The organism is Amycolatopsis mongoliensis (assembly GCF_030285665.1).
Lineage (GTDB): Bacteria > Actinomycetota > Actinomycetes > Mycobacteriales > Pseudonocardiaceae > Amycolatopsis > Amycolatopsis mongoliensis.
In genome coordinates, this window is sequence record NZ_CP127295.1 from 7939610 (window position 1) to 7997280 (window position 57671).

Consider the following 57671-nt stretch of genomic DNA (forward strand, 5'->3'; position numbering starts at 1 on the left):
TACTACCCGATCCTCGACGTCCTCATCGGACACACCCCCGGCGACCTCGCCCCGGACCGCTTCCTCGCCGCCTGGCTCGACTCCTCCGTCAAAGCCCTCGACCTGCGCGACTGAGGAACACCCGCACGGCCCGCGGCGACCGCAGCTCCACGACGTCCACATCGGACACCGCGAGCACCCGCCGCACCTCCGGCAGATGCCGCCACCGGTAGGTCAGGAGCCACGACCAGAAGTCCCACCGCTCACGACCCCGCCGCAACGCCCGCCACGCACACCGCAGCGGCGACGGGTTCAGCAGCACCGCTGTGTCCGCCGCCGCGGCCCGGACCTCCAGCGCGTCGTACGGACCGAGGTCACCGTCCAGGATCCACTTCGGACCCGCGACCAGCTCCCGCTGCCGCACACCCCAGTCCACCCGCGACCACCCCACGGGCCAGAACACGCTGTCCAGCTCCACCACCGGCAACCCGGTCCGCGCCCCGAGCCGCCGCGCGAACGTCGACTTCCCGGCCCCGCCGCACCCCAGCACCAGCACCCGCTCCACCCCGCCATTCTCGCGCTTGCGCTGGAGCGCACTCCAGCTCCTACCGTCGACACCATGACCACTCCGCAGCACAAGATCGGCTCCGGCTCCGGCTCCGGCTTCGGCGCCACCAGCACCGCGGCCGAAGTGCTCACCGGCCTCGACCTGACCGGGAAGCTCGCCCTCGTCACCGGCGGCTACTCCGGCATCGGCCTGGAAACCACCCACGCCCTCGTGAACGCCGGCGCCCACGTCGTCGTCCCCGCCCGCCGGCGCACCACGGCCGAGGAAGCCCTCGCCGGGACCACGAACACCGAGGTCGACGAACTCGACCTCGCCGACCTCGACAGCGTCCGAGCCTTCGCCGGCCGCTTCCTCGCCACCGGCCGCCACCTCGACCTCCTCATCGGCAGCGCCGGCGTCATGGCCTGCCCCGAAACCCGCGTCGGCCCCGGCTGGGAAGCCCAGTTCGCCACCAACCACCTCGGCCACTTCGCCCTGGTCAACCACCTCTGGCCGGCCATCGCCGACGGCGCCCGCGTCATCTCCGTCTCCTCGCGTGGGCACCACTTCTCACCGATCCGCTGGGACGACGTCCACTTCGGACACGGCTACGACCGGTGGCTCGCCTACGGCCAGGCCAAGACCGCCAACGTCCTGTTCGCCGTCCACCTCGACCGGCTCGGCCGCGACCGCGGCGTGCGGGCCTTCGCCCTGCACCCCGGCTCGATCATGACCAACCTCCTGCGCCACGTCCCGCGCGACGAGTGGCGCGGGAACGGCTGGCTCGACGAGCAGGGCAACCCCACCGCCTACTTCAAGACACCCGAAGCCGGCGCCGCCACCCAGGTCTGGGCCGCCACCTCACCCCAGCTCGACGGCATGGGCGGGGTCTACCTCGAAGACTGCGACATCGCCGAACCCGCGAGCGAAGACGACGGAGTCACCGAGGTCCGCCACCGCGTCGGCGTCCGCGCCTACGCCATCGACCCCGAGCAGGCCGCGCGACTCTGGGCACTGTCGGCCGACCTCACCGGAACCGACGCTATTTCCCGGTGATCACGCCCACCGCGATCCCCAGGATCGCCGTGTTGTACACGAACGACACCACGCTGTGCGTCAGCACCGTGTACCGGATCGGCCGCGCCTGGACCTCCACATCGGACGTCGCGAACGACGTCCCCACAGTGAAGGCGAAGTACGCGAAGTCCAGCAGGTTCGGCCGCTCCGTCGCCGGGAACCGCAACCCCGGCCCCGGAGCGGCCCGGTAGTGCAGGTGCGCGTACCGGTCCGCGTACCCGAAGTGCAGCAGGATCCACGCCGCCAGCACCGCCGGCACCGCACTGATCTGCAGCACCGACGCGTACTCACCGTCCTCCTCGGCGATCACGTCCGCCGCCAGGATCAGCAGCCCCGCCGACATCCCGACCACGCTCACCAGCAGCGTCGCCGCGAAACTCGACCGGCGCCCCAGCAGGCTGTGCAGCCACGTCGGCTCCGCGTCACCCACCAGCCGGTACCGCCGGATCCGCAGGACCCGCGTCATGATCACCGCCACCGCCAGCACGTCCCACGCCAGCAGGAACACCACGTCCAGCCCGGTGTCCGGCGCGACCAGCCACCCCAGCCCGAGCAGCACCAGCAGGAACTCCGCGCACTGGTACCAGATCCTCCGCAGACGACGCACCGCGCGAAGCTAACGGTCCCCGCGCCCGACGGCACGCCGGATCACCTGGTCAGGTGGCCCGCGGCACCAGCGCCACCAGGTACCGGCAGGGGAGCGACCCCGGGTTCGCGAACACCCGCTCCGGCTCGGTCCCCAGCTGCAGGCAGTCCCCGGCGTCCAGCTCGTGCACCTCGGCCCCCTCCCGGAGGCGCAGGTGCCCGTCCAGCACCCAGACCTGCTGGTGCAGGAACGCGCTCGCGAGCAACGGCACCTCCGCCCCCGCGGGCAGCTCGATCTCGACCAGCTCCAGCGGACGGCCGGCGGCGGGGGAGACCGCCCGCCGCCGGTACCCGGTGTCCGGATCCACCCACACCGGCTGGTCCGCCACCCGCACCAGCCGACGCTCGTCGCCCTCGGCCCGCGCGATCAGCTCCGACAACGTCATCCCCAGCGCCGCCGACAGCTTCGCCAGCAACGCGGCCGTCGGCTGCACGTCACCCCGCTCGATCTTCCCGATCATCGCGCGCGACACCCCGGACGTCTCCGCCAGAGCCGCCGCCGAAAGACCTTGGGACGTCCGCGCCGCGTGCACGGTGGCGGCCAGGCGAGCAGTCAGGGGATCGGTCATGGGTTGATACTATACGACCACTTCTGGCTACCATATGAGCCATGCTGATCCGAGACGCCTCCACCGAAGACGCAGCCGCCTGCGCCGCCATCTACGCGCCCTACGTCACCGACACCGTCATCTCCTTCGAGGACGAACCACCCTCCACCACCGAGATGGCCCGCCGCATCACCGACGCCCACGCCTGGTTCGTCGCCGAAGACGACGGCCACGTCGCCGGATTCGCCTACGCCCACCGCTTCGCCGAACGCGCCGCCTACCAGTGGTCGTGCGAGACGAGCATCTACCTCGAACCCGGCCGCCGCCGCACCGGCGCCGGCCGCGCACTGTACGAGACGCTGTTCGAACGACTGCGGGAGAACGGCTTCTGCCGCGCTTTCGCCGGCATGACGCTCCCGAACGAGGCGAGCGCCGGCCTGCACCGCGCACTCGGGTTCGAGCCGGCGGGCGTCTACCGGCGGGTCGGCTGGAAGCACGGCGCGTGGCGTGACGTCGCCTGGGTCCAGAAAGACCTCAACGCAACCGATGGTTGCGTATCGCCGCCGGCACCGCTAACGTGACACGCAACCAAACGTTGCACTAGGAGCCGGCATGGAATACGGAACCCTCGACCGCGAGATCCACATCGACGCCACCCCCGAGGTCGTCTTCGACGTCGTCAGCAGCCCCGAACACCTCCGCGAATGGTGGCCCGACGAGGCCGAATACCCGGTCGAACCCGGGGGAGAAGGCCGGATCGGCTTCGGCGGCACCTGGGTCCGGTTCACCGTCGTCGACGCCATCCCCCCGAGACTCTTCTCCTTCCGCTGGACCCACGCCGAGGGGGAGACCGCCGCAACCGGCAACTCGAACCTCGTCGTCTTCGAACTCGAGCCGGCCGGCACCGGAACCCGCCTGCGGATGACCGAAAGCGGCTTCCGCGAACGCGGCTGGGACGAAGCCAAGATCGCCGCCGAGTACGCCGACCACGTCAGCGGCTGGGACTTCTTCCTGTCCCGCCTGCCCGCGTACGCCGTCAAGGTCGCGACCACCCCGTGAGCACCGCCGTGGACGACGACCTCTGGTCGGCGATCGGCGACCCCACCCGCCGCCGGATGCTCGACCTGCTCCTCGCCGAAGGAAGCGGAACCGCCACCAGCCTGAGCGAGCACCTCCCGGTGACCCGCCAAGCCGTCGCGAAACACCTCACCGTCCTCGACCGCGTCGGCCTCGTGCACGCCACCGCCGCCGGCCGCGAGAAACAGTACCGCGTCGACGAAGCCCAGCTGGCCCGCGCCATCGCCCAGCTCGCCGACGTCGGCGCCGCCTGGGACGCCCGGCTCCGCCGCATCAAGCGCATCGCCGAGACCATCCAGAAGAACCTGTAGAGAGGACCGGAAATGGACATCCTGCACCGCATCGGCATCGAGAAGTCTTCGCCGGAGAAGGTCTACGACGCGATCACCACCCTCGACGGCCTGTCGGACTGGTGGACCGAGAAGACCGTGGGGGACACCGGCCTCGGCGGCGTGATCGCGTTCCGCTTCATCCCGGGCGGGTTCGACATGAAGGTCATCGAACTCGACCCGGGCCGGCTCGTCCGCTGGGAGGTCGTGGACGGACCGCCGGAGTGGATCGGCACGACGATCCGGTGGGAGCTCGAGCAGCGCGGCGACTACACGATCGCCTTGTTCAAGCACGAAGGCTGGCGCGAGCCGGTGGAGTTCATGCACCACTGCAGCACCAAGTGGGCCATCTACCTGATGAGCCTCAAGCAGCTCGTCGAGACCGGGGAAGGTGCCCCGAGCCCGCGGGACGTGATGATCAGCGACTGGCACTGACATTACTTGACATAATGTACATTATCGGCACTTTGGAGTACGCAGTGGCGGGAGGCCGGGAGGGGCTGAAGCCGGGTTCCCGGGAGGTGGGTTCGGATCGGTTCGGTTCGTCAGGACGGCTCCTGCTGAGGTTTCTCTCCGGGTGTCCTCTCCCGTAACGGCCACCAGGCGCTCCTGAGGACGCCGTTCGGAGGGCGCAGGAGCATCCCCTGAAGCCGTGGATCCGATGCGCCGTCACCCGACCTAAAAACGTCACGGTGACGAAACTAGGTCGGGTGATCCATCGTTCAAGCGGCGGATGGCGAGGTTGTCCGCCGCCGACTCGCTGACGACTGTTCACACCAGCGTCCTCAGGCGCCCTCAATGCTCGAACATATGTGCGCACCCCCGTCGGTCGCAGTTAGAGGGGTCGAATTCGGGCCTGAATCGCCTCTTGAAGAGACTGGGATCCCCCGGGAGACCATTCCGGACGAAACCGACATTTCATGCATAATTGCCATTATGCATGAAATGTCGCAGGGGACCCGGCGACCGGAATCGTCGGTGGTGTGCGGTACAAGATCCGCATGAAGGTTTCCGAGGCCCAGCAAGCCTTCTTCGCGGCCCGACGGCCCCGCAAGGACTCTCCGCACACCACCGACGCCTACCGCCGTGACCTCGCCGGGATCACCACTCTCCTGGTTTCGGAGCTCGGCCGCCCGGCCGACGCCCTGGACGTCACGGATCTGACCGGGCCGGCGCTGAGGGCGGTGTTCGGCGTGTTCGCGGACGGGCACGCCAAGAGCTCGGTGCTGCGCGCCTGGTCGACGTGGAACCAGTTCCTGACGTTCTGTGTGGCCGACGGGCTGCTGGAGGGCAACCCGATGGGCGCGGTGGCGCGGCCGCGGACGCCGGCGTTGACGCCGAAGCCGTTGCGGGGTGAGGAAACCCCGGAGCAGCTGTTGTCGGCGGCGGCCGCCGGTTCGCGGCGTGCACGGGACCCGTGGCCCGAGCGGGACGTGCTGGTGATCGCGCTGGGGCTGGTGGCGGGCTTGCGGGCGGCGGAGATGCGGGCGCTGACGGGGCGATCGCTGGTGGGGCGGGCGGGTGAGCTGCGGTTGCACGTGAAGGGCAAGGGCAGCCGGGACCGGTCGATCCCGGTGCAGCCGGTGCTGGCGGAGCTGATCGAGCGGTACCGGGAGTCGTGCCGGGTGCGGTTCCCGAGTGCGCGGTTCTCCCCTGGTTCGCCGTTGCTGCTGGACCGGGCCGGTGAGCCGATCGGGCGGGGCGCGCTGGAGTACCTGGTGAAGTCGTGTTATCGCGGGGCGGGGTTGCACGACCGGGTGCCAGCGGGGGCGAACCTGCACGCGTTGCGGCACACGTTCGCGACGAGGCTGGCGGAGGACGGGGCGACGGCTTCGGAGATCATGGCGTTGCTGGGGCACGCGAGCCTGGCGACGAGTCAGAACTACATCGAGGCGACGGGCAGGGAGCAACGCGCGGCGGCGGCGAGCAACCGGACGTACCGGGCGCTGGACAGTTTGGGCTGAGCTGTCGTGAGTGGTAATTGGGGTTCTAACCCGAATTACCACTCACGACAGCTCTCCCCTGTGCGGGTGGTCAGCGGAGCTGTTCGAGGTCTTTGGCGGCGCGGGCGATCTCTTCGGCCAGGCCGCGGAGTTCTCGGGGGTCGGCGCCGTCGTCGACCGCGGTGACGATGTCTTCGGCCGCGCAGCGCAGCTGGAAGAGGCGGTCCTGGAGGGCGGCGATCTCGGTGTCGGAGAGCACCACGGCGTCTTCGGGCAAGCCGCTTCGCTGCAACGCGGTCCGGCGTTCGTAGGCGCGTTGGCGGCAGGACTGGCCGCAGTACCGCCGTCGCCGGCCGACGTTGCCCGCTTCGGGCAGGCGGCGGCCGCACCAGCCGCAGTGCTTCGGGGCGCCGCGGCGGGCGGGTACGGGTTCGAGCTGGGTCAGTTCGGCGGCTTCCCTCACCCGGGAGACCATAGCTGGCCACCGGTTGCTCATGCCGGGGTCATGGCGGAAGGGCACACTTGGGGGATGCAGGCGTCGTTTCCGTACCTGGCCGATCCGCTCCCCCGTGCCTTCGCCCACCGGGGGTGGCACCTCGACGAGCTCGACGGTCTCGAGAACTCGCTGCCGGCGTTCCGGCGGGCGTGTGAGGAGGGGTACCGGTACCTCGAGACGGACGTGCACGCGACGGCGGACGGTGTCGTGGTCGTGCACCACGACGCGAACCTGGACCGGACGACCGACGGGTCGGGGCCGATCGCGACGCAGACGTGGGAGCAGCTGAAGAACGTCAAAGTGGGCGGGAAGGCTCCGCTGTCGCGGCTGGAGGACGTTCTGGAGGAGCTGCCGAACGCGCGGTTCAACATCGACGTGAAGGCCAACCAGGCGGTGGCGCCGTTCGTGGAGGTGCTGGAGCGGACCGGGGCGCACGACCGGGTGGCGGCGGCGGCGTTTTCGGACGCGCGGCTGGTCCGGTTGCGGAAGCTGGCGGGGCCGAAGCTGGTGACGGCGATGGGGCCGCGATCGGCGCTGGCGCTGTGGGTGCGAGGGAAGCTGCCGCTGCTGCCCCTCGGGCGGCTGGTGCTGGGCGCGATGGCGCAGGTGCCGGTGCGGCAGGGGGCGCTGCGGGTGGTGGACAAGGCGTTCCTGTCGATCGCGGGGCGGTCCGGGATCGAGGTGCACACGTGGACGATCGATGATCCGGCGGAGATGCGGATGTTGCTGGACCTGGGGGTGCACGGGATCGTGACGGACCGCCCGGACCTGTTGCGCGAGGTGCTGATCGAGCGCGGCTCCTGGCCGCGGTCCCAGGAGCCGTGAGCGTCAGCGGGGTGGTTTGCCGTTCCAGGCGGCGTCCCAGGTCTTGGGGCCGAGCAGGCCGCTGTCTTTGATGCCGTTGGCGCGTTGGAGGTCGAGGACGGCGGTCTTCGTCTTGTCGTAGTAGCAGCCGGTGCCGGTGAAGCCGTAGCCGAAGGCGTTCATGCGGAGCTGGAAGGCCTTGAGCGGGGCGGCGCAGTCGCCGTACTGGTAGACGACGCCGGGCCATGCGGGTTTCGGGCCGCCCGGTGCCGGCGGCGGGGTGGGCAGGCCTTCGCCGCCGATGTAGGCGGATTCGGCGTAGGTGGGGACGCGCTTGCTGCGGGCGTCGGCGTCGCCGGCGAGCTTGAGCATGCCGGCGCACTGCCAGGGCTGCCAGCCGCGCATGCGGTAGAGGTAGAGGGCTCGGTAGTCCTGTTCGGCGGGTGCGGCCTGGTCGGGGCGGCCGGTGCCGCCGACGCTGCGCCAGGTGGGCAGGTCGAACTGGTAGGCGCCGTAGTAGCCGTTGCCGGTGTTGGTGGCGTAGCGGCCGCTCGACTCGCACATGCGGAGCTTGGCCCAGGCCGTCGACGCGGGGTCCGCGGAGGCGACGGCGGGGACGGTGAGCTGCAGACCCAGGGCGGCGATGGCGAGAAGCAGGGTTCTCGCGGCGGTGCGTCTCCGGTTGTGGATCATGCGAGCACAGTAGGAGCGTGCCCCTTTGACCACAAGAGACACACTCCGCTCTTCAGTCTCACACGAAACACCATTCACTCCGGTCAGCGACACGCCGTGACGGGCGGACCGTGTTTCGCCCGGAAGTGGCGGATGATCACGAAGCGACGAACCGGACACGGTTTCGGTGGTCCGTCCGCCGGCGCCGTTACGGCCCAGTAGTCTCCGCGCTGACCTGGACGTTCTTGAGCATGAGGAGCCGTGGATGACGCTGGCCGGGACGCGCTCGACCAAGCGCGAGCGCTGGGGCTGGTATTTCTACGACTGGGCGAATTCGCCGTTCTATTCGTCGACGACGACGGTGTTCGGCGCGCTCTCCATGAGCACGATCGCGGCGGCGGACGCGAAAACGAACTTCACCCTTAACGGGGACCGTCCGTGCGTCGACGCGGCCGGCAACGCCGACACGCTGAACCACTGCGACGTGACGTTGTTCGGGCTGCACTTCCCCGCCGGCTCGGTGTGGGGCTACCTGCTGTCGGTGGCGACGGTCGTGCAGGTGCTGGTGCTGCCGATCGCGGGCGCGGTGGCCGACCGCAGCCACAACAAGCGCCGGATCCTGGGCGGGTTCGCGTTCCTGGGTGCGGCGGCCGCGGCGGCGATGTTCTTCCTGGCCGGTTCGGACTGGCAGCTGGGTGTGGTGCTGTTCGTCGTCGCGAACATCGGCTACGGCGGTTCGCTGGTCGTCTACTACTCGTTCCTGGTCGACATCGGCGGGCCGGACGAGCGGGACGGCATCTCGGCGAAGGGCTGGGCGTTCGGGTACCTGGGCGGCGGGCTGGCGCTGGCGTTGCAGCTGGGGTTCTACCTCGGGCACGACGCCTTCGGGGTGAGCAAGGGCACGGCGGTGCAGATCTGCTTCCTGACCTCGGGGCTGTGGTGGGCGCTGTTCACGTTCCCCGCGGTGCGGGCGCTCCCCCGCAGGCACACGCCGGTCGACGTCGCGCCGGGGGTGTCGGTGCTGCGTGCGGGGTTCGCGGAGCTGCGGCAGACGATCGTGGCGGCGAAGGCGTACCCGTTGACGCTGGCCTTCCTGGGCAGCTACCTGGTCTTCACCGACGGGATCAACACCGTGGTGACGGTGTCGGCGCAGTACGGCAAGGACGAGCTGGGCTTCGGCGACTCGGTGCTGATCGTGACGATCCTGGTGATCCAGTTCGTCGCGTACCTGGGCGGGACGCTGCACGGGCTGGTGGCGCGGCGGATCGGGGCGAAGCGGACGATCCTGGGCAGTCTGGTGCTGTGGGTCGTGGTGCTGGCCGGTGCGTACTTCGTGCAGCCGAAGCAGCTGGGGCAGTTCCTGGCGGTGGCCGTGGGGATCGGGCTGGTGCTGGGCGGGACGAACGCGCTGTCGCGGTCGCTGTTCAGCCAGATGATCCCGGCGGGCAAGGACGCGCAGTACTACTCGCTCTACGTCGTGGGTGAGCGCGGGACGTCGTGGCTGGGGCCGCTGGTGTTCGCCGGGGTCGGGCAGGCGACGGGGTCGTTCCGGCTGGCGATCATCGCGCTGGTGATCTTCTTCGCGGCGGGCCTGGTGCTGGTCTGGCTGGTGCCGGTGCGGCGCGCGATCGTGGCGGCGGGCAACACACCGCCGGAGGTGCTGTGACGAGGCTCGATGGGCTGTCACGCGGGGTGGGGTGAGGGCGTGGCGGCCGGTTGGGCCGGGCTGTCCTGAACGAGTGTCCAGACACCGATAGGGTCGGGTGTCGTGACCTTGTTGAACGACCGGGCCGCCGGCCCCGATCCCACCGACGCCCTCTCGTCGGTCCCCGCGGCCGGTTCGCGCCGCGGGACGCCGCCGGTGGGCAGGCTGAAGTTCTGCTACGGGCCGATGGACTGCGGGAAGTCGACCCTGGCGCTGCAGATCGACCACAACCACGCGCGGCAGGGCCGGCGCGGTCTGGTGCTGGTGCGTCACGACCGCTCGGGCGCGCCGCAGATCTCGAGCCGGATCGGGCTGAGCCGGCAGGCGGTGGAGGTCGGCGAGGACACCGACGTGCGGGACCTGGTGCGCCAGGAGTGGGCGCGCGGGCAGCACGTGGACTACGTCGTGGTGGACGAGGCGCAGTTCCTCTCCTCCGGGCAGGTCGACCAGCTGGCGGAGCTGGCCGACGAGGTCGAGATCGACGTGTACTGCTTCGGCATCGCGACGGACTTCCGGAGCCGGTTGTTCCCGGGAGCCGCTCGCCTGTTCGAACTGGCGGACGAGCTGCAGCCGGTTCAGGTGGAGGTGTTGTGCTGGTGCGGGCTGCCGGGGCGGTTCAACGCGCGGGTGCTCGACGGCGAGGTCGTACGCGAGGGCGATACCGTGGTGGTGGCAGATACCGAACAATCCGTAGTTGAATCTTCAGCTTTGGCTGGTTTTGAGGCCGAAAACACTACTGTGCGTTATCAGGTATTGTGCCGTCGCCACTTTCGATCGGGTGACTTGGGGCCCGTTACTGGTCGTCACGGTCAGTTACGGTTGACCTGACGTGGGTGCCAGTAGCCCATCCGGGGGATATCAGCACTAAGAAGGCCGTATTGACGTCACGCCGAAGCGCGAAACGCCTCCTACTAGAGGAAGCTGATGCCGTTGGGTGACGCAGCTCATCGTGAGCAACGACATGGCATCCCGGGAATCCTCGGGGGCCCCAAGTCGTTGCATAGGGTGAGCATCACCCAGGCTCCACCCGGAGCTGACTGAAAGGACCCCCATCATGGCCGACCGTGTTCTTCGTGGAAGCCGGCTGGGAGCGGTCAGCTACGAGACCGACCGCAACCACGACCTCGCCCCACGCCGCACCGTGCGCTACGCATGCCCGAAGAACCACGAGTTCGAGGTGCCGTTCTCCGACGACGCCGAGATCCCGACGGTCTGGGAGTGCCGCCTGCACGGCAGTGAGTCGGAGATCGTGGATGGCGGGCAGCCCGAGCAGAAGAAGGTCAAGCCGCCGCGCACCCACTGGGACATGCTGCTCGAGCGGCGCACGATCCCCGAGCTCGAGGACCTGTTGAACGAACGTCTCGCCGAGCTGAAGGGCCGGCGGACCTCCCGGTCCGCGTAAGCCCCTCCGAGCGTCGGCCCGTAGCCACCGCTCTCACCACAACGGAAAGGCCCCCGCGACCTCCCCCCGCGGGGGCCTTTCCCATGTCCGGGCTCGGTCGGGCCCGGGCGCGGTGACGTGAATGACTCATTCATGTCGTCAGATGACATGAATGAGTCATTCACGTCGTCTGCCACCTCCGCCGCAGCGACGCGGAGGCCCGGCTCAGTCGCGGGGGCGGAACGGGCCGTGCAGGGCTGCCCACTGCAGGAGCATGATCGTCTTCGCATCGGCGATCTCCCCGGTTCCGATCATCTTCAGGGCGTCCTCGAAACGCAGCTCCAGCACCTCGATGTCCTCCCCCTCCTCGGCAATGCCGCCACCCTCGCCGCGGTCGGCCGGGTCGTACGGTGCCGCGTAGCAGTGCAGGCGCTCGGTCACCGAGCCCGGGCTCGTGTACACGTCGAACACGTGCTCCAGCTCCCCGATGCGGACCCCGGTCTCCTCCTGGGCCTCCCGGCGGATCGCCGTCTCCGGGTCGTCGGCGTCCAGCAGGCCCGCCGCCGTCTCGATGAACATCCCGTCCGGGTGGTCGTTGACGTACACCGGGTAGCGGAACTGGCGGGTCAGCAGCACCGTCCCGCCCGCCGCGTCGTACAGCAGCACGGTCGCGCCGTTGCCGCGGTCGTAGGTTTCGCGCTGCTCGGTGCTCCAGCGGCCGTCGCCGTGCCGGTAGTCGAACGTCGTGCGGCGCAGCACGTACCAGGCCGACGACAGCAGCTCCACGTTGGTGACCCGCACGCGCGGGTTGCGGGACAAGTTTGCCGAAGAGGTCATTCCGCGACCATAATGTGCAGAACTCGGCATAAACAAGGAGGACTGTGCATGCTGGTCGGCGAACGCCGTGAGCTGCTGCTCGCCCGGCTCTCGGCCGACGGCAAGGTGCTGGCGAAGGACGTGGCCGCCGAACTGGGCGTCTCCGAGGACAGCATCCGCCGCGACCTGCGCGACCTGGCCGCCGCCGGGCTCTGCCAGCGCGTCTACGGCGGAGCGCTGCCCGTCTCCCCCGCCGTCGCCGACTACGCGAGCCGGACGGTGATCGCCGTCGACGGCAAGGACCGGGTCGCCACGATCGCCGCCGGCCTGGTCCGGCCCGGCTCGACCGTCATCCTCGACGGCGGCACCACCACGCTGGCCGTCGCCAAGGCGCTCCCCCGCGACCTCGAAGCCACCGTCGTCACCCACAGTCCGACCGTGGCCGTCGCCCTGCTCGACCACCCCGGTATCGAGGTCTTCCTGCTGGGCGGGCGCCTGTTCCGGCACTCCGTGGTGACCTGCGGCGCAGCCGCGGCCGAAGCCGCCCAGGCCATCAGCGCCGACGTCTTCCTGCTCGGCGTCACCGGCGTCCACCCCGACGCCGGGCTCACCACCGGCGACGCCGACGAAGCCGCGATGAAGCGCACCCTGGCCCGGCGCGCGGCCGACACCTACGTACTGGCCAGCGCCGAGAAGCTCGGCGCCGCTTCGCGGTTCACCGTGCTGCCGTTCGCCGACATCGCCGGCGTCATCACCGACGCCGACGACTCCGACCAGAACGTGCAGAAACTTGCAGCGATCGGGGTCGCGTTCCCCGGTCGGTGACCTCGGCGTACCACTCGTGGCCTGCCACCAGTGCGAACACCGGCGCCGGCAGCCACACGAGTACCCGCAGCACCGCCGCGAGCCGCCCGGTGCCCCGCACGTCCGATACGTGCGCGGCCAGTGCCGCCTGCTTGCGCCCGGCGAACCGCCGCACGTCGAACCGGTGGGTGATGGCCGCGGCCGGGCTGTAGAGCCGGCCGAGGGCGGCGCTGTCGTACCGGACCGGGATCCGCAGTGCCCGGACCACCCGCGCGAGCCGGACGACGACGTCGCGGGGCAGCGTGGCCTCCAGCAGCCGCGTCCTGGTCAGCCGGGCCGCCCGCCTGGCGACCTCGTGCACCTTGACGTGGTCGCGGTGGCCGTAGCCGCCGTTCGGGTCGTAGCCGAGCAGGAGGTCGGCTCGTTCCTCGTGCAGCAGGGCCGCGAGCCGGTGCGCGGCTTCCTCGGTGTCCGCGCGGGCGAAGCGCTGCCGACCGGGCGGATCCGGGTACAGCTCGGGCCCGTGCCCGCTGTCGGCGTACCCGAGGTGCACGACGCGCCGGACGCCGAGGATGGCCGCGCTCGCCTCCAGCTCCCGCCAGCGCGCGGTGGGGTGCTCGCCGTCCATCCCGTCGGTGGCCACGACGACCACCACCCGGTGCCCGTCGGCCGCCGCGCGGGCCAGGGTGCCGCCGCTCAGCAACACGGGGTCGTCTGCGTGCGCGTGGAAGGCCACGATGGTCGTCATCGGCCCCATGATGGCCGATGACGGGAGAAGACGGCATGAGTGAGCACCGGGTCCGGTTCGCGGCGCTGTTCGACGCCGAGGTGCGGCCGCACAACGAGCGGTTCCGCGCCGCGGCCGCCGTGCAGCCGGGCGAGGATGTCCTCGACGTCGGCTGCGGCACTGGCGAATCCACCCGCGAAGCCGCGCAGGCGGGCGCGACGGCGCTGGGCGTCGACGTCTCGGAGCAGGCGATCGCCAAAGCCCGCGAGCTCGGCGGGGCGAGCTTCGAGGTCGCCGACGTGCAGACGCACGCGTTCCCGGCCGCGGCGTTCGACGTCGTGCTGAGCCGCTTCGGGGCGATGTTCTTCGCCGACCCGGCCGCGGCGTTCGCCAACCTCGCCCGCGCGCTGCGGCCCGGCGGGCGCCTGGTGCTGCTGGTGTGGCAGGAGCGGGACCGCAACGAGTGGTACTCGGTGCTGCACGACGCGGTGGCGCCCGGCACCACCCCGCCACCCGCAGGGCCGCACTTCTCCCTCGGCGACCAGAGCCACACCGACGCCCTGCTGCGGGGCGCGGGCTTTGCCGACGTCGAGTTCACGGAGCTGCGCGAGCCCGTCTGCTACGGGCCCGACGCGGCGACGGCGTGCGAGTTCGCTCTCGGCCTCAAAGACGTCCAGGAGCTGTTCGCCGGCGGCGACCCGCAGTCGGTGACCCGCCTCCGGGACGCGTTTGCCGCGCACGAGACTCCGGACGGCGTGATGCTGGGCGCCCGGACCTGGATCGTGACCGCCCGGCTCAGCCGCGCTTGAGCAGCCGCCGCACCTGCTGCCAGCGGCGCTCGGCGCCCCACTTCGCCACCCGGAGGAACGCCTCGCGGATGATCGAGCCGTCCATCTTCGACTCGCCGATCTCGCGCTCGGTGAAGGTGATCGGCACCTCGACGATCTCGAACCCGGCCTCGGCCGTGCGGATCGTCAGGTCGATCTGGAAGCAGTAGCCGTGCGAATTGACCTCGTCCAGCGCCAGCTTCTCCAGCACCGGGCGCCGGTAGGCGCGGAAACCGGCCGTGATGTCCCGGGTCCGCATGCCGAGCGCGATCTGCGAGTAGACGTTGGCGCCCCGCGAGAGAACCTGGCGCTTGAGCGGCCAGTTCACCACGCTGCCGCCCGGCACGTACCGCGACCCGATGGCCAGGTCCGCGTCGCCGACGGCGTCCAGCAGCCGCGGCAGGTCCTCCGGCGCGTGCGAGCCGTCCGCGTCCATCTCGACGATCGTGTTGTACTCCCGGGCCAGCCCCCAGCGGAACCCGGCGATGTAGGCCGCCCCCAGCCCCGCCTTCTCGGTCCGGTGCATGACGTGGACGTTCTCGTTCGCGGCGGCGCGCTCGTCGGCGAGCTCACCGGTGCCGTCCGGGCTGCCGTCGTCCACCACGAGCACGTGCACGTCCGGAAGTGCCTTGTGCAGGCGATCCAGGATCGGGCCGAGGTTCTCCCGTTCGTTGTACGTCGGGATCACCACCAGCACCGGCTCGATTTCCCGGGCCCCCCGCGGCGCCTGCGACATCCGTGCTCCTCCGATATCCGCGGCGGTCAGCCCGCCGCTTCCCCTGCCGTGCCGGCGCTGGTGCGCCGGGTGCGAAAACGGAGCACGAGCCCGCCGGCCACCCCGGCGATCGCCAGTGCCAGCAGCCCGTACTCCGTCCACGCACCTAGTCGATCCGACAGCGTAGTCTGCGTCCGCAGCGGGACGCGCCCGACCAGGGAATCGGCGGTGAAAAGGCCGGTTGAGCTGGTAACCGTCCCGTCGGGGGCGACGATCGCGCTCACACCCGAGACGGCGGACACCACGACCGAACGGCCGTGTTCGACCGCGCGCAGCCGGGACATGGCCAGCTGCTGCAGGCTCATCTCGCTCTCGCCGTACCAGGCGTTGTTGGTCGGCACGACGAGCAGTTCGGCGCCGTCGCGGACGGCGTCGCGCGCCGGGTAGTCGAACGCGGCCTCGTAGCAGACGAACGTGCCGACCTTCGTGCCCGCGACGGCCATGGCCTGGTTCGTGCCGTCGCCGGGGACCATGTCGACGGTCTCGGTGTCGAGGAACGGCGTGACGAGCTCGGCGACCTTGCGGGCGGGCACGTACTCGCCGAACGGCACCAGCTGCTGCTTCGCGTAGCGCTGCCCGGGCCCGGTGTGGGGGTCCCAGGCGATGACCGAGTTCTGCAGGTGGCGGTCCGGCAGCTCGTAGATCGCGCCGATCAACGCGGGCACGCCGAAGTTCGCCACGAGCTGGTCGACCTGCGGGTCGGGACCGGTGACGGTGGTGGCGCTCTCGGGCCACAGCAGCAGGTCCGGTTTCGGGACCCGGCCGGCGTGGATGGCGTCGAGCAGCCGTTCGCTCTCGGCGATGGTGTTGCGGCGCAGGACGTCGCGCTCGCCCTGCAGCGCCAGCCCGATGTCCGGGGCGTTGCCCTGCACGGTGGCGACGGTGAGCTCGCCGTCCTGCGCGCCGGTGCCGATGGACGGCCACAGCGCCAGGCCGGCCACCACGGGCAGCAGGGTGCCGGTGGCGGCGAAGACGGCCGGGCGGGTCCGCAGGGCGGCGGTGAGTGCTTCGCGGCCGTCCCAGAGCCGTCCGACGAGGGCGGCGAGGCAGAACCCGCTGAGGACGACGGCCAGGCCGACCAGCGGCGCGCCACCGATCGAGGCGAGCGGCAGGAACGCGCCTTCGGGCTGGCTGAACGCGACCCGGCCCCACGGGAAGCCGCCGAAGGGGAACCACGCGCGCGGGGTCTCCAGCGCGATGAAGATCAGCGCGCCCCACAACGGCGCGAGCGGCAGGCGGGACACCCACGTGATGAGGCCGCCCGCGAGGCCGTAGTAGAGCGCGAGCGCGAACGACAGGCCCAGCCACGGCCACGGGCCGAAGTCGGGGCCGAGGAAGTCCAGCAGCCACGTCAGCAGCGGCAGGAAGAACACGAACCCGAACGCGAAGCCGTAGCCGAACGCGCCGCGGAAGCTCCGGCCGCGCAGCACGAGCGCGAACCCGGCGAACGCCAGCGGCGCGAGCCACCACAGCGGGCGCGGCGAGAAGCTCAGGTAGTAGGCGAACCCGGACACCAGCGCGGCGGCCAGGCGCAACTGCCGGGCTCGCGGGAACCGCCGGGTGCGGGCGGGTTGGTGCGGGGCGCCCGGTTCGGGGTCCGCCACGGTGACTGCCACAGGCGACAACTCTAGGTGATGGCGTCGTGGAGGACTTCACCCGCGCGGACGGTGCGCAGGCAGTGCGGCAGGGCGGCGTCCGGTTCGAGCCGCGGCAGGGGCGGCACGCCGGCGCGGGGGTCGGTGGACCAGCGCTGCACGCGGCTGTCCGGGGTCGCGACGACGAGGTCCGTCGCGTCCCAGATCGCGTAGTGCGCCGGCGCACCCGGGACGAGGCTGCCGGTGACGCCGTCGTTGACGCCGGCCGCCCGGTGCCCGGCCCGGGTGTGGGCGGTGAACGCCGCCCGCGGGGACAGGCCGGCGCCCGGGGTGCGGTGGTAGGCGGCCGCGCGGACGCTCGCCCACGGGTCGAGTGGGGTCACCGGCGCGTCGGAGCCGAAGGCGAGCAGGACGCCTTCGGCGGCCAATGCCGAGAACGGGTTGAGCCCGGCGGCGCGGTCGCCGAGGCGTTCGGCGTACATGCCGTGGTCGCCGCCCCAGAGCGCGTCGAACGGCGGTTGCATCGAGGCGACCACGCCCCAGCCGGCCAGGAGCTTCGCCTGGTCGGCGGTGACCATCTCCAGGTGCTCGAGCCGGTGGTGCCGGGCGGCGAGCGCGCGCTGCCCGACCTCCTTCTCGGCGAGCCGGAAGCCTTCGACGACCTCGGCGACGGCGGCGTCGCCGATGACGTGGAAGCCGGCTTGCAGCCCGGCTTCGGTGCAGGCGGCCAGGTGCTCGCCGATGCGGTGCGCGTCGAGGTAGAGCGTGCCGGAACCGGCGTGGTCGGCGTAGGGGGCGCTCAGCGCCGCGGTGTGGGAGCCGAGGGCGCCGTCGACGAACAGGTCACCGGCCAGGCCGCGGGCGCCGAGTTCGCGGGCGGTGTCGACGGCGCCGAGCTCGCCCCAGTAGCCGACGACTTCGGGCCGGTCCGGGCCGGTGAGGGCGAGCAGGGCGGCCAGGTCGTCGCGGCCGGAGATGTCGGGGCCGGCGCACTCGTGGACGCTGACGATCCCGCGGGCCGCGGCCTCGGCGAGGAACGCGCGCTGGGCGCGTTCGCGCTGGTCCGGGGTGATCGCGGCGCGCACGGCCGCGCGGACGGCGTGGTGGGCGGCGCGGGTCAGCGGGCCGTCGGGCGACCAGCCTTCGGCGTCGCGGGCGGCCGGGGCCAGCTCGACCAGTGCGGTGGAGACGAGCGCGGAGTGGACGTCGACGCGGCTGAGGTAGACGGGCGTGCCACCGGCAGCGTCGTCGAGCTCGGCGCGGCTGGGCAACCGGGGGTCGGCCCAGCCGCTTTCGTCCCAGCCGTGGGCGAGCAGGACCTGGCCGGGGACGACGGCGTCGCGCACGCGGGCCAGTAGTTCGGCACCGCTGCGGACGCCGGTGAGGTCGAGCCCGGTCAGGTGCAGCCCGGTGGCGGTGGCGTGGACGTGGGCGTCGACGAACGCGGGCGCGACGAACGCGCCGTCGAGGTCGACGATTTCGGCGCCGGGGTGGAGGGTGCGGGCCGGCGCGTCCTGGCCGACCCAGACCACGGTGCCGCCGGTGACCGCCATGGCCGTGGCGTCCGGGCCGGCGGGGGTGTAGATGCGCCCGCCGAGCAGGAGCGTCGTGTGTTCGTCCGTCACGCCCTCGAGTCTGCCCCGCCGCCGGCGGCTTCCTCCACCTGGGGGAAGACATGTCAGCAGGCAGGAAGATTTACTCCGTGAGAACGTTATGACAGGATATTTTAACGCGTTCCCGACGACTAGGAGTACAAGTGACTGCGACCCAGGAACCTGTGACGCCAGCCGCCGCCTTCGACCAGCCCTACGAGTACGCCCGCGCCGAGCTGGTGGAACCCGACTGGCGCCGCTTCCCGGGCTGGCACGACGTGACCGACGCCGAGTGGCGTGACGCGCAGTGGCAGCGGGTGCACTGCGTCCGCAACGTCAAGCAGCTGCGCGCCCTGATGGGCGACCTGCTGGAGGAGCGCTTCTACGACGACCTGCTCGCCGACCAGCGCGAGCTGGCGACGATGTCGATGCTGCTTCCGCCGCAGATGCTCAACACGATGGCGCCCACGGCGGGCACCGACCCGGCGAAGGTCACCGAGGCGTTCTACGCCGACCCGATCCGCCGCTACATGCTCCCGGTCAAGAGCGACCGCGACGCCACGTGGCCGAGCCACCCGCACTCGGAACGCGACTCGCTGCACGAGGCCGAGATGTGGGTCGTGGAGGGCCTGACCCACCGCTACCCGACCAAGGTGCTGGCCGAGATGATCTCGACCTGCCCCCAGTACTGCGGCCACTGCACCCGCATGGACCTGGTCGGCAACTCCACCGAGCAGATCGAGAAGCACAAGCTGACGCTCAAGCCGGTCGACCGCCAAGACGCGATGATCGCGTACCTGAAGAAGACCCCGGGCGTGCGCGACGTGGTGGTCTCCGGCGGCGACGTGGCCAACGTGCCGTGGCCGCAGCTGGAGTCGTTCCTGATGCGCCTGATGGACATCGACACGGTCCGCGACATCCGCCTGGCGACGAAGGCCCTGGCGGCACTGCCGCAGCACTGGATCCAGCCGAAGGTGGTGGAAGGCCTGGAGCGCGTCGCGGTGACCGCCCAGCGCCGCGGTGTCAACCTGGCGATCCACACGCACGTGAACCACGCCCAGTCGGTGACGCCGCTGGTGGCGGAGGCGGCCCAGACGGCGCTGAATGTCGGTGTCCGCGACGTCCGCAACCAGGGCGTGCTGATGCGCGGGGTCAACGCGACGCCGGCGCAGCTGCTGGACCTGTGCTTCGCGCTGCAGGGCGAGGCGAACATCCTGCCGTACTACTTCTACATGTGCGACATGATCCCGAACGCCGAGCACTGGCGGGTTTCGGTGCACGAGGCGCAGGAGCTGCAGCACTCGATCATGGGGTACCTGCCGGGGTACGCGACCCCGCGGATCGTCTGCGACGTGCCCTACGTCGGGAAGCGGTGGGTGCACCAGCTGGCCGAGTACGACCGGGAACTGGGGATTTCGTACTGGACGAAGAACTACCGGACGGGCATCGAGCTGGAGGACCCGGAGGCGTTGCAGCGGCGGTACCCGTACTACGACCCGATCTCGACCCTGCCCGAAGCCGGCCGGCAGTGGTGGGCCACCCGCTCCAGCTGACGCGAGCGCTCAGCCCTCAGGAGGTACCGAAGGGGTGCCGTGGAACGAAGTTCGTTCCACGGCACCCCTTCTCGGTTGCCTGCGCTGTCAACCGCCGGCGGTGAGCAGGGCTGCCACATCGTGGTGGTTGAGGTAGACGAGGATGCGCGGGCCGTCGGGTTCGCGGCGGATCAGGAAGGTCGATTCCAGGCGCAGAGGATCCCGGTCGGCGCGTTCCGCGGTCCAATCGACGCTGACCAGGACGTGGTGATCATCGAGGCGCAGTTGACGGGCGTCGGTGCGCCGGATCGCGCCGATCCCGGCGGCGTCGAACATGCCGCGTCGGGCGGATAGTGCCGCGGCGAGCACCGCGGGGGTGAGGGTGACCGCGCGGGCCGGGTCCAGCGCGAGGAAGCTCGCGGCGAACAGCGTTGTCGCATCGGCGTCCGGCTCGGTGCTGCGCCGGTCGTATTCGTCGATGAACGCTTCGACATCGGGATCGGGTGAGGTCCAGTCGGAGGTGATCACAGTTCGGTCGCCACCTTCTCGAGTAGGGGTATCGCCGCGGCGAGCTGGTCCCGTTCGGCGGCGCTGAGCCGGTCGCGCAGCACCTGCTCGATGCGGCCGAGGCTGGCGGCCTCCCGGTGCCGCAGGGTGCGCCGGCCCGCGAAGGTGATGGTCACGACCACCCGGCGGCCGTCCTCGGGGGCTTTGGCCCGGGTCACCAGGTGCCGGGCCTGCAGGTGGGTCAAGGTCGCCGCGACGGCGGCGCCGGTGACCCCTTCATCGCCCGCCAGCGCTCCGGGAGAGGTAGGTCCGGAGGCGTCGAGCCGGTGCAGGACGGCGAGTTCGAGGAAGCTGAGACCTTCGCCGGTGTCGACGTACATCCGCCGAAGGCGCCGGGCCACCCGGCCGACAGCGAGGCGCAGATCGCGAGCCAGCTCTGGTGGATCTTGTCCGGGCATATGCTGAATCTAGCTTAATTAATCTGCCTTAAGCAAGTGGGCCGGAGACTCCCCCGAGCACCGGGACCGTGGCCGGTCGAGCGCGCTGCCGGATGCCCCGGCGCACCTTCCTCACCGTGTCGACGGATTGTCGACGAGTTGTCGACGGTCGCTGCGACAGTGAGGCTCGGCAAGCGAACCCGGGGGGACCGCATGACCATCGCCCGGCTGAAGTGGGCGGACACCGCCGCCACCGACCTGCACCTGATGCCCGGCCTTTCGTCGCCGGAGCTCGTCAGGCTGCTCCGCGTCGACGACCTCACCGACGCGACGCTCACGCAGGACCAGCCCTTGCCGGCAGATGCCAAGGTGACGTTCAAGCCGCAGCTGAAGACCGGCGTCGACCACGGCATCGAGGTGACGGCCGCCGGTGAGGTCACGGTGAAGACGCTCGCGCTGCGCGGGCATTCGTTCCTCCTCGGGGTCTCGCTGGACCAGGACCCGGCGATCACCACCCGCATCCGGATCCACGTGCACGAGAAGGTCTCCTCGCTGTGGCTCACCCCGGCGCGCCTGACGGTGCGCCAGGGGTCCGCCCAGGCGCGGTTCTCGGTGCTCGGTCTGTTCGACCAGGTGCTCGACGGGACCGTGGTCGTCAGCGAGGGCGTCATCGGTGACATCACCAACTGGTCGCCGTTCCGGGCGCCGAACGCGAACGAGCTCACCTACGTCCACCTCGCGCGCACGACCACCGCCGCGCTCACCTGGTCGGCCACCGGCGGCCCGATCACCGTCGACGCCCGGACCGGGGTGCTCACCGCACCGGTCGAGTCGGGCCCGGACACCAAGGTGACGGCCACCGCCGCCGGGCTGCACGCCGACGGCACGGCCGTCTGCGGCCCGTCCTGGTCCACCCACGTGCGGCTCGCGCACCTCGGCGGCCCCGGCGTGAAGCAGGTCGACACCGTGCCGAACATCCTCTTCCTGCCCGACGGCTTCCAGGACACCGATGCCGACAAGGCGCAGTACAACCGGCTCGTCGGCATCGTCAAGGACCGGCTGGAGAGCCGGCCCCACACCCGGCCGTACGCCGCCCTCACCGGCCGCGTCAACTACTGGCGGGGCTGGGTGCCCTCGCCCGACGCGGGGGTCACGGTGCTCGACGAACTCGACCCGAGCCCGGCTCCGGGAGAGCTCCCGGCGACGGCGGTGCCGCTGCCCCTGCCGAGCGCGACCCGCCCGGCCGCCGGCTGGTCGCTCGCCGATGTCGTCAACGCCATCGGCCTGCCGAACCCGGCCGACTACCCGGCCGGCACCACCGTTGAGAGCAAGATCGTATTCCTGCAGAACGTCTACGACGACTTGATCACCGAGGACCTGCTCCGGCCACGGTTCGCCGAATGGGTCGCCCTCAACGACCGGCTGCTGCTCAACGAGCGTGACACCGCGTTCCACATGGCGTTCAGCGAGCGACCGTCGGCCGATGTGAACCTGCTCGAGCACCTCATCTCGCCGAACCCCCGCCGGATCTCCGACAACGACTTCAACAAGTTCCTCGACGCGCTCCGGGGCCCGGACGACGACGTCCTCCCGGCCGGGCTCTGGTCGACCGGCAAGGACCGGAACCGGGTGGTCGTGCTCTGCCGGTCCTCCCGGTACGGCGGTCTCGCGAGCCGGCGCAAGGTGAGCGACGACTCGACCGGGCTCACCGTCGGGGTGAGCCTGGCCGCCCGCCCGTTCCACCGGGTGCGGCTCAACGACGGGGGCAACGGGTTCGACCTGAAGCCGGACGACATCCCCACCGACGTCTTCTACGGGGTGTGGCTGACCGTCGCCCACGAGCTCGGGCACTCCTTCGGCCTGGGCGACGAGTACGGCGGGAAGACCGCCGCGCCGACGCCGCTCAAGATCCGCCAGGTGCGGGCCACCCCCAACGTCCAGGACCGGGCCTCGCTCTCCGCGGATGGGACCCCGGCCGGGGCGATCGACACCAGCAAGATCAAGTGGGCCGAGTGGCCGCGGATCGCCAAGGCCGGGGTGCTGAAGAACGGAATGACGGCACCGGCCGTCGGCCCGTTCACCGTCGACCTCGTCGACGTCAAGGCGAGCAGGCTGCGGACCGACGACATCGTCATGTTCCGCCGCCGCCCACTGGCCACGGCCGGGCCACCATCCTCGATCTGCAAGATCATCGCGGCGGACCCGGCGGCCAACACGGTGACCGTCGAGCCGTTGTTCGGCGCGACCATCGCGATCTTCCCGGCCGGGAGCATCCTGCTGGCCTACGTCCGCAAGCCCGACCCCGACTTCAAGGCGAACAAGTTCGGCGGTCTGCTGACGCTGGCCGACCCGGACGTGCTCCAGCGCATCACCGACACGCAGAACCCGTTGAACGCCAACCCGATGAAGGGCGAAGCCGATCCGCCGAACGACGACCACGGCCGGGCGTGCGGCAATGTCAAGCTGCCGGTGCCGACGTTCGCGACCAACTTCCCGCACCGCGCGGCGCCGAGGCCACCCGGCTTCTCGTACTGGACGATCGGGCTTTACGAGAACGGCAGCGAGCACAACTGCGGGATCTACCGCCCGACCGGCACCTGCGTGATGAACCGCCAGTTCTTCGTGGAGCCCAAGACGAAGTCCGTGAAGCTGGCCGACTTCTGCATCATCTGCCGCTACGCCTTCGTCGACAACGCCGATCCGACGCTGCACGGCGCGGTGGAGGCGGACTTCCGCGAGCGCTACGGGAAGCGAGGGGCGAGATGACCGACCCCGCCGGCGATCGCGGCACCTTGGGCCTGATCGCCCACCACCTCGTCGAAGCCGTCCGGCCCCTCGAGGACGCGTTCTCGGACGCGGCCGCCTTCACAACGCTGATGCGCCAGCTCGGCTGGCAGGTACCCGGCCTGCCGCCGTCCTACCCCGCCGTCGCGGCGGCGGTCACCCAGGCCGTCAACGCGCTCGAGCTGCTCTCCGACGGCGCCACCGTCGAAGAGATCCTCGCCGTCGTCGGCAAAGCCGGGGACGTCTACCGGGCGATCTCGGCGCTGACCCAGGCTCCGGCCGGGATCGACCCCGCGGTGTTCCTCCCCGGGCTGGCCCGCCGCATCTTCGAGTACCTGCTGGGCAGGCAGCTGCTGGCCGAGGCGCCCGACTGGTACGCCGCGCTCGAGGCGCTCGGGATCATCGTGCCCGAGTTCCAGCCGGCCGCCGCCGGTCGCGCCGACCACGTGCGGGTCCGCTTCGACTGGGACCGGATCCCCGCGCTCCTGGCGGATCCGTCGCCGGTGCCGGCCGCGGTCTACGGCTGGGGCACGCCGAACCTGGCCTTCGGCAAGCTCGCCGAACTGCTCGCCGGGCTCGTCGCGGGCCTCGGCCTGCCGGTGACGCTCGACCAGCTGTCCGACGACGAAATCGCTCCCCTGCACACCGAGGCGACCCGGCCACCGGACGAAACCGCCGGCCAGGGCCTGACCCTGATGCTCGGCGAGACCGCCCTGCCCGGCGGGACGGTGGCGCCGATCGGGCTCCAGCTCACCGGGCTGCCTGCCGACGGCGAGGCGCTGCCCGGGATGATCCTGCTGCCGCTGGTGCCCGACGGCGTCGACGCGGCCGTGCCGCTCGGCGGCGACTGGACGCTCGTCGTGCGCGCCGGCACGGATCTGGCCCAGCAGCTCGCCGTGTTCGCGCGGCCGGGCGACGTCGGCGTGCGCTACCCGGGCGAGCCCGGCCGGGCGCTGCCGGGTGCCGGGTTCGGGGTGTCGCTCGTATTCGCCCCGGACACCGCCGTCCGGTTGTTCGGCCAGCCCGGGCAGACCCGCCTGGAGCTGACCGGGGCGAAACTCGATGCGGCCGTCGACGTGCGTGGCGGCGAACCCGAGGTGGGGTTCCGCGCCGCCGTCGACGGGCTGGCGCTCGTGGTCAGCGCCGCCGGGGCGGACGGGTTCCTCGGGACCGTGCTGGGCGACACCGAACTGCGGGTGGCGATCCCCGCCCAGCTCGCCTGGTCGAGCCGGACCGGACTGCAGTTCACCACCCAGGCCGGGCTCGAGGTGACCGTCAGCCCGAACCTGGACCTCGGGTTCGCGCACGTCGACCGCGTCACCCTGGCCGTGGCGGCCGACGGGACGGCACTGGCCACCCGCGCCCAAGCGGCGTTCTCGGGCAGGTTCGGCCCGTTCGCCTACGTCGTCGACGGCTTCGGTGTCGAACTCCCGGTCGCCTTCACCGACGGCAACGCCGGCCCGTTCGACGTCGGCCTGCACGTCACGCCGCCGACCGGGGTCGGGCTGGCGGTGGACGCGGGGGTGATCTCCGGCGGCGGGTTCCTCTCCTTCGACGCCGAGCGGGGCGAGTACGCCGGCGCGCTGGAACTGGAACTGGCGGACTTCCTGGCCGTCAAGGCGATCGGGGTGATCACGACCCGGCTGCCGGGCGGCGCCCGCGGGTTCTCGCTGCTGATCGTGCTGACCGCCGAGTTCGGCACCGGTCTGCAGCTGGGGGCGGGTTTCACGCTGCTGGCCGTCGGCGGGCTCGTCGGGCTCAACCGCGGGATGAACCTGGCGGCGCTGGTCGAGGGCGTCCGGACCGGCGCGATCGAGTCCGTCGCCTTCCCGAAGGACGTCGTCGCCAACGCGCCCCGGATCCTGTCCGACCTCGCGCGGTTCTTCCCGCCGGAGCAGGGCACGTTCCTGATCGGGCCGATGGCCAAGATCGGCTGGGGCACGCCCACTCTGGTGACCATCTCGCTCGGCGTCATCATCGAAATCCCGGGCAACGTCGCCGTGCTCGGCGTCCTCAAGGCCGCGCTCCCCACCGCCGACAAGCCGCTGCTGGTCGTGCAGGCCCAGTTCGTCGGCGCGCTCGAACTCGACAAGTCCCGGCTGTGGTTCTTCGCGAAGCTCTTCGACTCGCGTGTTCTCACCATGACCATCGAGGGCGGGATGGGCGTGCTGGTCGCCTGGGGTGACAACCCCGATCTCGTCCTCACCGTCGGCGGCTTCCACCCCGCCTACCGGCCACCCCCTCTCCCCTTCCCGATCCCCGACCGGCTCTCGGTCGACATCCTCAACCGCAGCAACCAGCTCATCCGCGTCTCCGGCTACTTCGCCATCACCAGCAACACCGTCCAGTTCGGTGCGAAAGCCGAACTCCGGCTCGGCTTCAGCGCGTTCCGCGTCGAAGGGCACCTCGGCTTCGACGCACTCTTCCAGCTGTCCCCGTTCCGGTTCGCCATCCACATCGGTGCCCACGTCACCCTCAAAGCCTTCGGCGTCGGCGCGTTCGGCATCGACCTCGACTTCCAGCTCGAAGGCCCCGCACCCTGGCGCGCCCATGGCCGCGGCTCGATCGGGTTCCTCTTCTTCTCCATCTCCGCCAACTTCGACATCACCTGGGGCGAAGACCGCGACACCACGCTGCCACCCGTGGCCGTGCTTCCGTTGCTGGCCAACGAAATCGGCAAGACCGAAGGCTGGGAGACCCGGCTGCCCTCGGGCGGGACCCGGGCGCTGGTCACCCTCCGGGAGCTGCCCGACACCGGCGAACTCGTGCTGCATCCCCTCGGCACGCTGTTCGTCCGGCAACGCGCCCTGCCGCTGAACGTCCGGCTCGACCGCGTTGGCGGGCAGAAGGCCGGGGACGGCAAGCGGTTCACCATCGCACCTCTCGACAACACCGGCCTCAAGCGAGTCTCGGACACCGGCGACCGCTTCGCGATGGGACAGTTCCAGACCCTCTCCGACGCCGCCGCCCTGTCCCGTCCCTCCTACGAGACCCAGGACGCCGGCCTCGAACTGACCGCCGACACCGCCCTCGCCACGGCCCGCGTCGTCCGCCGCAGCGCCCGCTACGAACTGCACGTCATCGACAGCACCGCCACTCCGGCGAGTCCTCGTGCGGCCGCCCTCGCCGCGCCGCAGAAGCGGTTCCACAGCGTCAGCGGGCCGGTCTTCGACGAACTGACCCGTGGCAGCAGCACCAGCCGCGCGGCGCTGTCGGCGCGGCAAGCCACGCAGAAGCAGCCGTTCGCGGCCACCGACGCCGTCCGCGTCACCGAACAGCGGTTCGTCGTCGCCTACCGCAAGAGCAATCGCCAGGCGTTCCCGCCCGGCGTACCGGGACGGCGGTCGCACGCGACCACCTTCCGCAGCCGGACCACGGCGGAGGACGCGCTCGCCGAGTTCGTCACCGCGGACCGGGCCTTGGACGGCCTGCTGCACGTGATCCCGGTGGCGGAGGCGGCGGTGTCCCCGGTCGCGTCCGGGACGTGGTCCGACGCCGGGCCGCTGCCGGTGCCCGCGTCGGAGACCGACCTGGCCACGCTCGCCGACGGCCGCGTGCTGCTGGCCGGTGGCACCGCACCCGAAGGGTCGTCGCTCGCCGCCACGGCGTTGTTCGACCCGACCGCCGACGCGTGGTCCGCCGGACCGCCGCTGGCAACCGCACGCCGGCGGCACACCACCACCCGGCTCGGCACCGGCCGCGTCCTCGCCCTCGGCGGGCGGTCCGGCACCGAGGTGCTCGCCTCGGCGGAGGTCTTCGACCCCGCCGCCGGCGCCTGGGCACCCGTGGCCGCGATGAGCACGGCCCGCCACGGCCACGCGGCTACCGCACTGCATGACTGGCGAATCCTCGTCACCGGCGGCAGCGGGGTCCGGACCGGCCAGGAAGACGGCGCACTCGCGTCGGCCGAGCTGTTCCACCCGGCCACCGGAACCTGGACCGCCACCGCCCCGATGGGTGACGCACGCACCGGGCACCAGGCGGTCGTCCTCGACGACGGCCGGGTCCTCGTCATCGGCGGCGCCGTCCCCACCGGGAGCGGCCGGGAAGAAGCACTGGCGTACTGCGAGCTGTACGACCCGGACAAGAACGAGTGGACCCCCACCGGAACCCTTTCCCAGGCCCGGAAAGGCCACCAGGCGACCGTGCTGCCCGGCGGACACGTGCTGGTCACCGGCGGCGATCCGGTCGTCGCCGCCGACGGCACCGTCGACCCGCACAGCCTGGCCACGGCCGAACTGTTCGACCCCGCCACGCAGAAGTGGTCCGCCGCGGCGGACCTGCCCGGCGGGCGCGCCCGCCACCGGAGCCTGCTCCTGCGCTCGGAGCTCGTCCTCGTCCTCGGCGGGACCGGTGCGCCGGAAGCGACGGCGGGCTACCGGTCCGTCCTGGCCTACGACCACACCGACGGCTCCTGGTCCACAGTGGACGGACTGGGCACCGGCCGGTCCGGCTTCGGCGTCGTGGAACTGGCCGACGACCGGGTCCTGGTCGCCGGCGGCGTCGCGAGCGCGGGCGCGGCCGCCGAAAACCCGGAAGCCGGCACGCCGGCCCAGCGCAGCGAGGTGCTCATACCGTGACCCGGCCCCAGGATTTCCGCCTGCTGATCGGCCCGGAGCCGTTCGACCCCATCGACGTGGCCCCCGGCGCGCTCGCGCCCGGCAAGAAGGCGACGGTCGTCCAGTTCACCGCCGCCCTGACCATCCCGGACGTCGCCCGCTTGAAGAGCGCGTACGGCCTGGTCCTCGACCGGTTCATCCCGAACCTGGCCTACCTCGAACACCTCGACGACGCGACCGTCGCCAAGGTGCGGGCCGACTTCCTCGTCCGGACCTGCACCGCACTGGACCCGGCGCTGAAGCTCGCCCCTTGGATCCCCGCCACCGGCACGCCGCTCGCGCTGATCGTGACCTTGTTCGACGACACGGACCTCCCCGCCGTCCGGACGTCGCTGACCGCGGCCGGCGCCCGGGACGTCCAGGTCCTCGACAACCGGGAGATCGGCAGCCACCCCGTCGCGCGGTGCGCGATCGACGACCGGTCGGCGCTGCCGCTGGTCGCGGCGCTCGACGACGTCGTCTGGGTGGAGCCGGAGCAGGCCACTGTGTCCTTCAACGTCGAAGCGGCGCAGACGATCCAGTCCGGCACGGTCGGCGAGCACGGCGGCACGATCTGGGACCAGAAAATACACGGCGAAGGCCAGGTGATCGACATCATCGAGGAGGGCGGCACGATCGACCTGAGCCACTGCTTCTTCACCGACGACCCGGTGAACATCCCCGGCCCGCTGCACCGGAAGGTCCTCAAGCTCACCTCGAAGGCCGGCACCAAGGTGACCGAGCACGCCATGTTCGTCGCGGGTATCGCGGCGGGCGACGCACAAACCAACCAGGGCGCGCACCCGCACCGGGGCGGGGCGTGGGCGGCCAAGATCGTCTTCCGCACCCGGGACACCCACCTCGTGAACATGCTCGAGGACGGGATGAACGCCGGCGCCACGATTCACAACACCAGCTGGGGAGTCGAAAACCCGGACTACGACAAGACCGCGCGGGACGCCGACGACTTCAGCTTCCGCAACGAGGACCACGTGGTCGTCGGCGCCGCCGCGCCTTTCCACGGACCGAACGACAACAGGCCGCCCGGGATCGCCAAGAACGTCCTCTGCGTCGCAGCGGCCGAAGCGTTCCCCTTCGAGATGGACTATGGTGACGGGCAGCCCGGCCCGACCGTCCCCGACGGCCGCCGCAAGCCCGATCTCATCGCCGTGGGCGGTGGCATCAGCTCGGCGTTGCTCAACCCCGCGCCGGCCTCGGGGCCTTACTGCCTGACCGGCCCGCCGCAGGTCTTCGGCGCGACCGCCTCGAGCTGGGCGGCGCCGAACGCCGCGGCCGCGGCCGCGCTCGTGCGCCAGTACTTCACCGAGGGGTTCTACCCCCGCGGTGAGAGGCTGGGCAACCGGCCGTTCTTCCCGACCGGTGCGCTGATCCGGGCGGTGCTGCTCAACTCGACCGTCGACATGACCGGTTCCGGGCTCCCCACCGCCAGCCTCAAGGGCTACCCGACAGCCCTCGAGGGCTGGGGACGCATCCGGCTCGATCGCACTCTCTTCTTCCCGGGCAGTCCTCGCCGGTTGTTCGTTAACGACGTGCGGCACCTTGCCGGCCTGACGCTCGGACAGCAGGTGACCCGGCAGGTGTCCGTCGCCAACGGCAGCGAGATTCTCAAGATCACGCTGGTGTGGACGGACGTCCCACCGGCCGAGTCCCTGCACACCCTGCCGTCGCGCAATTCCATCCGGCTGGACGTGGAGGACCCCGCGGGAGTCCGGTACCTCGGCAACGACATCGACCGGACCACCGGGTTCTCCCGGCCGTTCGCACCAGCTACGTCCAGCGGGGCGGACCTCCGCAACAACGTCCAGATGGTCATCGTCGAGCACCCACCCGCCGGCCCCTGGAGGATCTCGCTCCACGGGGACCTGATCTTCGAGCAGCAAGGCTACGCACTCGTGGTGTCAGGAGCCTTGAAATGACCGACTTCCGCGTGTGGATCGGCCCGGAACCGTTCGATCCCGCCGAGGTGCGGGTGCCGGAGGCCCTCGCGTCGGCCACGAGGGCGACGCTCGTGCAGTTCCGGGCGTCCTTGAACGAGCCCGACGTCGCCCGCCTGAAGGCCGCGTACGGGGTGCGCCTCGACCGGTTCGTCCCGAACTTCTCGTTCCTCGAACGGCTCGACGACGAGACCGCCGCGAGGCTGCGCGCCGACTTCCTGGTCCGCACCAGCGTCCCGCTCGACCCGGCGTTGAAGCTCGCCTCCTGGATTCCCGCCGGCGCCACTCCGCTCGACCTGATCGCGACCCTGTTCGACGACGCGGACTCCGCCGCAGTCGGAGCCGCGCTGAGCGCGCTCGGTGCGCGCAACGTCGTGCTCACCGACAACCGGGCCTTCGGTGGCAGCCAGTACGCCGACTTCACCCTCGACGACCGGGCCAAGCTGCCGCTGGTCGCGGCCATCGACGAGGTGGTCCTGGTCGAGCCGGTCCCGGAGCGCGAGGTCACCGACGTCCCCGCGGCCCAGGTCTTCCAGTCGGGCGTCGCCGGCCTGAACACCACGCCGATCTGGGACCACGAACTGCACGGCGAGGGCCAGATCATCGGGCTCATCGACAAGGGCCACCTCGACCTGAACCACTGTTTCTTCAACGATCCCGACCACGCCAACGCAGGCGAGAACCACCGCAAGGTCCTCGGCATGTTCGACCAGAACTTCCCCGATGTCACCGAGCACTTCATGTTCGTCGCGGGCATCCTCGCCGGCAACTCGCTCGACAAGAACGGCACCCACGAGCACCGCGGCGGCGCGTGGGCGGCAAAGCTCGTCTGCCGCAGTCTCGACGACCTGTTCCCGCCGATCGGGCTCAAGATGGAGGGCATCCTCCAACGGGGGAAGGAGCTCGGGGCCGCCATCCACACCAACAGCTGGGGCGGCGTCATCCCGCTGTACAACACCGACGCCGTAGGTGCGGACAAGTTCAGCTTCGAGAACGAGGAACACGTGGTGATCGCCGCCGCGGCGAACACGACCGACCGGGGCACCGGCAACGGCGCGCCCGGGATCGCGAAGAACGTGCTGTGCGTGGCCGCGTCCCAGGGTCCGCCCGACCAGATGAAGTTCGGCAGCGGGAAACCGGGGCCGACCGCCGACGGGCGGCGCAAACCCGATCTCATGGCGGTGGGCAACGGCATCCAGTCCGCGTCCCTGAAACGGAATTCGACCGCTCTCTACTGCGACACCGGTCCCTACTTCAAGAACCCCGAACTGGCGGCCACGAGCTGGGCGACCCCCAACGCGGCGGCGGCCGCCGCCCTCGTACGCCAGTACTTCGTCGAGGGGTGGTACCCCCACGGCGAGAAACGGGCTGATCGCCGGATGACCCCGTCCGGCGCCCTGATCAGGGCGGTGCTGCTCAACTCGACCACCAACATGACCGGCATCGCGGGCTATCCGTCCGACGTCGAAGGCTGGGGGCAGATTCAGCTCGACCGCACCCTCGTCTTCAAGGAGGGCCGCCGTCGCCGGCTGCTGGTGAACGACGTGCGCAACAGCGCCGGGCTGACGCTGCACACGAGCACCTCACAACGCTTCTTCGTCGGCGACGACCACGAACAGCTCAAGATCACGCTCGTGTGGACGGATCCTCCCGCGGCCGAGTCCGCTACCCAGCCGACGAAGAACGTCCTCAAGCTGGAGGCCCGGGACGCGCTGGGGATCAGGTACCTCGGAAACGACTTCGACACCACCGCCGGCGTGTCCCGTGAAGGCGCGCCCGGCACCCCCGACCTGCTCAACAACGTCCAGATGATCGTCGTCGACCGGCCGTTCACCGGCCCGTGGACCATCACCGTCAGCGGAACCGTCGTCTTCGGCAAGCAGGGTTACGCCCTGGTCGTCACGGGCGCATGACATGAACGACTTCCGCACCGAGTCCACCGGAGGCACCGGATGGCACTGACCGTCGAAACCCTGATGCTCGAAATCGGGCGCGCGTTCGCCCCGCTCGAACAGCGCCTGCGTGGCGCCGAGATCCCGCTCCTGTTCGCCGAGATCGGGCTGCCCGCACCCGACGTCGTGCTCGGCGCGCAGGCGGTGCAGAACGCCGTCGGCGGCACCGCGACCGCGCTGAGCACGCTGCCGCGGGTGGTGACGGACCTGGCCGCGGCGATCGACGCCCACGACACCGCCCGGATCACCGCCGCGGTGGCCGCCGCGGCCCCGATGGTCAGGTCGGTCGCCACGGCCGTCGACGTGGTGTCCACCGCGATCACCGCGGCGGCGCGGACGGCGGGCCCGAGCCGGGCCGAGGTCGAGGCGTTCGCCGCCGAACTCGCGCAACGGCTGTTCGGCTTCGCGCTCATCACCTACCTCGAAGACCGCAAACCGGTCGCCGGCTACCTGCTGGGCCTGCTCGGGATCCTCGAGTCGACCCCGCTGGCCGCGACTCCCGCCGCGCCCGCGCACGTCCGCCGCGTCCTGCGGGTGGACCGGCTGACCGCGCTGCTGCGCGACCCGGTCGGCGTGCTCGCCGACATCTACGCCTGGGGCAGCCCGGAGTTCGACTGGGACCTGCTGCTGCGCCGGCTCTCGATCTTCCTCGTCGCGGTCACCGACTTCGCCTTCGTGCAGCCCGGCCCGCCGCTGTTCCTGCGCATCGCCGCGGTCGACGTCGGCGTCACCGACGATCCCGTCCCCGGCGTCGACGCCGAGTTGCGCCTCGCCACCGACCAGGCACTGAACCTGACCCTCCCGATCGGCGACACGGTCGCGCTGGTCGTGACGTCCGACGCGGCGCTGGAGGAGAAGGCCGCCGTCGAGCTGCTGCCCCCGGCGCAGCTGCGGGTCGTCCCGCCGACGGCGGAAGTGCGCGGCGGGGTGCGGCTGGGCCTGCAGGCGCCGTACGCCGACGGGGCGCCGCCGATCGTCGTGCTGGGTACGGCGGGAGGTTCGCGGATCGAGGCGCGGCGCCTGCGCGCGACGGCCGGCGCGGATCTGGTGTGGAACCCCACCGAGCGGCGGGCCGACGGCGCGCTGGTGTTCGAAGCCGCCGTCGAGGGCGGCAAGATCGTGCTGGACCTGTCGGACGCGGACGGCTTCATCGGCACGCTCCTGCCCGCGGGCAAGATCGAGCTCGACGTCGACTTCGTGCTGACGTGGTCGTCCGCCACCGGGTTGCGCTTCAAGGGATCCGGCGGCGCCGAAGTGGACGTGCCGGTCGACCTCAGCGCCGGGCCGGTGACCATCACCAGCCTGCACCTGGCGCTGCTGCTGGCGGCCGGCGGCGTCACGTTCGAGGCGTCGGGCTCGATCACCGCGCAGCTCGGCCCGGTCTTCGCGGCGGTCGCGCGGACCGGTGCCGTGCTGCGCCTGGAGCAGCCCCCGAGCGGCGGCAGCCTGGGGCTCGCCGACTTCTCCGGCGGGTTCAAGCCGCCCACCGGAGTCGGCCTGTCGGTCGACGCGGGCGGGATCTCCGGGGGCGGCACCCTCTCGTTCGAGCCGGACCGCGGGGAGTACTCCGGCTCGCTGGAACTCGAGTTCGCCGACTTCCTCGCGCTGAAGGCGATCGGGCTGATCACGACGCGCCAGCCGGACGGCTCGCCGGGCTTCTCCCTGCTGATGGTCCTCACCGCCGAGTTCGGCAGCGGCATCCAGCTGGGGTACGGCTTCCGCCTGCTGGCGGTCGGCGGGCTCGTCGGGCTCAACCGCGGGATGAACCTGGCGGCGCTGGTCGAAGGGGTCCGCACCGGCGCGATCGAGTCGGTGGCGTTCCCGAAGGACGTGGTCGCCAACGCGCCCCGGATCCTGTCCGACCTGGCACGGTTCTTTCCGCCCGACCAAGGCACGTTCCTGATCGGGCCGATGGCCAAGATCGGCTGGGGCACGCCGACGCTCGTGAGCATCTCCCTGGGGGTGATCATCGAGATCCCGGGCACCATCGCGGTCCTCGGCGTCCTGAAGGCCGCGTTGCCCACCGAGGACGATCCGTTGCTGGTGGTCCAGGCCCAGTTCGTCGGCGCGCTCGAGCTCGACAAGTCCCGGCTGTGGTTCTTCGCGAAACTGTTCGACTCCCGCATCCTGACCATGACCATCGAGGGCGGGATGGGTGTGCTGGTCGCCTGGGGCGACGCCCCCGACCTGGTGCTGACCGTCGGCGGCTTCCACCCGGCGTACCGGCCGCCGCCGCTGCCGTTCCCGATCCCCGACCGCCTGTCGGTCGACATCCTCAACCGCAGCAACCAGCTCATCCGCGTCTCCGGGTACTTCGCCGTCACGAGCAACACCGTCCAGTTCGGTGCCAAGGCGGAGCTGCGGCTGGGGTTCAGCGCGTTCCGCGTCGAAGGGCACCTCGGGTTCGACGCGCTGTTCCAGCTGTCGCCGTTCCGGTTCGCGATCCACATCGGTGCGCACGTGACGTTGAAGGCGTTCGGGGTCGGCGCGTTCGGGATCGACCTCGACTTCCAGCTCGAAGGCCCGGCGCCGTGGCGGGCCCACGGCCGGGGGTCGATCGGCTTCCTGTTCTTCTCGATCTCGGCGAACTTCGACATCACCTGGGGCGAGAACCGCGACACGACGTTGCCGCCGGTGGCCGTGCTTCCCTTGCTGGCCAACGAAATCGGCAAGCTCGAGGGCTGGGACACCCGGCTGCCGTCCGGGGACAACCGCACGCTCGTCACCCTCCGGCAGCTGCCCGAGACCGGCGAGATCGTGCTGCACCCGCTCGGCACGCTGTTCGTCCGGCAGCGCGCGCTGCCCCTGGGAGTCCGGCTGGACCGCGTCGGCGGGCAGAAGGCCGGGGACGGCAAGCGGTTCACCGTCAACCCGGTGGACGACAGCGGGCTCAAGCGGGTGTCGTTCACCGGCGACCGGTTCGCGATGGGACAGTTCCAGACCCTCTCCGACGCCGCCGCGCTGTCCCGGCCGTCCTACGAGACCCAGGACGCCGGCCTGGAGCTGACCGCCGACACCGCCCTCGCGACCGCTCGCGTCGTCCGCCGCAGCGCCCGCTACGAACTGCACCTGATCGACAGCGCCGCGACCCCGCGTGCCACCACCCTGGCCGCGCCGCTGAAACGGTTCCACAGCGTCAGCGGACCGGTGTTCGACGAACTCACCCGCGGCAGCAGCACCAGCCGCGCCGCGCTCTCGGCCCGGCAGGCCGCGCAGAAGCAGCCGTTCGCCGTACAGGACACCGTCCGCGTCACCGAACAGCGGTTCGTCGTCGCCTACCGCAAGAGCAACCGGCAGGCGTTCCCGCCCGGCTCGATCGCGCGGCCGGGCCGGACCACCGTGACGACGTTCCGCAGCCGGGCGACCGCCGAAGACGCCCTCGCGGACTTCGTCGCCGCGGACCGGGGACTCGACGGCCTGCTGCACGTGATCCCCGCGGCCGAGGCGGTGGGCAGCCCCGGCGTGCCGGGCACCTGGTCCGCCGCGGGAGTCCTGCCGGTCCCAGTGTCCACTGTGGACGCCGTGCCACTGGCCACCGGACGTGTCCTGCTCGCCGGCGGGACCGGCCAGGACGGCGGCGCCGTCGCCTCGACCACCCTGTTCGACCCGACCGCCGACTCGTGGTCCACCGGCCCGGCACTGGGCACCGCCCGCCGCCGGCACACCACCACCCGGCTCGACGACGGCCGGGTGCTCACGGCCGGCGGCCGCGGCCCGGACGCCGTGCTCGCGACGGCCGAGGTGGCCGACCCCGCCGCGAGCGTGTGGACGCCGGCGGCGGACCTGGGCGTCGCCCGGCACGGCCATTCCGCGACGAAGCTGCGTGGCGGCCGGGTGCTGGTCGCGGGCGGCAGTGGCGTGCGGCCCGGGCAGGACGACGGCGCCCTCGCCGCCTGCGAGGCGTTCGACCCCGCCACCGGCACCTGGGCGCCGCTGCCGCCGATGACCGACGCGCGCACCGACCACCAGGCCGTCCTCCTGCAGGACGGCAACGTCCTGGTCGTCGGCGGCGCCGTCCCGTGCGGGAGCGGCCGGAGCGGGCAGCTCGCCTACTGCGAGGTGTTCGACCGGGCGCAGGAGGACTGGGTCGTCACCGGCAGTCTCGCCCAGGCCCGCACCGGGCACCAGGCGACGCTGCTGCCGGACGGCTCGGTCCTGGTCACCGGCGGCGACCCGGTCGTCGCGGCCGACGGGACGCTCGACCCGCACAGCCTCGCCACGGCCGAGCGGTACGACCCGAAGAGCGGCACCTGGAGCGCGGCGGCGCCGATGCCGGGTGGCGGGCGCACCGGGCACCGGGCGCTGCTGCTGAGCTCCGGAGTCGTCCTGGTGACCGGCGGTACCGGCACACCGGAACGGACGGCGGGCTACCGCTCCGCCCTCCTCTACGACCCGGACCACAACACCTGGACGACGGTCTCGGGCCTGCTCCGAGGCCGCTCCGCCCACGCCGTCACCGAGTTGCCCGACGACCGGGTGCTCGTCGCCGCCGGTGTTTCCGGCCCCGACCCCGCCGGCACCGGCGAGGTGCTCATCCCATGACGTCAGCGAAGGAAACCACGATGACCACTCTCACCGCGGCCCTCGGCACCTGGACCGGCGCCCACGACCTGCCCACCCTCGCCGCCTGGTACGGCCAGCACGACGGCGCGGTCCCGCTCGACGACGGGGTCGTCCTGGTGGCGGGTGGCGCGGACGCCGCCGGCGCGGCGCTCGACAAGGCCGCGACGCTCGACACGGCCGGCGCGTGGACCTCGACCGGCACGATGCGCTCACCACGGCAGCTGCACACGCTGACCCGCCTGCAAGACGGGACCGTGCTCGCCGCCGGCGGCCTCGGCGGCTCGTCCCGCACCGGCCCGGGGCTCGGCACCGCCGAGATCTACCACCCGGCCGGCTCGAACGCCAACCAGTGGACCTTCACCACCGGCCCGATGATCACCCCCCGCTGGGGCCACAGCGCCGTGCTGCTGGACGACGGCTCGGTGCTCGTCGCCGGCGGCAGCGCGGCCCGCCCCGGCGGGAGCGTCACCGCCCTGCGTTCGGCCGAGCGGTACACCCCGAGCGACGGCAAGTGGCACGAAGCACCGGCGATGACCGACGCCCGCACCGGGCACACCGCCGTCGCGCTCGACGACGGGATGATCCTGGTCGTCGGCGGTGTCGTGCCGGTGGGCGTCCCCGACGACCCCGCGCTCGCGTTCTGCGAGCTGTACGACTCGGACAAGAAGGTGTGGGCCCCCACCGGTGCCCTGCTGCGCGCCCGCCGGCACCACCAGGCGACCCGGCTGTCCGGCACCACCGTGCTCGTCACCGGCGGGACCGCGCCGGGCTCGCCGGGCACCGCGCCGTACGACCCGTTCAGCCAGCGCGCCGCCGAGGTGTTCGACCTGAGCAGCGGGACGTGGACGGACAAGGCCCCGATGCCGGCCGGGCGGGCGTTCCACCGCGCCGTCCCGGTCGGGCCGGGCCGGGTGCTGGTCGTCGGCGGGGCCTCGAGCGACCGCGACGAAGCCGGCTACCGCAGCGCGTTCGTCTACGACGCCGGCCACAACGAGTGGACGCCGGCCGCGGGGCTCGAGACGGGGCGGTGGTCGTTCGCCGCCGCGCCCCTCGACGGCGGCGGAGCGGCGATCGCCGGCGGGGTGGTCCGGTCCGGGCTGGCCGCCGCGGACCCGGCCGTCACCGAGCTGACCCCGGCCACCGAGCTGTTCGCCGGCGGTGCCGCGTGAGCCCGAACGCCTACACCTTCCTGCCCTGGCTGCGGTCGGGGATCAGCACCCGGGTGACGACCCCGCCGCAGGCCGGCGTGCGGGCCACCGTCAAGGTGCAGCTGCTCGTCTCCGGCGACCCGATCACCGGGCACGAAACCCTGACCCAGCCGGTGAACCGCGACGTCCAGCTGTACGGGCCAGGCGACGTCATCGGCGTCGACCCGCGGGCGATCTCGCGCACCGAACCGCGGCCCGGCGTGCCGAACGTCGAGCCGAACTACCTGGCGCACATCGAGTTCTCCGAGGAGGACTTCCTCTGGCGCTACAGCCCGGCCGCCGCGGACGGGCACACCGCCCGGCTCACGCCCTGGCTGGCGCTCGTCGTGCTCGCCACCGGAAGCGAGTTCACCGAGGTCCCGGCGACCGGCGGGCCGCTGCCCGCGATCACCGTCGCGGACCCGGCGGGCACGCTGCCGCCGGCGGACCAGCTCGGCGCCTGGGCGCACGTGCACGTCAACGGCTCGCTCGCCGACCCGGTCGCCACCGACGGCACGACCGCCGCGCTGGCCGCGCTCACCGAAGTGGTGCGCACCAACGCCGACAACGCCTGCTCCCGGCTGATCTGCCCGCGCCACCTGCAGCCGAGCACCGCGTACGAGGCCTTCCTCGTGCCGACGTTCGAGTCCGGCCGGCTCGCCGGGCTCGGCCTGGACCCGGCGGTGGCGCCGAACGCGCTGTATTCGAGCTGGGGCCCGCACTACGCGAACCGCCCGGCCGAGGGCGTCCTGCCGTACTACCACCGCTGGGCCTTCGCCACCGGCACCGCGGGCGACTTCGAGTTCCTGGTCCGGCTGCTCCGCCCGCAGGCCCCGGATCCGCGGATCGGCAAGCGGGACCTCGACGTCCACCGGGGGCCCGGCCTGGATCTGCCGCCCATCTCCGACCAGGGTGGCGTGCTGCCGCTGCGGGGTGCGCTGAAGGTGCCCGAACGCGCCGGCGACCCGATCGACCCGGCGGAGAACTGGGACCACTTCGTCGACACCGGGGTGGCCCCGCCCTACCCGCACCCGTTCGAGGAGGCCATGGCCGGCCTGCTCAACCTGGCCGACGACTACCAGCGCCACCAGCCCGCGGCGGCCCACGCCGCGAGCCTCGCCGCGGTCGCCGGCCCGGACCCGATCATCACGCCGCCGCTGTACGGGCGCTGGCACGCGCTGACCACCCGGCTGCTCGACGACGAGAACGGCACCCCGGTGTCGCCGGAAGTCCTGCGCGGCTGGCTGCACCGGCTCAACCTCGACCCGCGTTTCCGGATCGCGGCGAACCTCGGCACCCAGGTGGTCCGCGCCCGCGACGAGGAGCTGATGGCCGCGGCCTGGGCCCAGGTCGGCGACGTCCTGGTCGCGAACGGCCGGATCCGGGCCGCCCAGCTCGCCCGCGAGGTCGGAAACGTGTTGCAGGCCAAGCACATCGACCCGCCGACGGGTAGCGGGCCGGCGGCGCTCGCCGCCGCTCCGGCCTCGGCGCCGGGCCGGTCGCTGACGCTCACCGCACCGGCACATTCGCGGGTGACGACCGCGGCGAGCAGTGGCACCTTCGCCGCCGCGGCGGGGGCCGACGGCCTCGTCGCCGATCCTTCGAGCCAGGTCGCCGTCGGGTTCCGGGTGGCGAGCAGCCGGGTCGCGACCGCGCCCGTTTCGCCCGCGATGCGCCGCATCACGCGTCCCGGCTCACGGTTGATGCGAACCCTGCCCTTCACCGGCCAGTCCGCGGCCGCGCTTCTGTCCAGGATGGACGCTCCGGTCGATCCGGTCGTCGCGGCGCCGGTCAAGGTCACCCCCGGGGCGCTCGTCACGCCGCGGGACCTGGCGGCGACCCTGCACCCGGACCGGCCGCCCGGCGCGGATCCCGTCGACTCCCTGCCGCGGAGCCCGGACTTCGTGCTGCGCGCCCTCGGCGACCCGGTCGCGCCGCACCCCGGTACCTCCGACAGCGCCGAGGCGCAGCGGTTCAAGGTCGCGTTGCGCGAGCTGCACCAGGGCTTCGACGCCGGGGTGGCGGTCGGGCGCGTGAAACCCTCGCCGCCGCTGGACCTCGTCGAGACGACCACCTCGGTGCTCGCCGGGCTGCGCGCCGAGGAGACCGTGCCCCGCGCGCTGCTCGAAGGATCGGTCAGCCTGCCCGAACGGCTGCGGCCCTTCGCTGCGGGGTTCATCGAGGCCATGGCCTACCCCGTGTTCGACGTGCCGACCTACCGGACGCTGCTGGACGTCTCGGTCGACAGCCTCGTCCCGAACCTGAGCCTGCTGCCGCCGAACTCGATCACGCTGCTGGCGAACAACCGCGAATTCATCGAGTCGTTCCTCGTCGGCCTCAACCACGAGATGGCCCGCGAGCTGCTGTGGCGGGAGTATCCGACCGACCAGCGCGGGACGCCGTTCCGGCAGTTCTGGGACCCGGTCGCGACGCTGCCCGTGCCGAACGAGACCGTCGCGCAGCGCCGCGAGCGGGGCTACGACATCCCGCCGATCCACCAGTGGCGGCCCGCGACCCGGCTGGGGGACAACGAAAACCGGCAGCCCGACGACCCGCGCCCCGGCGGCCCGCAACGCGACGACCTCGTCCTGGTCGTCCGCGGCGAGCTGCTCAAGAAGTACCCGACGGCCGCGATCTACGCGCAGCGCGCGCAGTTCCCCGGGAACGACCCGAACCAGCCCCGGGAACTGGCCGACCTGCCGGCCGACGGCCTCCCGTCGCCCGAGCAGATCCGGCTGCCCCGGTACGAGGCGAAGGTCGAGCCGGACATCTACCTGCTCGGCTTCGACCTCGACGCCGACGAGGCACTGGGCGAGCCGGGCGTCGACCCCGGCTGGTTCTTCGTGCTGAAGGAACGTCCCGGCGACCCGCGCTTCGGCGTCGACGACGGACCGCCCACCCACGTCGAGGTGTGGAACGACCTCACCTGGGACGACGTCGACCCCGGCCGGAGCGGGTTCCTCGAGCTGGATCCGGCCGTCCAGGTCGCCCTGGGCGACTTCGACCACTCGGACGACGACCGCGAGAAGAAGGACCAGCGCGCCGAGGACGAGAACCTGCCGCTCTGGTTCTCGGGCCTCGGTTCGGCCGACCTCGCCTACATCCTTTTCCAGGTCCCCGTCATGGTGGCCGTGCACGCACAGGAGATGTTGCCGCGATGACCGCCTTGAGTGACGACTTCCCGGTGCTGCTGGGCCCGGTCCGGCTCGAAACCCGGTTCACGCCGACCGAGCTGCTGGTCCGGGTGTTCCCGGACGAGTGGTCGGTGGACAAGTTCGAAACGAAGCCGACGGCGGCCGAGATCGGCGCGGTCGACGCCTACTGGACCGCCCGGTGGGCCGCCGCGAAGCGGCCGGTCCCGCTGGCGGCCGCGTGGCAGGAGCTGACCGGGCGCGTGGCCGCGGGGCGCGCCGCCTGGCTGCTGACCACCCGGGTCCCCGCGAACCCCGCCGACGAGCCGGCCGGACTTCCCGCCACCACCGTCGTGCTGGTCGTCCGGACCACGGCCGCGGTGGCCGCGAACGACAAGGCGCCGACCGTCGCGTACTGGACCGCGGTGTGGCGCGCCCACGGCGACCGGCTGCTGCTGCGGCAGGCCGACGCCGCCCTGCGCGCCGCGGTGAACAACAACGACACGCGGGCGAACGCGATCCGCGCCCGCCGTCCGTCCGGAGTGGACGGCGCGCCGGTGAACCCGGCCAACGACGTGGCGGTCGCGTTCCTGGTGCTCCCGGCACCCGCCGCGAACAGCACGGCGGCGGATTCGTGGACGCAGCCGGCGCGGGCCCGGCTGCTGCCGGACCGCTTCCAGGTGCGCGGATACCTCGGGAGCCGCCAGGTCGTGTCGGTCACGGGGGCGGCGGTGCCGGCGACGCTGCCGGTCAGCCCGGACCCGAACGCCGCCGACCAGATCAGCGTGAACGAGCAGACCGGCGCCCTGCACGTCCCGGACGAGCTGCGCTGGCTGACCGACTTCGACCGCGCGGTCGCGGTCGGGATGGGCGTGCGGATCCCGCTCACCGACGAGATCCGCGGCGGGCTCGACCGGCTCGTCGCGTTCGGGCTGCGCGAGCAGTCCACGCCGGCCAAGACCGCGACCGACTTCGCCGACCTCATCACCCGGCAGCTGCGCAGCCCGGACGGGTTCAGCCTGCTGCCACAAGGGACGCCGACGAACAACACCGACGTGCTGGCCGCCGGGCAGGACGCGGAGGAAGAGGCGGCCGCGGCGCTGCGCAGCACCACCGGCGCGGCCGCGGCCGCCGCGGCGGACTGGACGAGCCGGACCGACGGCCGGGTGTTCGCCGACCTGCTCGGCCTCGACCCCGCCACCCTGACCGGGATGCCGAACGCCGACCGCACCGACCAGCGCGACGCGCGGGCCGCCAACACCGCGCTGTGGCCGGCGACCTGGGGCTACTTCCTGCAGACCGCGCTGAACCCGCTGCTCGGCCCGGCCGCGGTCGCCGCCACCCGCGACTTCTTCCTGAAGTACGTCTCCGGCCGCGGCCCGCTGCCGGCCGTCAAGATCGGGCGGCAGCCCTACGGCATCCTGCCGACGACGGTGTTCTCCAAGCTCGCCTACCCCGACTCGGCCACCCACCGCCGCGCGCTGAACAAGGTGCTGACCGCGGCGGGCGTGGACTGGACGGCGGCCGTCGCCCGGGTGCCGCGCCTGGACCCCGGCGCGCCGGACCCGCACCAGCGACTGCTGGACCTCCTGGCGCTGCACCCGACCTCGGCCGAGTACCACCAGCGGTACGCGCAGAGCGTCGAGGACCTCTTCAACCGGGAGAACCTCGGCGGGCTGGGCTCGACCGTCCTGCCGGCCCTCGACGCGCTGGGCCTGCCGGGACCGGTGCGGGCGCTGCTCGCGCGGTTCGGCGCGGACACCGGCCCCGGCCGGGATCCGGACCTGCTGCGCCGGCTGTTCACCGACTTCCAGCAGCCGATCCTGGCCCCGCTCGTCGACGACCGCCCGCTGTCGGAGACCGACCGGATCCGGGACTACACCCCCGACCACAAGAACTACGTGCGGTGGCTGGCCGACCTGGCCGGCGGCGACCCGGCGGCCACCGACCTCGACGCGATCCGGCTGGAGCTCGGCTTCACCGACGACACGCCCCCGGCGGCGTTGCTCTACCTGTTGCTGCGGCACGCGGTCCTGCTCGGCTGGGACGACGCGGCCCGGGCCCTCGCGAGTGCCGCCGGGGTGCCCGGACTGTCCACAGCGGACTCGCCGTTCGTCCACGTCCGGATCCCGGCGACCGGCGAGCAGGCGCTCAGCGAGAGCCGGTTCCGGCTGCTGTACTCCCCCGCGACCGCCGTCACCGGCAACCCGGAGCAACTGCTCGTCGACTTCATCCCGGGTGTGCTGCACCAGCCGGGGCCGACCGCCGCGCTGGCCGAGCAGGTCACCGCGCTCGGGCTGCTGGCCGACCTGCCGACGGCCAAGCTGGAGCGGGTGCTCGCCGAGCACCTCGACCTGGCCGCCTACCGGCTCGACGCCTGGCGGCTGGGGCTGGCCACCGAACGGCTGGCCGAGCTGCGGTTCGGGCCCGGCGGCACCGGCACCGCGAAGCCGGGGCTGCACCTGGGCGCGTACGGCTGGCTGGAAGACGTCCGCCCGAGCACGGACCCGCTCACCCCGGTCACCCTCACCGGCCCGCTCGCCACGGTGTTCGCCGGCGGGAAACCGTTGCTGCACGACGAAAAGAACGAAGGCTTCGTGCACACGCCGTCGCCGGGACACGCCCGGACCGCGGCCGTGCTGCGGGCCGGCTACGCCGCCAACCGCACCCCCGAAAACCCCGGCACCTTCGCGGTGAACCTCGGCTCCGGACGCGTCCGCGTCGCGCTGGGCATCCTCGCCGGGCTGCGGCAGGGCCAATCGCTGGGGGCGCTGCTCGGCTACCGGTTCGAGCGCGGGCTGCACGACCGCCACGCCGAGGCCGAGGTCGACCGCTTCATCGCCGGGCTGCGGCTCAAGTTCCCGCTGCGCGCGGGGAAGATCACCGAGACCGCGGCCGAGCCGGACAAGATCACGCAGGTCGAGGCCGGGAACGTCGTCGACGGTCTCGCGCTCGTCCGGCACCTGGCCGGGGCCGGGGTGTCGCAGACCTACCCGTTCGGGCTCGCCGGGCTGCCCGAAGCGAACACCGACCAGGCCAAGGCGATCAGCGACGAGGCGGCGCTGCTGGTCGACGCCAACGACGCCGTCGCCGACCTCGCCGTCGCCGAGTCCGCCCACCAGGCGCTCGCCGGCAACGTCGAGCGGGCCTCGGCGACGCTCGACGCCTACGCCAAGGACGGCCTGCCGCCGGAGCCCACGGTGATCGAGACGCCGCGCAGCGGCACGACGCTCACCCACCGGTTCGGCCTGCGGCTGCGGACCGGGCTGAACCCGGGCGGCGGCGACTCGCCCCGCGCCAAGGCCGAACCCGCGGTCGACGACTGGCTGCCCAGCCTGCTGCCATCGCCGAGGTCCGTCGCGGCTCGGGTCACCTGGACCGACGAGGACGGGCACCCGCGGCACCACGACGTCACCCAGGACGAGCTGGACCTGTCGCCGATCGACCTGCTCTGGGCCGTGCGGCCGACCGGTGACCCGGCCATGGCCGAGCTCGACGACCGGATCATCGGGGTCGTCGTCGAGGACGACCACCCGCGTCCCGACGCCGAGCTGACCATCCGGTACACCGAGCAGATCGACGGCAAGATCACGTTCTTCCAGCTGTCTCCGCTGGTCACGGCGCTGCGGACGCTGCTGACCACCGGCCGGCCGCTGCGGCCGACCGACCTCGTCCCCGCGGCCGGGTCCGCCGCGGTGGACCGGAGTCTCGACGACGCCGTCACCGTCACGCGGCGGCGGCCGGAAGCGGTGCGGGACGCCCTCGGCCGCCTGGCCGACGACGTGGCCGGCTACATCGGGGACGTGGCGAAGCTGTACCCGCCGTCGCCTGCGCCGCCGAAGCGCGCCGACGTGCTCGACCGCATCGACACGCTGCTGACGCGCTACGCCGACCTGGTGACCACCGCGGCCGGCTTCGGCGTGGTCCGCAGCGGCTGGGGTGAGCTGATCACGTGGCGGCGCGGGGTCTTCTCGGCCGTGCTGGCCGCCGTCGCCGCCGTCGCCGACCGGATGGCCGGTGCGCTCGCCGCCGCCAACGCCCTGCTCACCGCGTACGACGCGCTGCCGAAGTCCACTCCGGACGCCGAGCGCATCCGGCTGCTGCGGCAGGCGGAACGGCTGGTCGTCACGACGCCGGCCCTCGATCCGAAGACCCCGAACGAGTTCCGCTCGGCGGTCCGCCACAAGCGGGACGACTTCGCCGACCGGCTCAAGGACCTCCAGGACGTCGCCGGGACCCACCGCACGACGCTCAGCGACCTGCTGGACGACGTCGGCCGGCTGTCGGTCGCCGCCTTCGACCCCACGGGCCTCGACCTGACCGCGGTGCAGGACCAGGTGGTGGGGTTCGGCCGTGAACTGCTGACCCGGGCCCGTGCGCTGCAGACCGACGTCACCGGCCGGCTGGCGGCGGCGAACACCGCGCTCACCGGTTTCGACCAGGCCGTGACCCCGGCGGACCGCACCAAGTCCGCCATCGAGGCACTGCAGGCGATGCTCGGCACGGACGTCCTCGTGGTGCCCGAGTACGCGCTGCCGGACCAGCTGGCCGAGGACCTGCACGACGCCCTCGACGACAGCAACGACCTGGTGGCGCACCTGACGCAGGCGCCGGTCAACCGGGACTTCCCGGTGGACGACTGGCTGCACGGCATCGCCCGGGTCCGCGAAATGCCGCGGCTCTGGGAACGCGTCGTCCTGCTCGGTGACGCGCTGCGCGGCAACGACGGCCTGCTCGGCAGCAACGCCGAGAACGACGACGACACGCGGCTGCAGCCGATCCAGCTGCCGCTGCGGTCGGGCGACCACTGGCTCGGCATGGAGTTCGCGGCCGGCGCCGACCTCACCGAAGACCGGTTGCTGTTCACGGCGCACTACGCGACCCAGCCGTCGCGCAACGCCGACAGCGAGTGCGGACTGCTCTTCGACGAGTGGACCGAGGTGATCCCCGCCGAGCGGGAGACCACGAGCATCGCCGTCCATGCGGACAGCCCGGATTCCGAGCCGCCGCAGGCGATGCTGCTGGTGACCCCGCCGGTGAAGACCGGGACCTGGGCCGCCGACGACCTCGTCGCCGCCGTCAACGAAACCTTCGACCTGGCCAAGACACGGCTCGTCGAACCGGTGCACCTGGACGACACCGGGTACGCGCAGCTCCTGCCGGCCACCGTGCTGTCGGCCACCCGGCAGCCGATCACGATCAGCACCGACCTGGCGATCGCCAACTCCCGCTGGAAGGCAGACCATGAGTGAGCCCCGCATCGCCGACCTCGCCGGCGCGCTGCTCCGCCGCGAAAACCCGACGGTCGGCGTCTGGAACCGGCTGGAGGGCCGGCCGCGCACGACCGACTTCGCGCGGGCGCTGCGAGCCGAAGTGCGTGACCCGTTGTGGCTGCTGGCCCGGCAGTGGCAGCTCGGCGAGTTCCGCGGCAGCGACGCCGGTTCGCCGGTGACCGCCACCTACTCGGTCACGGCGAGCGCGCCGGGCCGGTTCCGCTCCGACGTCGGACCGGACGGCACGGCGGGCCCGCTGCCGCCGGACCGTCCACTGGAGACGGTGGCCGAGCGGCGGCCGCTGCCGTTCGCGTTCGGCGCCGAGCCGATCTCGTTCGACCTGCGCCTGGCGCTGGGCCGCCGGTGGCTGCGGCTGCTCGCGCGGTCGTCGGGGCTGCGGAACACGGCCGGGCAGTTCGTCGGGCTGTACCCGATCGCGCTGCCCGGCCCGGACGACGCCGCGCAGCTCGCCCACCCCGAGGTCTGGGCGGCGACGCAGGCGGTGGCCGGCCGCCGGCTGGACGGCTATCTGCTGTACCAGCACCTCAAAGGGGGCGGGCACGCCTCCGACGGGATCCGGAGCCTGTCGCGCCAGCAACGGACCCAGCTGGACGCGCTGGGTCCCCGGCTGACCGGCTGGTTCGACGACCTCATCGACCAGCCCGGCGGGATCACGCCGGACCGGCCTTCGGGCGATTCGGCGTGGGACCCCCGGCGGCTGGAGCACCGCTTCTCGATCGCCGCCGGCGACCAGGTGCTCTCCGCGCCGGAGTACCCCGGCGGGGAGCTGGACTGGCACGCGTTCTCCGCCGCGCCGGGGTCGCTGGGCAGCACCCCGGCGCCGGTGACGTTCAACCGGACCGTGTTCCCTTCGCCGGTGCGCTACTCCGGCATGCCGCTGCCCCGCTGGTGGGCGGTCGAGGACGGCAAGACGAACTTCGCCGCGGTCACCCCGGACAGCACCGACCTGGCCCGGCTGATCTTCCTCGAGTTCGCGCTGGTGTTCAGCAACGACTGGTACCAGCTGCCGTGCGACCTGCCGGCCGGCACGCTCGCGTCGGTCCAGGGCCTGTGCGTGACCGACGTGTTCGGCGAGCGGCGCTGGATCACCCCGGCCGGCGCCGCCGAGCACTGGTCGATGTACACCCTCGGCGCCGGCCCCGGCATCCTGCTGCCGCCCGGCACCCCGAAGGTGGCGACGGGCCCGGCGCTCGAGGACGTGGCCCTGGTCCGCGACGAGAGCGCCAACCTGGTGTGGGGGATCGAGCAGACGGTGCGGACCACGACGGGCGAAGGCCGGTCGGGCGACGAGATGGCGGCCGAATCGCTCGCGTTCCGCCGCCGTCGGCACCCGGAACCGGCTCCGGACGACCCGCGCGCGCCGATCGCGTACGACGTGATCAGCTCGGTGCCGGAGAACTGGATCCCGTTCGTCCCGGTCCACGTGCCGGGCGACAGCCGGGCGGTCCAGCTGCAGCGCGCGGCGATGCTGAGCGAGGTGGACGCGAGCAAGATCCGCCCGAGAACGGCGCTGCTGCGCGAGGGTTTCGACCACGGCGATGCGTACTTCGTCAACGAGGAGGAGGTCCCGAGGTCGGGCACCCGCCTGACGGTTTCCTACAACCGCACCCGCACGAAGACCGGCCGGGTGGCCCTCTGGCTGAGCGTCCGCCGCGACGTCGGCCGCGGCGAACGCTCGAGCGGCCTGTCGTTCGACCTGGCGAAGGGAACGTGACCGGGCCGGGTCAGGAGGCCGGGGTGTAGAGCGTGGTCCAGATGATGTCGGTGAGGACGTCGATGACGGTCGCGTCCCGTGCCGGGTCGGCTCCGCGCACCAGCTGGTACCCCGCGCGTTCGACCATCCACGTCAGGACCGCGGCCGTCTCGGCCGGCACCACCGGGCGCATCACCTCGGCGGCCTGACCTCGTTCGATCGCCTCCCGGGCGGCGTCGATGATCGACTGCATGAGCGTGCGCAGCTCGTCGGCGACCGCCGGGTCGTAGGCCGCCGTCTCGGTGATGATCGTGAACGCCGCGGCCCGGCGGCGGTAGACGTCCACGATCGCCGTAACGGCCGTGGTCAGGCTTTCCCGGCCGGCGTGCTCCGCCGTCGCCCACCAGGAGCCGGCCACGTCGCGCAGTTCGGTCAGCACCGCGGTGGCGAGCCGCCGGACCAGGTCGCCCTTGTCTTCGAAGTGGACGTAGAAGGTCGAGCGGGAGATGCCGGCCGCCGCGGCGAGGCGCTCGACGCTCAGCTCGGTGAAGCTCGCGCCCTCGGCGACGAGCTGCTCGGTGGCCGCGAACAGGCGTCGTTCCAGTTCCTCTCGGCGGTCCTGGCGCTTGCCGGCGGTGGGCCGGGTGACTGAGGGCATCGGCTACTCCACGTCCGGAACTGATCACCCGCATCCTAGCCGGACGCAAAGTCCGGACAGAGTGTCCAGACATTGCGTCTTGACGTACTGTCCGAGTTCGGCGCACCCTGGGGTGACCGAACCTGGGAGGCGCTGTGCCGGTGTTGTGGGTCCTGTGGGGAATCGCCGTCCTGAATGTCGTGGCGTTGTCAGCGTGCTTTGCGGTGTCCGTGCTTCCGTCCCGCTTCGTCCCCGCCGGCCTGACTCTTTTGGCCGTGCTCTTCGCCATGGTCGCCCTCGTGACGACGATTCCCGGCGGCCTCAGCGGCCTGCTGCTCATCTTCATGTCCGACGCGAAAACACCCGTCCGGGTCGTCCTCGTCACGGGCACGGTCGTCTTGCTGGCCGTTGCCGCGCTCATCGCGGCCCTCTTCCTCGACCGGATCCGGCTGTCCCGCTGGGATTCCCGCGTCCTGCCCCGCGACGAGGTGCTCGCCCTGATCCGGGCCGGCCTGGTGCACTCCCTCTCGCGGCACGACGGCGTACTGGAGGTGAACCTCAAACTCGCCGCGGCCAAGGAGCCGGCGCTGCGGACACGTCGCGCCCACCCTCGGGACTACCTCGCGTTCGTGGCCGCCGCGGACGAACTCCTCGCCGAAGGCCGCAAAATCCGCTACGACGACGAGACCGGCGAAGGCCCGTCGTCGACGGACCGCCGGTGGATCTCCGTCGAAGAGGCGGCCCTGCTGCTCGGGACCGGCGAGGTCAAGACCTTCGCCTGCGGCGGAGACGAGAGTTGCGGCGACGGCCGGAAGACGTTCCGCGGGACGCCCACCGGGATCAAGCTGACCGACCGCGGCTGGGCGCGCCACATGGCGGTCATCCCGGAAATGGCGAAGACCCTGGTCCCCCTCGCCCGCGTCGCCCGGGCACGGTGGGGACGACCGCACATCTCCGTCGACGGCCGCTACGAACGGTAGGGGCGGAAGAAGTCCCTCAGCTCCTGCGCGTAGCTCTCCGGCTCCTCGAACGCCGCGAAATGCCCGCCGCGGGCCGGTTCGCTGATGTGGACCGTGTTCGCCGACCGGTGCAGCCAGGCGCGCGGAGGCAGGACGACGTCACCCGCGAAGAGGGCGAATCCCGAGGGCACCTCGACGCGGCGGGCGAGCTGGGCCGGCGAGATCGCCGCGTTCGCCCGGTACATCCGCATCGACGAGCCGATCGTCTGGGTCAGCCAGTAGATCGTGACGTTCGTGAGGATCTCGTCCTCGGTGAAGCGGAAGCCGTCGCTCCAGGACTGCATCTTCTCGACGATCCAGGCCGCCAGCCCGGCCGGTGAGTCGTTGAGCGCGGCCGCCACCGTCTGGGGCTTGGTGCGGTGCATCGCCGCGTACGCGCCTTCGGAGGCGCCCCAGGCCGTCACCGTCGCCATCCAGTCGCGCTCTTCCGCCGTCAGCTCCGCCGGGTCGCCCGTGAAGACCGGCAGGCCTGCGTCGGTGCGGTGCACCGCCGCCACCCGATCGGGGTGATCGAGCGCCAGGTAGCGGCTCACGTGGCTGCCGATGTCCCCGCCCGCGGCGCCGAACCGCCGGTGCCCGAGCGCGTCCATCAGCTCGGCCCACAGGCCCGCGACCTCGATCGAATTGAGCGGGGTCGCCGGCCGCGAGGAGTACCCGAAGCCGGGCACGTCCGGGACGATCACGTCGAAGGCGTCGGCCGGATCGGCGCCGTGCGCGCCGGGGTCGGTCAGCAGCGGGATCACCTTGCTGTAGCGCCAGAACGAGTCGGGCCACCCGTGGGTGAGCACCAGCGGGAACGCCGGGCCGGCCGCCCGGACGTGCGCGTAGTGGATGTCGTGGCCGCCCAGCGAAACCTTGAACCGCGGGATGGCGTTCAGCTCGGCTTCGCGCGCGGGCCAGTCGAACCCGTCCGCCCAGTACGCGGCGAGCTCGCGCAGGTAGGCGACATCGGTGCCGGCCGACCACCCGGCGTCCTCGGGTGCGTCCGGCCAGCGGGTCGCGCGCAGCCGGGTCCGGAGGTCTTCCAGGACCGCCGGGTCGGTCCGCGAGGCGAAGGGGCGAGGCGTCATGTCCCGACCCTACGAGGCGAGCAAAGCGATTACTGCGGCCGACCTCGGCTCGTCGAGGAACCGCAGGCCCATGAAGTTGTCGCCCGCCGTGAAGCCGGGCAACGCCCAGATCTCCTCGTACGGCAGCCCGGCGCGCCGGTAGCGCCGCAGGCTGTAGACGTTGCTGAACAAGCACTTCCCCGGTTCGGGGTTCCACAGGCGCCGCGCGAACGCGGGATTCCGGAACCCGTGGCCCACCTCGGCGGTGGCCTGGACGTGCTTGCGGCCGGTGAACAGCACGACGTCGCCGGTGGTGACGGTGTCCATCCGGCGGTCGTACCTGTCCTTGGCACCCCAGAACCGGGCCCGGCCGTTCGCGTGCAGCGCGTTCAGCCGGGCGAGGTCGGCCGGGGCGAGCAGGTCGGCGAGCGCGCGGAAATCCACGGTCTTCTCGAGCGACTCCGCCCCGTACCGGCGGGCGTCGGGGGTGCCGTAGGAGGGCTGGATGAAGACCTGGGGCACCGCACCAAGCTAGCTCAGCCGCCGTGGGTGGTGTCGCTCTGGTAGTCCGTGTACGTGTATGGGTTGTCGAGGATCTTCGTCTCCGGGACGTCCGGGTTCATCCCCTTCAGCCACGCCTCCTCCCCCAGCTGCCCGCGCAGGTACCCGACTGTCTCCTCGACCTGCCGCCGGACCGCGGGGAGGTCCACGCCGGCCAGGCGGCCGTCGCGCTTGACCACCCTGCCGTTCACCAGGACCGTGTGGACGTCGCCGCGCTGGGCCTGGAACACCACGTGGCCGTACGGGTTCAGCAGCGGGAACGACACCGGGGAGTGGTCGTTCTTCAGCAGCACCACGTCCGCCTTCTTGCCCACCTCGAGGCTGCCGATGTCCGAGCGGCCCAGCGCCGCGGCGCCGCCGCGGGTGGCCCACTCCACCACCTGCTCGGCCCGCAGCGCCGCGTGCGTCACCGTCTCGCCCTTCGCGTGCGCCTCCAGGTGCTCACGCGACCGGTCCGCGCCCAGGGTCGTGCGCATCGCCGAGAACAGGTCGCCGCTCCACCAGACCGACGTGTCCATCGACAGCGACACCGGGATCCCGTACTGCCGCAGGGCCCACGTGGACGGGTAGCCCTGGCCCGCGCTCTGCTCGCTCTCCGTCGAGACCGACGCCGACCCGCCGGTCGCCGCGATCCGGTGGTAGGAGTCCGCCGAGAGGGACGCGCTGTGGACGTAGATCGTCTCCGGGGTCATGAAGCCGTGGTCGTGCATCAGCTTGATGCCCTCGTCGCCGGTCGCGCCCCAGACGCCCGCGTGCGTGGTCACCGGCACGCCCAGCTCGCGCGCCACCTCGAAGGCCGGCTTCTCCGGGAACGCCGGGTCGCCGGTGACGTCGAACGCGAGCTGGAAGCCCAGGTCGCCGCCCGTGCGCCGGGAGACGAAGTCGCGGAACTCGGGGGTGGCCGTCCACGTCGCCGGGGCGTCCTGGATGTTGCCGTAGGCCAGCACGAACCGGCCGGGCACGGCGTCGAGCGCGTCGGCCGCCGCATCGGCGTGCTGGGTGGTCTGCAGGCCGTGGGACCAGTCCACGGTGGTCGTGACGCCCGCCTCGAGCGCTTCCCACGCGCCGAGCAGGTTGCCCGCGTGGATGTCTTCGGGGCGGAACACCTTGCCCCATTCGAGGTAGTACCAGACGAAGTACTGCGTGAGCGTCCAGTCGGCGCCGTAGCCGCGCATGGCCGTCTGCCACAGGTGCCGGTGCGTGTCGATCATCCCCGGCATGACGATGCCGCCCGCGGCGTCGATCTCGGTCGTTCCCGCCGGCACTTCGAGGGCCGGGCCGATCGCGGCGATCTCGTCGCCGGTGACCAGGACGTCTTCGCCGGGCAGCACCCGGTGGTCGTCGTCGAGGGTCAGTACGGTGCCGCCCCGCAGGACGATCGATCCGGACATCGCTGCCTCCGATTGCGTACACTCGTCCGCTCTGCGGACACTCAACGGGTGGAGTCACCTTTGCCCAGTGCCGCGCCGGTGTCAATGCCTGCCGATGCCTGCCGATCTCCGCCGCTACGCTGCGGGCAGGACTGCCAGAGGGAGGTCGCGCATGCCACGCGAGGGAACGGGTCCCGACTTCATCGAAGCGCTGGCGCGCGGGCTCGAGGTGATCACCGCGTTCGAGCCGCACCGGCCGGAGATGACGCTGGCCGAGGTGGCGACCGCCGCCGGCCTGGCCCGCCCGACCGCGCGCCGGATCCTGCTCACCCTGGAAGAGCTCGGGTACGTCCGCGCCGGCGGGCGCGGCTACGCCCTGACCCCGCGCGTGCTCGGCCTCGGCGTCGCCTACGTGCGCTCGATGGGCCTGTGGGACATCGCCCGGCCGCATCTGGAACGCCTGGTGGCGCGCACGAACGAGTCGTGCTCGATCGCCCAGCTCGACGGCTCCGACATCGTCTACGTCGCCCGGGTCGCAGTGCCGAAGATCGTCGGGCTGAGCGTCCAGATCGGCACCCGATTCCCCGCCCTGCCGACGTCGCTGGGCAAGGTCCAGCTCGCCGCCCTGCCGCCGGACGAGCTGGAGGTGGTGCTGGCCCAGCCGACCCGCTCCGGGCTGGTCCCGCGCTGGCAGCCGGACCGGGTCGAGCGCGACGCCGAGCTGCGCGAGGTCCGCGCCCGCGGCTGGGCGCTCACCGACGAGCAGCTCGCGCTGGGCATCCGCTCGGTGGCCGCGCCGCTGCGGGACGGCTCGGGCCGGGTGATCGCCGGGGTCAACGTCAACTGCCACGCCGCCGAGACGCCGGTGGAGCGGCTCCTGGAGCACCACCTGCCGCTGCTGCTGCAGGCCGCCGGGGAGATCAGCGCCGACTTCGCGCGGCTGCACGACGTCCCGCACGTGACCGTGCCCGCGGTGTCTTGACCATCACCGCACTCGGGAGGAAACTGCGGACAAGAGTCCGTCAGACGGACAGGAAGTGAGGATCCGGGTGGAACACAGCGCAGCCGGCCCGTTGTCCGGGCTGCTGGTCGCGGACTTCTCCCGGGTGCTCGCCGGGCCCTACGCCACCATGCTGCTCGCCGATCTGGGTGCCGAGGTCGTCAAGGTCGAAGGGCCGCAGGGCGACGAGACGCGCACGTGGATGCCGCCGGTGCGCGGGGACGTTTCGACGTACTACCTCGGCGTGAACCGCGGGAAGCGCTCCATCGCGCTCGACCTGCGCGAGGAGGCCGACGCCGCCGTCGCCCGCGAGCTGGCGGCCCGCGCGGACGTGGTGATCGAGAACTTCAAGCCCGGCGGCCTGGCCAAGTACGGCCTGGACTACGACGCCGTCAAGACGGCCAACCCCGGCAGCGTCTACGCCTCGATCAGCGGCTTCGGCTCGGGTGAAGGACGGCACGTGCCCGGCTACGACCTGATGGTGCAGGCGATCTCGGGGCTGATGAGCCTGACCGGCGACCCGGACGGCCCGCCGTACCGGGCCGGGATCTCGGTCTTCGACGTGATGGCGGGCAACCACGCGGTGATCGGCATCCTCGCCGCGCTGCGCCACCGCGACGCGACCGGCGAGGGACAGCACGTCGAGGTCAATCTGCTGTCTTCGGCGTTGACCGGGCTGGTCAACCACAGCTCGGCCTACGTCGCCGGCGGGGTGGTGCCGTACCGGATGGGCAACGCGCACCCCAGCGTCTTCCCCTACGAGCCGTTGCCCACCGCCGACCACGACCTGATCGTCGCCGCGGCCAACGACGGGCAGTTCCGCCGGCTGTGCGAAGTCCTCGGGCTGCCGGACGTCCCGGACGACCCGCGCTTCGCCCGCAACGCCGACCGCACGAAGAACCGCGAGGAGCTCCGGCCGCTCCTGGTCGAGCGCCTCGCGGAACGCGGCGCGGTGGAGTGGTTCGACGCGCTGACGAAGGTCGGCGTCCCGTGTGGACCGATCAACACCATCGACGGCGGCTTCGCGATGGCCGAGCGCTTCGGGCTCGACCCGATCGTCGAGGTCGGCGACGGCGACCGCGCCGTCCCCACCACCCGCCACCCGATCCGGTTCTCCGCCACCCCCGCCGCCTACCGGCTCCCGCCGCCGGAGCTCGACGAACACGGCGCCGAACTGCGCGCCTGGCTCACGGAGACCACGGATGACTGACCCTGCTTACGAAACGGCGCTCGGATCGTCCACGAAGGACAAGATCACCCTGCTCGGCCAGGACCTCGCCGAGGACGTCATGGGCACCGTCGGCTTCGGCGAGCTGGCCTTCTGGCTCGCGACGCAACGCCGTCCGTCCCCCGGGGAGACCCGGGTCTTCGAAGCGGTGCTGGCCGCGCTCGCCGACCACGGCTTCACCCCGACCGCGATCGTCACCCGGCTGACCTACCTGTCCGCGCCCGACTCCGTCCAGGGCGCGCTGGCCGCCGGCCTGCTCGGCGGCGGGTCGCGTTTCCTCGGCGTCACCGAGGACTGCGGCCGGTTCCTGCACGACGTCCTCGCCACCGCCGAGCGGCCGACGGACGAGGCGGGCTGGGACGCACTCGCCCTCGAGACCGTCGAAAACCGCCGGGCCGAAAAGAAGTTCGTCCCCGGGCTCGGGCACCACGTGCACAAGGACGGCGACCCGCGGACCCGGCGGCTGTTCGAGATCGCCGACGAAGAGGGCCTGCGCGGCCCGCACCTGGAGCTGTTCGCCGCCATCGGCCGCGTGCACCCGCAGGTGCTGGGGAAGACGCTGCCGCTCAACGGCGCCGGCGTCTGCGGGGCCGCGCTGGCCGACCTCGCGCTGCCGCTGGAGCTGCTGCGCGGGTTCGCGCTGCTGGCCCGGACCGCGGGGCTCATCGGCCAGCTCGCCGAGGAGCTGCGCCACCCGGTCGCGAACGACATCTTCCTGTCGGTCGACCTGAACAACCGGCCGGTCCCCCCGGACCCGCAACGCTGAGAGGAACGCCGATGCAGCTCGTCACCGAGGACAACATCACCGAGCTCGCCGCGCAGCGCTGGGCGAGCGCGCACGATCCGCGCACGGCGCAGGTCATGGCCGCTCTCGTCCGGCACCTGCACGCCTTCGCCCGCGAGGTGCGGCTGAGCGAGACCGAGTGGATGGCGGCCATGCGGTGGCTGGCCGAAACCGGGCAGATCAGCGACGAGAAGCGCGAGGAGTTCATCCTGGCCTCCGACGTGCTCGGCCTGAGCATGCTGGTGGTGCAGATGAACCACGCCTTCGACGCCGAAGCGACCCCGGCCACCGTGCTCGGCCCGTTCCACATCGACGGTTCGCCGGAGAAGGAGTTCGGCGGCGACATGTCCGACGGCCTGCCCGGCACGCCGCTGTACATCACCGGCACCGTCACCGGGCTCGACGGCTCCCCCGTCACCGGCGCGGTCCTCGACGTCTGGCAGGCCGACGAAGAAGGCGCGTACGAGTCGCAGATCCCGGACATCGACGAAGCCCGGTTGCGCGCGAAGTACGCCACCCGCGCGGACGGGACCTACTGCCTGCGCACGATCGCGCCCAAGGGCTACTCGATCCCGATGGACGGCCCGGTCGGCACGCTCATCCGCGGCACCGACATCAGCCACTTCCGCCCGGCCCACGTGCACTTCCTGATCAACGCGGCCGGCTACGAGCCGCTGATCACGCACCTGTTCCAGGAGGGCGCCGAATACCTCGACAGCGACGTCGTGTTCGGCACCAAGCAGGAGCTGGTCGTGTCGTTCGAGCACCGCGAACCCGGGCCGACGCCCGACGGCGGCGAGTCGGCACAGCCGTGGCTCGAGGCGCATTACGACTTCGTCCTCCAGCCCGTCTGACGCCGGTGCGCGCGGCGGAGATCCGGGCGGCGGGCGGTTCCCCGGTGGTGACCGACCGGCCGGTGCCCGAGCCCGGGGCGGGCGAGGTCGCGGTGAGCGTCACGGCGGCGCCGATCACCCCGCTCGACCTGCTCTGCGCGTCCGGTACGTCCTACTTCGGCCGGCCCGAGACGCCTTACGTGCCGGGAGTCCAGGGGGTCGGCGTGCTGACCCGCCCGACGCCGACCGAGCCGGCCGGCACCCCGGTCTGGTTCGCCACGACCGCGGGCATGCGGCCCGGGGACGGCAGCATGGCCGAGCACGCCGTCGCCGCGCCGGGCGATCTCGTCATCCTGCCGTCCGGGGCGGACCACGCGCTCGTGGCGGCGCTCGGGCTGTCGGCGGTGGCGGCCTGGATGTGCTTGACCTGGAAGGGAAACCTCATCCCCGGCGAGACCGTGCTCGTCCTCGGCGCCGGCGGCGTGGTCGGCCAGTCGGCCGTGCAGCTGGCCCGCGTGGCCGGGGCCGGCCACGTCGTCGCGTGCGCGCGCTCGGACGCCGCGTTGGAGCGGGCCCGGCGGCTCGGCGCGGACAGCGTGGTGCGGCTGGCCGAGCACGACGACGTCGAAAGCCTGGCGCGGCGGCTCGGCGACGTCCCGGTCGACCTGGTGATCGACCCGGTGTCCGGGATCCCGGCCGCGGCGGCGCTGCGCACGCTGCGCCCGGGCGGGCGGCTGGTGAACCTCGGCGGCGCGGCCGGCGACGAGTGCCCGGTGTCCTCGGCCGTGCTGCGCAGCAGGTCGCTGCACATCCACGGCTACACGAACAACGAGCTCGACGCCGACCGCCGCCGCGAAGCGCTGCTCACGGTGGTGGGGCACGCGATGTCCGGGACGCTCACCGTCGACTACGAGCGCGTCCCGCTGACCGAAGCCGCCGGCGCGTGGACCCGGCCGGGCCGGATCGTGCTGGTGCCCTGATCAGCGGCCGTAGCCCTCGGCGGCCAGCACCTTCCCCATCTGCTCGTAGGCCGCCGGGTCCTCCGGCGCGATGGTGGCCAGTCCGTCGACGTAGCGGTTGTACATGCAGAACGCCGCCGCGATGAGCACGGTGTCGTGCAGTTCGAGGTCCGTCGCCCCTTCGGTGCGGGCCGCGGCGACGAGCTCCTCGGTGACCGCGCGGCCGGTCTCGCGGGTCGCGAGTGCGATCCGCAACAGG

General features: G+C 72.1%; 46 protein-coding genes (2 of these 46 running past the window's edge). 29 read left to right on the forward strand and 17 right to left on the reverse strand.

Annotated features, from left to right (window positions below; genetic code table 11):
- On the forward strand, positions 1-114 hold the end of the coding sequence (locus tag QRX60_RS38095) for a TetR/AcrR family transcriptional regulator (RefSeq protein WP_285996303.1). 498 nt of this gene lie to the left of the window's left edge; 114 of the gene's 612 nt are visible here — the last part of the coding sequence; its start codon lies off the left edge, out of view; the stop codon is at positions 112-114.
- Here the strand turns inward: QRX60_RS38095 and QRX60_RS38100 are convergent.
- Complete coding sequence (locus QRX60_RS38100) at positions 89-544, reverse strand: P-loop NTPase family protein (RefSeq protein ID WP_285996304.1); 456 nt, start codon at positions 542-544, stop codon at positions 89-91. The two genes, QRX60_RS38095 and QRX60_RS38100, sit on opposite strands and share 26 nt — an antisense overlap.
- Positions 545-598: 54 nt before the next feature.
- Here QRX60_RS38100 and QRX60_RS38105 point away from each other — a divergent pair, with 54 nt between their 5' ends.
- The gene (locus QRX60_RS38105; RefSeq protein ID WP_285996305.1) at positions 599-1582 is read left to right on the forward strand and encodes an SDR family NAD(P)-dependent oxidoreductase; all 984 of its coding nucleotides are present in this window, start codon (positions 599-601) and stop codon (positions 1580-1582) included.
- On the opposite strand, the gene QRX60_RS38110 is transcribed toward QRX60_RS38105, so the two are convergent.
- Positions 1569-2210, reverse strand: a complete 642-nt coding sequence (locus tag QRX60_RS38110) for a DUF1345 domain-containing protein (RefSeq protein WP_285996306.1) — start codon at positions 2208-2210, stop codon at positions 1569-1571. The two genes, QRX60_RS38105 and QRX60_RS38110, sit on opposite strands and share 14 nt — an antisense overlap.
- Before the next feature lie 49 nt (positions 2211-2259).
- Positions 2260-2817: a helix-turn-helix domain-containing protein gene (locus QRX60_RS38115; RefSeq protein ID WP_285996307.1), complete on the reverse strand. Its 558-nt coding sequence runs from the start codon at positions 2815-2817 to the stop codon at positions 2260-2262.
- A gap of 41 nt (positions 2818-2858) precedes the next feature.
- On the opposite strand from QRX60_RS38115, the gene QRX60_RS38120 reads away from it, so the two are divergent.
- The 5 genes from QRX60_RS38120 (at position 2859) to QRX60_RS38140 (ending at position 6166) form a co-directional block, all read left to right on the forward strand.
- Entirely contained in the window at positions 2859-3377 is a 519-nt protein-coding gene (locus QRX60_RS38120; RefSeq protein WP_408630164.1) for a GNAT family N-acetyltransferase, read from the forward strand.
- A 31-nt stretch (positions 3378-3408) separates the two neighbouring features.
- Positions 3409-3855: an SRPBCC domain-containing protein gene (locus QRX60_RS38125; RefSeq protein ID WP_285996308.1), complete on the forward strand. Its 447-nt coding sequence runs from the start codon at positions 3409-3411 to the stop codon at positions 3853-3855.
- Positions 3852-4184 (forward strand): ArsR/SmtB family transcription factor, encoded by a 333-nt coding sequence (locus QRX60_RS38130; RefSeq protein ID WP_285996309.1) that lies wholly within the window; start codon positions 3852-3854, stop codon positions 4182-4184. The genes QRX60_RS38125 and QRX60_RS38130 overlap by 4 nt, the downstream gene beginning before the upstream one ends.
- 12 nt (positions 4185-4196) lie before the next feature.
- Complete coding sequence (locus tag QRX60_RS38135; protein ID WP_285996310.1) at positions 4197-4637, forward strand: SRPBCC family protein; 441 nt, start codon at positions 4197-4199, stop codon at positions 4635-4637.
- 548 nt (positions 4638-5185) lie between these two features.
- A complete protein-coding gene (locus QRX60_RS38140; protein WP_285996311.1) occupies positions 5186-6166 on the forward strand; it encodes a tyrosine-type recombinase/integrase in 981 nt (326 codons plus the stop codon).
- 70 nt (positions 6167-6236) lie between these two features.
- Here the strand turns inward: QRX60_RS38140 and QRX60_RS38145 are convergent, their stop codons facing one another.
- Positions 6237-6608, reverse strand: coding sequence for a hypothetical protein (locus QRX60_RS38145; RefSeq protein WP_285996312.1), 372 nt, complete (start codon positions 6606-6608; stop codon positions 6237-6239).
- 66 nt (positions 6609-6674) lie between these two features.
- Here QRX60_RS38145 and QRX60_RS38150 point away from each other — a divergent pair, with 66 nt between their 5' ends.
- The gene (locus tag QRX60_RS38150) at positions 6675-7466 is read left to right on the forward strand and encodes a glycerophosphodiester phosphodiesterase (protein ID WP_285996313.1); all 792 of its coding nucleotides are present in this window, start codon (positions 6675-6677) and stop codon (positions 7464-7466) included.
- A gap of 3 nt (positions 7467-7469) precedes the next feature.
- Here the strand turns inward: QRX60_RS38150 and QRX60_RS38155 are convergent, their stop codons facing one another.
- Complete coding sequence (locus QRX60_RS38155; protein WP_285996314.1) at positions 7470-8138, reverse strand: transglycosylase family protein; 669 nt, start codon at positions 8136-8138, stop codon at positions 7470-7472.
- A 244-nt stretch (positions 8139-8382) separates the two neighbouring features.
- Here QRX60_RS38155 and QRX60_RS38160 point away from each other — a divergent pair, with 244 nt between their 5' ends.
- From QRX60_RS38160 to QRX60_RS38170, 3 genes are all read left to right on the forward strand, one after another.
- Positions 8383-9783 (forward strand): MFS transporter, encoded by a 1401-nt coding sequence (locus QRX60_RS38160; RefSeq protein WP_285996315.1) that lies wholly within the window; start codon positions 8383-8385, stop codon positions 9781-9783.
- 102 nt (positions 9784-9885) lie between these two features.
- Complete coding sequence (locus QRX60_RS38165) at positions 9886-10650, forward strand: thymidine kinase (protein ID WP_285996316.1); 765 nt, start codon at positions 9886-9888, stop codon at positions 10648-10650.
- 226 nt (positions 10651-10876) lie between these two features.
- Positions 10877-11224 (forward strand): RNA polymerase-binding protein RbpA, encoded by a 348-nt coding sequence (locus tag QRX60_RS38170; protein WP_003081521.1) that lies wholly within the window; start codon positions 10877-10879, stop codon positions 11222-11224.
- Between the two features lie 204 nt (positions 11225-11428).
- Here QRX60_RS38170 and QRX60_RS38175 read toward each other — a convergent pair whose 3' ends face one another.
- Positions 11429-12040 (reverse strand): NUDIX domain-containing protein, encoded by a 612-nt coding sequence (locus QRX60_RS38175; protein WP_285996317.1) that lies wholly within the window; start codon positions 12038-12040, stop codon positions 11429-11431.
- 48 nt (positions 12041-12088) lie between these two features.
- Between QRX60_RS38175 and QRX60_RS38180 the strand changes: the two genes are divergently transcribed.
- Positions 12089-12844: a DeoR/GlpR family DNA-binding transcription regulator gene (locus tag QRX60_RS38180; protein ID WP_285996318.1), complete on the forward strand. Its 756-nt coding sequence runs from the start codon at positions 12089-12091 to the stop codon at positions 12842-12844.
- Here the strand turns inward: QRX60_RS38180 and QRX60_RS38185 are convergent.
- Positions 12771-13571, reverse strand: coding sequence for a PIG-L deacetylase family protein (locus QRX60_RS38185; RefSeq protein WP_285996319.1), 801 nt, complete (start codon positions 13569-13571; stop codon positions 12771-12773). The two genes, QRX60_RS38180 and QRX60_RS38185, sit on opposite strands and share 74 nt — an antisense overlap.
- Before the next feature lie 35 nt (positions 13572-13606).
- Here QRX60_RS38185 and QRX60_RS38190 point away from each other — a divergent pair, with 35 nt between their 5' ends.
- Positions 13607-14359, forward strand: coding sequence for a class I SAM-dependent methyltransferase (locus QRX60_RS38190; protein ID WP_285996320.1), 753 nt, complete (start codon positions 13607-13609; stop codon positions 14357-14359).
- Here QRX60_RS38190 and QRX60_RS38195 read toward each other — a convergent pair.
- Genes QRX60_RS38195 through QRX60_RS38205 form a run of 3 tightly spaced genes read right to left on the reverse strand, consistent with a single transcriptional unit; the run spans position 14346 to position 18372 of the window.
- Complete coding sequence (locus tag QRX60_RS38195; RefSeq protein ID WP_285996321.1) at positions 14346-15113, reverse strand: polyprenol monophosphomannose synthase; 768 nt, start codon at positions 15111-15113, stop codon at positions 14346-14348. The genes QRX60_RS38190 and QRX60_RS38195 overlap by 14 nt on opposite strands.
- 26 nt (positions 15114-15139) lie before the next feature.
- Positions 15140-16768: an apolipoprotein N-acyltransferase gene (lnt, locus tag QRX60_RS38200; RefSeq protein WP_285996322.1), complete on the reverse strand. Its 1629-nt coding sequence runs from the start codon at positions 16766-16768 to the stop codon at positions 15140-15142.
- Between the two features lie 11 nt (positions 16769-16779).
- Positions 16780-18372 (reverse strand): amidohydrolase, encoded by a 1593-nt coding sequence (locus QRX60_RS38205; protein WP_285996323.1) that lies wholly within the window; start codon positions 18370-18372, stop codon positions 16780-16782.
- Positions 18373-18503: 131 nt separating this feature from the next.
- Here QRX60_RS38205 and QRX60_RS38210 point away from each other — a divergent pair, with 131 nt between their 5' ends.
- On the forward strand, positions 18504-19892 hold the full coding sequence (locus QRX60_RS38210) for a KamA family radical SAM protein (protein ID WP_285996324.1): 1389 nt from the start codon (positions 18504-18506) through the stop codon (positions 19890-19892).
- 87 nt (positions 19893-19979) lie between these two features.
- Here the strand turns inward: QRX60_RS38210 and QRX60_RS38215 are convergent, their stop codons facing one another.
- Together QRX60_RS38215 and QRX60_RS38220 are read right to left on the reverse strand one after the other, a co-directional pair.
- Positions 19980-20399 (reverse strand): hypothetical protein, encoded by a 420-nt coding sequence (locus QRX60_RS38215; RefSeq protein WP_285996325.1) that lies wholly within the window; start codon positions 20397-20399, stop codon positions 19980-19982.
- A complete protein-coding gene (locus QRX60_RS38220) occupies positions 20396-20836 on the reverse strand; it encodes a MarR family winged helix-turn-helix transcriptional regulator (protein ID WP_285996326.1) in 441 nt (146 codons plus the stop codon). The genes QRX60_RS38215 and QRX60_RS38220 overlap by 4 nt, the downstream gene beginning before the upstream one ends.
- 192 nt (positions 20837-21028) lie before the next feature.
- Here QRX60_RS38220 and QRX60_RS38225 point away from each other — a divergent pair, with 192 nt between their 5' ends.
- The 9 genes from QRX60_RS38225 to QRX60_RS38265 are packed head-to-tail and all read left to right on the forward strand — an operon-like array spanning position 21029 to position 47993.
- Positions 21029-23581 carry a M64 family metallopeptidase gene (locus QRX60_RS38225; protein WP_285996327.1) on the forward strand — a complete coding sequence of 851 codons (2553 nt, stop codon included), beginning with the start codon at positions 21029-21031 and terminating at the stop codon, positions 23579-23581.
- Positions 23578-28179: a DUF6603 domain-containing protein gene (locus tag QRX60_RS38230; protein ID WP_285996328.1), complete on the forward strand. Its 4602-nt coding sequence runs from the start codon at positions 23578-23580 to the stop codon at positions 28177-28179. The genes QRX60_RS38225 and QRX60_RS38230 overlap by 4 nt, the downstream gene beginning before the upstream one ends.
- Positions 28176-30134, forward strand: coding sequence for a S8 family serine peptidase (locus tag QRX60_RS38235; RefSeq protein WP_285996329.1), 1959 nt, complete (start codon positions 28176-28178; stop codon positions 30132-30134). Before QRX60_RS38230 ends, QRX60_RS38235 begins: the two co-directional genes overlap by 4 nt.
- Positions 30131-32065 (forward strand): S8 family serine peptidase, encoded by a 1935-nt coding sequence (locus tag QRX60_RS38240; protein WP_285996330.1) that lies wholly within the window; start codon positions 30131-30133, stop codon positions 32063-32065. Before QRX60_RS38235 ends, QRX60_RS38240 begins: the two co-directional genes overlap by 4 nt.
- A 39-nt stretch (positions 32066-32104) precedes the next feature.
- The gene (locus QRX60_RS38245) at positions 32105-36646 is read left to right on the forward strand and encodes a kelch repeat-containing protein (RefSeq protein WP_285996331.1); all 4542 of its coding nucleotides are present in this window, start codon (positions 32105-32107) and stop codon (positions 36644-36646) included.
- A gap of 20 nt (positions 36647-36666) precedes the next feature.
- Complete coding sequence (locus QRX60_RS38250) at positions 36667-37836, forward strand: Kelch repeat-containing protein (protein WP_285996332.1); 1170 nt, start codon at positions 36667-36669, stop codon at positions 37834-37836.
- Positions 37833-41015 carry a thioesterase domain-containing protein gene (locus QRX60_RS38255; RefSeq protein ID WP_285996333.1) on the forward strand — a complete coding sequence of 1061 codons (3183 nt, stop codon included), beginning with the start codon at positions 37833-37835 and terminating at the stop codon, positions 41013-41015. The genes QRX60_RS38250 and QRX60_RS38255 overlap by 4 nt, the downstream gene beginning before the upstream one ends.
- On the forward strand, positions 41012-46237 hold the full coding sequence (locus QRX60_RS38260; protein ID WP_285996334.1) for a hypothetical protein: 5226 nt from the start codon (positions 41012-41014) through the stop codon (positions 46235-46237). Before QRX60_RS38255 ends, QRX60_RS38260 begins: the two co-directional genes overlap by 4 nt.
- Entirely contained in the window at positions 46230-47993 is a 1764-nt protein-coding gene (locus QRX60_RS38265) for a hypothetical protein (RefSeq protein WP_285996335.1), read from the forward strand. The genes QRX60_RS38260 and QRX60_RS38265 overlap by 8 nt, the downstream gene beginning before the upstream one ends.
- Before the next feature lie 10 nt (positions 47994-48003).
- Here the strand turns inward: QRX60_RS38265 and QRX60_RS38270 are convergent, their stop codons facing one another.
- The gene (locus QRX60_RS38270; RefSeq protein ID WP_285996336.1) at positions 48004-48630 is read right to left on the reverse strand and encodes a TetR/AcrR family transcriptional regulator; all 627 of its coding nucleotides are present in this window, start codon (positions 48628-48630) and stop codon (positions 48004-48006) included.
- A gap of 203 nt (positions 48631-48833) precedes the next feature.
- On the opposite strand from QRX60_RS38270, the gene QRX60_RS38275 reads away from it, so the two are divergent.
- A complete protein-coding gene (locus QRX60_RS38275) occupies positions 48834-49589 on the forward strand; it encodes a hypothetical protein (RefSeq protein WP_285996337.1) in 756 nt (251 codons plus the stop codon).
- On the opposite strand, the gene QRX60_RS38280 is transcribed toward QRX60_RS38275, so the two are convergent.
- Genes QRX60_RS38280 through QRX60_RS38290 form a run of 3 tightly spaced genes read right to left on the reverse strand, consistent with a single transcriptional unit; the run spans position 49577 to position 52629 of the window.
- Positions 49577-50698, reverse strand: a complete 1122-nt coding sequence (locus QRX60_RS38280) for an epoxide hydrolase family protein (RefSeq protein ID WP_285996338.1) — start codon at positions 50696-50698, stop codon at positions 49577-49579. The two genes, QRX60_RS38275 and QRX60_RS38280, sit on opposite strands and share 13 nt — an antisense overlap.
- A gap of 9 nt (positions 50699-50707) precedes the next feature.
- On the reverse strand, positions 50708-51199 hold the full coding sequence (locus tag QRX60_RS38285) for a hypothetical protein (protein WP_285996339.1): 492 nt from the start codon (positions 51197-51199) through the stop codon (positions 50708-50710).
- Positions 51200-51213: 14 nt separating this feature from the next.
- Positions 51214-52629, reverse strand: coding sequence for an amidohydrolase family protein (locus tag QRX60_RS38290; protein WP_285996340.1), 1416 nt, complete (start codon positions 52627-52629; stop codon positions 51214-51216).
- A 151-nt stretch (positions 52630-52780) separates the two neighbouring features.
- On the opposite strand from QRX60_RS38290, the gene QRX60_RS38295 reads away from it, so the two are divergent.
- From QRX60_RS38295 to QRX60_RS38315, 5 genes are all read left to right on the forward strand, one after another.
- The gene (locus QRX60_RS38295) at positions 52781-53590 is read left to right on the forward strand and encodes an IclR family transcriptional regulator domain-containing protein (RefSeq protein ID WP_285996341.1); all 810 of its coding nucleotides are present in this window, start codon (positions 52781-52783) and stop codon (positions 53588-53590) included.
- A 67-nt stretch (positions 53591-53657) separates the two neighbouring features.
- On the forward strand, positions 53658-54818 hold the full coding sequence (locus QRX60_RS38300) for a CaiB/BaiF CoA transferase family protein (RefSeq protein WP_285996342.1): 1161 nt from the start codon (positions 53658-53660) through the stop codon (positions 54816-54818).
- Positions 54811-55602: a citryl-CoA lyase gene (locus tag QRX60_RS38305; RefSeq protein WP_285996343.1), complete on the forward strand. Its 792-nt coding sequence runs from the start codon at positions 54811-54813 to the stop codon at positions 55600-55602. Before QRX60_RS38300 ends, QRX60_RS38305 begins: the two co-directional genes overlap by 8 nt.
- Positions 55603-55613: 11 nt before the next feature.
- Positions 55614-56474, forward strand: coding sequence for a dioxygenase family protein (locus QRX60_RS38310; protein WP_285996344.1), 861 nt, complete (start codon positions 55614-55616; stop codon positions 56472-56474).
- 5 nt (positions 56475-56479) lie between these two features.
- A complete protein-coding gene (locus QRX60_RS38315; protein ID WP_285996345.1) occupies positions 56480-57433 on the forward strand; it encodes a quinone oxidoreductase family protein in 954 nt (317 codons plus the stop codon).
- On the opposite strand, the gene QRX60_RS38320 is transcribed toward QRX60_RS38315, so the two are convergent.
- On the reverse strand, positions 57434-57671 hold the 3' portion of the coding sequence (locus QRX60_RS38320) for a carboxymuconolactone decarboxylase family protein (RefSeq protein ID WP_285996346.1). 296 nt of this gene lie beyond the right edge of the window; 238 of the gene's 534 nt are visible here — the last part of the coding sequence; the start codon falls outside the window, past its right edge — the gene reads right to left on this strand; its stop codon occupies positions 57434-57436. It lies immediately after the preceding gene.

Coding starts and splice junctions, on each gene's coding strand:
- QRX60_RS38105 (WP_285996305.1), top strand. CDS start 599: ATGACCACTCCGCAGCACAAGATCGGCTCCGGCTCCGGCTCCGGCTTC.
- QRX60_RS38115 (WP_285996307.1), bottom strand. CDS start 2,817: ATGACCGATCCCCTGACTGCTCGCCTGGCCGCCACCGTGCACGCGGCG.
- QRX60_RS38120 (WP_408630164.1), top strand. CDS start 2,859: ATGCTGATCCGAGACGCCTCCACCGAAGACGCAGCCGCCTGCGCCGCC.
- QRX60_RS38125 (WP_285996308.1), top strand. CDS start 3,409: ATGGAATACGGAACCCTCGACCGCGAGATCCACATCGACGCCACCCCC.
- QRX60_RS38135 (WP_285996310.1), top strand. CDS start 4,197: ATGGACATCCTGCACCGCATCGGCATCGAGAAGTCTTCGCCGGAGAAG.
- QRX60_RS38150 (WP_285996313.1), top strand. CDS start 6,675: ATGCAGGCGTCGTTTCCGTACCTGGCCGATCCGCTCCCCCGTGCCTTC.
- QRX60_RS38155 (WP_285996314.1), bottom strand. CDS start 8,138: ATGATCCACAACCGGAGACGCACCGCCGCGAGAACCCTGCTTCTCGCC.
- QRX60_RS38160 (WP_285996315.1), top strand. CDS start 8,383: ATGACGCTGGCCGGGACGCGCTCGACCAAGCGCGAGCGCTGGGGCTGG.
- QRX60_RS38170 (WP_003081521.1), top strand. CDS start 10,877: ATGGCCGACCGTGTTCTTCGTGGAAGCCGGCTGGGAGCGGTCAGCTAC.
- QRX60_RS38175 (WP_285996317.1), bottom strand. CDS start 12,040: ATGACCTCTTCGGCAAACTTGTCCCGCAACCCGCGCGTGCGGGTCACC.
- QRX60_RS38180 (WP_285996318.1), top strand. CDS start 12,089: ATGCTGGTCGGCGAACGCCGTGAGCTGCTGCTCGCCCGGCTCTCGGCC.
- QRX60_RS38185 (WP_285996319.1), bottom strand. CDS start 13,571: ATGACGACCATCGTGGCCTTCCACGCGCACGCAGACGACCCCGTGTTG.
- QRX60_RS38190 (WP_285996320.1), top strand. CDS start 13,607: ATGAGTGAGCACCGGGTCCGGTTCGCGGCGCTGTTCGACGCCGAGGTG.
- QRX60_RS38195 (WP_285996321.1), bottom strand. CDS start 15,113: ATGTCGCAGGCGCCGCGGGGGGCCCGGGAAATCGAGCCGGTGCTGGTG.
- QRX60_RS38220 (WP_285996326.1), bottom strand. CDS start 20,836: ATGCCCGGACAAGATCCACCAGAGCTGGCTCGCGATCTGCGCCTCGCT.
- QRX60_RS38225 (WP_285996327.1), top strand. CDS start 21,029: ATGACCATCGCCCGGCTGAAGTGGGCGGACACCGCCGCCACCGACCTG.
- QRX60_RS38230 (WP_285996328.1), top strand. CDS start 23,578: ATGACCGACCCCGCCGGCGATCGCGGCACCTTGGGCCTGATCGCCCAC.
- QRX60_RS38240 (WP_285996330.1), top strand. CDS start 30,131: ATGACCGACTTCCGCGTGTGGATCGGCCCGGAACCGTTCGATCCCGCC.
- QRX60_RS38245 (WP_285996331.1), top strand. CDS start 32,105: ATGGCACTGACCGTCGAAACCCTGATGCTCGAAATCGGGCGCGCGTTC.
- QRX60_RS38250 (WP_285996332.1), top strand. CDS start 36,667: ATGACCACTCTCACCGCGGCCCTCGGCACCTGGACCGGCGCCCACGAC.
- QRX60_RS38260 (WP_285996334.1), top strand. CDS start 41,012: ATGACCGCCTTGAGTGACGACTTCCCGGTGCTGCTGGGCCCGGTCCGG.
- QRX60_RS38265 (WP_285996335.1), top strand. CDS start 46,230: ATGAGTGAGCCCCGCATCGCCGACCTCGCCGGCGCGCTGCTCCGCCGC.
- QRX60_RS38270 (WP_285996336.1), bottom strand. CDS start 48,630: ATGCCCTCAGTCACCCGGCCCACCGCCGGCAAGCGCCAGGACCGCCGA.
- QRX60_RS38280 (WP_285996338.1), bottom strand. CDS start 50,698: ATGACGCCTCGCCCCTTCGCCTCGCGGACCGACCCGGCGGTCCTGGAA.
- QRX60_RS38290 (WP_285996340.1), bottom strand. CDS start 52,629: ATGTCCGGATCGATCGTCCTGCGGGGCGGCACCGTACTGACCCTCGAC.
- QRX60_RS38295 (WP_285996341.1), top strand. CDS start 52,781: ATGCCACGCGAGGGAACGGGTCCCGACTTCATCGAAGCGCTGGCGCGC.
- QRX60_RS38305 (WP_285996343.1), top strand. CDS start 54,811: ATGACTGACCCTGCTTACGAAACGGCGCTCGGATCGTCCACGAAGGAC.
- QRX60_RS38310 (WP_285996344.1), top strand. CDS start 55,614: ATGCAGCTCGTCACCGAGGACAACATCACCGAGCTCGCCGCGCAGCGC.